Source organism: Streptomyces sp. NPDC002499 (assembly GCF_053595415.1).
In genome coordinates this window covers 1-57671 of the sequence record NZ_JBSFXO010000017.1, presented here as the reverse complement: position 1 = coordinate 57671, position 57671 = coordinate 1, and the positions used below count along the sequence as shown (strand labels likewise).

Below are 57671 nucleotides of genomic sequence, written 5' to 3'. Positions count from 1 at the left end.
GCCTCGGCCCTCGTCCTGGCCGGCCTGCCCGCCGGTACGGCGTCCGGAGCCGGGCCGATCGACACAGGCGCGGCCCGAACGGCCGCCGCGGTCAAGACCGTCACGCTGGTCACCGGCGACCGGGTCCTGCTGGACGCCGCCGGAAAGGTCGCCGGCGTCGAGCGGGCGAAGGGCCGGGAGCGGGGCACGTTCTCGATCCGCACGGTCGGCGAGCACACCCAAGTGGTGCCCTCCGACGCGGAGTTGCTGATCGCGCAGGGCAAGCTGGATGTCCGGCTGTTCGACGTGACCCAGCTGGTGGCGGACGGGTACGACGACGCGGGCCGCACCGACGTACCGCTGATCGTCACCTTCAAGGGCAAGAAGGCGCCCTCGATGAGCCCGTTCACCGGGGCCGGTGCCCGGCTGGGCCGCGCGCTGCCCGTCGTCAACGGCAAGGCGATACGCCCCGTCAAGAAGCGGGCCGACGACTTCTGGAACGCCGTGACCGACTCCGCGGGCGACAGCGGCACGACGGAGTTCACCGACTCGACGGCGGTGGAGAAGGTCTGGCTGGACGGCAGGCGCAAGGCGAGCCTCGACAAGAGCGTCCCGCAGATCGGCGCGCCGACCGCCTGGGCCGCCGGGTACGACGGCACCGGCACGAAGATCGCCGTCCTGGACACCGGCATCGACACCGGCCACCCCGACCTCGCGGACAAGGTGGTCGCGGCGCAGGACTTCTCCGACTCCGGGAGCACCGGCGACAAGTTCGGCCACGGCACGCACGTCGCGTCGATCACCGCCGGGACGGGCGCCAAGTCCGGCGGCAGGTACAAGGGCGTCGCGCCGGGCGCGCAGATCGTCAACGGCAAGGTCCTCGACGACAACGGCTCAGGCTACGACTCCGGGATCATCGCCGGCATGGAGTGGGCGGTGGCGCAGGGCGCCGATGTCGCCAACCTCAGCCTCGGCGGTACGGACTCGCCCGGCACCGACCCGATGGAGGAGGCGGTCGACCGGCTCTCCGCCGAGTCCGACACGCTGTTCGTCATCGCGGCCGGGAACGAGGGCGAGTTCGGCGAGCAGACGGTCGGCTCGCCCGGCAGCGCCGACGCGGCGCTGACCGTCGGCGCGGTCGACAAGTCCGACCAGCTGGCCTCGTTCTCCAGCCGCGGCCCGCGCGTCGGGGACAGCGGGGTCAAGCCCGATCTGACCGCGCCCGGTGTCGCGATCACGGCCGCCGCGGCGGCCGGCAGCTTCCTGGAGGGCGAGTTCCCCTCCGACACCCCGGGTTATCTCACGCTCGACGGTACGTCGATGGCGACCCCGCATGTCGCGGGCGCCGCCGCTCTCCTCGCCCAGCAGCATCCGGACTGGACCGGCGAGCGCATCAAGCAGGTCCTCACCGCCTCCGCGAAGCCGGGCGCGTACAGCTCCTTCCAGCAGGGCACCGGACGCACCGACCTGGTGCGGGCGCTGGACCAGAGCGTCGTCACCGAGCAGCAGTCGATCGGCTTCGGCGAGCAGCAGTGGCCGCACGCCGACGACAAGCCGGTCACCAAGCAGCTCACGTACCGGAACCTCGGCACCGAGCCGGTCACCCTGGACCTCTCCGTGGACGCCTACACCGCGGACGGCAAGGCCGCCGCGGCGGGCATGTTCACCGTCTCGCCCCGGACGGTCACCGTCCCGGCGGGCGGCGAGGCGAGCGCCGAGGTCACGGCGGACACCAGCGCGGGCACCGCCGACGGCAGCTTCGGCGGCTCGGTCTCGGCCACGTCGTCCGACGACAAGATCCAGGTGCGGACCGCGGTCGGCGTGCAGCGCGAGGTGGAGTCGTACGACCTGACGCTCAAGCACATCGACGAGAACGGCTCACCGACCGGTGACGCCGTCACCTCCGTCTCGGACTTCGACGGCGACTTCTACGCCGACTACGCCGACGAACAGGACGGCGAGCTGACGGTCCGGCTGCCCAAGGGCGACTACATCGTCAGCGGTGTGATCCACCCCAGTGTCTCGACCGACAAGCACGCGGTTCTGGTCCAGCCGAAGCTGCGGCTCGACGGGGACACCAGCGTCACCGTCGACGCCCGGCAGGCGAAGCCGGTGGACATCACCGTGCCGGACCCGGCGGCCGTGGGCACCGACGCGACGGTCGCGGTCGGCTTCCAGCGGGGCGAGGGGCTGAGGGACGGCTTCCTGCAGTATCTGCTGCCGAACTTCGAGGGCCTGCGGTTCGGGCGGCTCGGCACGGGCGAGTCCGTCGACGGGCTGTACTCCCTGTACTCCGGCACGTGGTCCCGCCAGGACGCGGCGGGGCGGCCGGTCAACTACCGCCTGGCCTGGCAGCGGGACGGCGAGATCGACGGCTTCACCGCCGCGGTCGAGCGGAAGCGGCTGGCCAAGGTCGAGTTCGAGGCGGGCGAGCCGGTCGAGGGCCGGCGCGTCCAGGTCGAGGTCACTCCGCACGGGCCCGACGGCCGGCTGGTGCCCAGTTACACCGACATGCGCGGCGATCTGCCGATGCGCAGCACCGAGTACATCCTCGACAACGGCGTGAAGTGGTCGGCCCGTATGTGGTCGGTCTCGGGCGAGGGCCGGGACTCGGTCTTCGAGAACTTCCTGATGCGGATGCCGAGGATCTGGAAGGCGGGCCACACCTACCAGGAGCAGTTCAACGTCGGTGTCTTCGGCCCGGTGCTGAACGGTCCCGCGGAGCTCGGACCGGGCCTCGGATTCCCGGGTCTCGCCCGGCAGGGGAACGTCATCAGGGCCTATGTGCCGCTGTTCGGCGACGGCGCCGGACACTGGGGCGAGGCCGACGCCACCTCGGTGAAGGCCACGCTCACGGCGGACGGCAAGGAGATCGCCGACGACTACGACTACCCGCCGAGCCTGGGCCTCACCGAGTACACCGTCCCCGCCGGGGACGCCGCGTACAAGCTGAGCGTGGACAGCTCCCGTGACCCGGCCGTGTACGCGGTCAGCACGCGCGTCCAGGCGGAGTGGTCCTTCCGCTCGGCCACGACCCCTGACGACGACTTCGCCGCGCTGCCGCTGTCGACGGTCACCTTCTCCCCGCAGCTGACCCTGGCCAGCACGGCCGAGGCGGGTACGACCTTCAAGGTGCCCTTCAGCATCAAGGGCGCGGCGGCCGGGCAGAAGCCCGCGAAGCTCGCCTTCCAGGTCTCCTACGACGACGGCGCGACCTGGCAGTCCGCCAAGGCCGTCGGCGGTACGCATCTGACGCTCAAGCACCCGGCCCAGCCGGGCTCCGTGTCACTGCGCGCCGAACTGACCGACCGGGCCGGCAACAAGCTGGTCCAGACGATCCAGCGCGCCTACCTCATCACTCAGTAGGTCTCCGCGGCTGGGCGGAGGGGGCGTCGGCGAGACCGGCGCCCCCTTCGTCATGCTCCTCGAGTGCCGGGCCCCTGCCCCGGACGCAGGCCCGGGACGTCGAGATCGCCCGGCCTGAGCCGGTACACCTGGAGGCGCAGGTCGTAGTACTTGTCCGTCTCCCCGACCCACTCCATCCCCACGCGCTTGGCCGTCGCGGCACCCCGTTCGTTGCGGGGCCGTACGACCGCGAAGAGTTCGTCCACGCCGGCCTCGAAGGCGTAGTGCGCCACGGCGTGACCGGCCTCGGCGGCCAGACCCTTCCCCCAGGCGCCGGGCGCGAGTTGCCAGCCGATCTCCAGGTCCCGGCGGTCCGGCGGCAGGGGCAGCAGCACGACCCCGCCGACCACCGACCCGTCCTCCCGCGACTCGATCGCCCACCGGCCCTGCGGGGCGTCCAGATTCCCGGCGCCCCACTCCTCCAGGAGGGTCCGCATGGCCGCCGCGTCCGGCACTCGTGCCATCGCCGGGGCGAGCCACTGGGCGACGTCCGCGGTGCCGTAGACCCGCAGGGCGTCCTCCGCGTCCTCGACGGTCCACGGCCGCAGGACCAGCCGGGGCGTGGTGATCCGGGACCCCTCGACGACGACACGGTGCTCGCGTTCGGTCATGCCGGAACGCTACCAACCGCTCACTGATCCGTCGCGTGGATGACGACGACGTCCACGCGTGCGGGGACCCGGCGGAGGAGGATGCCGAGGACTACGTGCAATCGGACGCGCGCCGCGTGCCCCTGGACCAACCCCATGGTCGGGCCACACGATGATCGCGTGTCCAAGATTCCTTTCGTCGCCGGCGACCCGACCCCGTCGCGCCACCTGCCGTGGTTCGTACGACCCGCCGCCAGGATCTGGACCTGTGCGCCACCCCCGGCCGAGGTGCGGGACTTCCATGCCGAGCAGCCCGGCTATGCGCCCACCGCACTGGCCGAACTCCCGTCCCTGGCAAGGGAACTCGGGGTCGGCCGGGTGTTCGTCAAGGACGAGTCCTCGCGTCTGGGGCTGCCCGCGTTCAAGGCGCTGGGCGCGTCCTGGGCGATTCACCGGGTGCTGGCACGGCGGGCGAACGGGGGCAGCGCCGGCGGCCCGGTGCGGCTGGTCACCGCCACCGACGGCAATCACGGCCGGGCCGTGGCGCGGATGGCGCGGCTGTTCGGGCAGCGTTCCCATGTCTTCGTCCCGCGGGGTGTCCACCCGGCGGCCGTGACTGCCATCGAGGAGGAAGGCGCGCACATCACGCTCGTGCCGGGCTCGTACGACGAAGCCGTGCGGCGGGCGGCCGACGCGGCGGCGAGCAGGCCGGACTCCGTACTCGTCCAGGACACCGCCTGGCCCGGGTACGAGCGGATTCCGGGCTGGATCGTGGAGGGCTACTCGACCCTGTTCGCCGAGATCGACGCGCAGCTCGGTACTGCGGATCTCGGGTCGCCCGGCCTGGTGGTGGTCCCGGCGGGCGTGGGCTCACTCGCGCAGGCCGCCGTCACCCACTACCGCGGCAGAGCGGCCGGGCCCGCGCCGACCGCGCTGCTGTCCGTCGAGCCCGACACCGCGGCCTGTGTCCTGGCCAGCCTCGGCCGTCGGACGCCGGTCAGCGTGCCGACCGGTGCCACCACCATGGCCGGCCTGAACTGCGGCACCGTCTCCAGCCTGGCCTGGCCCTTTCTACGAGACGGCCTGGACGCCGCTGTCGCGGTCACGGACGCCGAAAGCGCCGACGCCGCACGTGATCTCGCCGCCGTCGGTGTCGCGGCGGGCCCCTGCGGCGCGGCCTCCCTGGCCGGTGCCCGCGCCGCCCTGACCGGCGAGGGCGCCGCCGAACGCCGTACCGCCCTGGCTGTCGATCCCACCTCGACGGTCGTCCTGCTCAGCACCGAGGGCACGGCCGCCAACCCCCACTCCGAGGACGCGCGAACCTGACCGCCTCCCGCACCCACTCCGCTTCCCGCCCGACCTCGCCCGGCAGGACGCCCGTTGGTGCCGTCGACGGCAGGCCCTTTGTCACCTCAGGACGAACCTCCGTCGCCCAGGACTCAACTCCCGCAAACAGAACGGCCATCACCCAGGGCCGCTCCCGAATCGCTGCCATATTCGAGAACCCCTTCGGAGGTGGCTGTGACGCGAGAGGCGACAACATCCCGGGCGACAGCGGCACATACGGCGGACCGCACCGCCGAGCGCATCACGGACCTGGAACACCGCCGGGCACAGGCGCTGACTCCGGCCACGCCGAGAAGGCGCGGGGCCTTCGGCGCGCGGGAGCGGATCGAACGGCTGCTTGACGTGGACTCCTTCGCGGAGACCGGTCTGTTCGTGCGGGCCAGATCCACCGGGGACGGCGCCCGCCGCCCCTACGGTGACGGGGTCGTCACCGGGTACGGCACGGTCGACGGGCGACCGGTCTGTGTGTTCGCCCAGGACTCCACGGTCTTCGGCGGCAGCATGGGCGAGGCGTTCGGCGAGAAGACCGTGGCCCTGATGGACCTCGCCCTCAAGACCGGCTGCCCCGTCATCGGTCTCAACGACTCCGGCGGCGCCCGCATCCAGGAAGGCGTCGCATCCCTCGCCCTGTACGCCGAGTTGGTGCGCCGCAATGTGAAGGCGTCCGGGGTGATCCCGCAGATCTCGGTCATCCTCGGGCCGTGCGCGGGCGGTGCCGCCTACTCCCCCGCCATCACCGACTTCACGGTCATGGTGGACGGCGCCTCGCACATGTTCGTCACCGGTCCCGACGTCATCGAGGCGGTCACCGGCGAGCACACCACCGCGGAGGACCTGGGCGGCGCCCGCACCAGCAACTCCGTGAACGGCAACGCCCACTTCCTCGCCGCCGACGAGGAGGAGGCCCTCGACACCGTACGCGACCTGCTCTCGTACCTGCCGGCCAACAACCTGGACCGTCCCCCGCAGTACGCTCCTGGGTCGACGCCCACCGGGGACGGGCTGGACGAGGTCGTGCCCGACCGGACCGGCCAGGCCTACGACATGCGCGACATCGTGCAGGCGGTCGTCGACGACGGTGAACTCCTGTACGTGCAGGAGCTGTTCGCGCCGAACATCATCTGCGCCCTGGCCCGCGTCGAGGGCAACAGCGTCGGCGTCGTCGCCAATCAGCCGCTGCACTCGGCCGGTGTCCTCGACATCGACGCCTCGGAGAAGGCCGCGCGGTTCGTACGGTTCTGCGACGCGTTCGGCATTCCGCTGCTGACCTTCGCCGACGTCCCCGGCTACCTCTCCGGTGTCCGCCAGGAGCGGGCCGGCATCATCCGGCGCGGCGCCAAACTGCTGTACGCGTACGCCGAGGCGACCGTCCCGAAAGTCACCGTGGTGGTGCGCAAGGCATACGGCGGCGGGTACGCGGTGATGGGCTCCAAGCACCTCGGCGCCGACGTCAACCTCGCCTGGCCCACGGCCCGCATCGCCGTCATGGGCGCGGAGGGCGCCGTCGGCGTGCTGCACCGGCGTGAACTCGCCGCCTCGGACGACCCGGAGGCACTGCGCGCCCGCCTGATCGCCACGTACGAGTCCACCCACGGGACCCCGTATCTCGCCGCCGAACGCGGGTACGTCGACGCGGTGATCGCCCCGCGCGACACCCGCGCCCACCTGTGCCGTGCCCTGCGCACGCTGCGCGGCAAGCGCGCCCCGATGCCGGAGCGCCGGCACGGCAACATCCCGCTCTGACCGCCCTGTTCACACTTTTTCGCTCTTGTGCGCCCCGCTCAGTCCAACCGCTCTGATCCGCCCGACTCGCCGGCCGACACCGCGATGTGAGGAGCAACGCCCGATGGACAGCCGCCGCCCCCCGCTCGCGCCCGCGTACCGGACCCTGCCCGACCACGTGCGGCACTGGGCCGAAACCACCCCCGACCGCCGGGCGTTCACCTTCGTCGACCACCCCACTCCGAACTCGCGCGGGGTGCACCGCACCCTCACCTGGCAGCGACTGGACCTGCGCATAAGGGCGTTGGCCGCCCGGCTCTCCGAACAGGCCGAACCAGGGGCCAGGGTCGCCCTGTTGTGTCCGCAGGGGACGGACTACATCACCGCCTTTCTGGCCGCGCTGACCGCCGGGATGGTCGCCGTACCGCTCTACCCGCCCGGTCTGCCGGGGCACGGGGACCGGCTCGTCGGGGTGTTGGCCGACGCCCGTCCCGCGGTCGTGGTGACCACCGGCCGCGTCCTGGAGGAGGTCAGGGACTTCTGCGAGCGTGCCCGGGTGGCGGTCCTCGCGGTGGACCAGGTTCCCGATGCCGTCGCCAAGGACTGGCGGGCGCCCGTACTCGACCCCGGCGCGACCGCGTATCTCCAGTACACCTCCGGATCCACCCGTGCTCCGGCGGGAGTCGAGATCACCCACACCAACGTCGTCGCCAACGCCCGCCAGGCGCTCGGCGCCTACCGCGCCGACGCGCACCCGGTGACCTGCGTGGGCTGGCTGCCGCTCTACCACGACATGGGGCTCGTGCTCAGCGTCGCGGCCCCTGTCGTACGGGGACTGCTGTCGGTGCTCATGGACCCGGCCGCGTTCCTGCACGAACCGGCGCGCTGGCTAAGGCTGTTGGCCGCGCATCCGCGTGCGCTGAGCGCCGCGCCCAACTTCGCCTACGACTACTGCTCTTCGACCGTCACCGAGGCGCAGAAGGCGGAGCTACGGCTGGACGGGGTCGCCGCGTTGATCAACGGCAGCGAGCCGGTGCGGCCCGGCACCGTCGACCGCTTCCACGCCGCGTTCGCCGCGCGGGGGCTCGCGGCGGAGGTCCACTGTCCGTCGTACGGGCTCGCGGAGGCGACCGTCTTCGTCAGTGCCGCCCGTCCGGGCGAGCCGCTCGACCGGTTCGCGCTGGACCGTGACGCCCTCGCCGCCGGGAAGGCCCTGCCCGCGCGGCCCGACGACCCGAGAGCCGTGCTGCTGGCCGGTTGCGGAACCCCGGCCGGCCAGCGGGTCCGTGTCGTCGATCCCGTCTCCCACGCCGTCCTGGCCGAGGGGGAGGTCGGCGAGATCTGGGTGCAGGGCCCCAACGTGGGGCGCGGCTACTGGAACAACGAGCCCCAGACGCAACGGGTGTTCGGCGCCGGGCTCGGCAAGGACGCGCCCGGCAGTTGGCTGCGCACCGGTGATCTCGGGACGATCCTGAGCGGGCAGTTGATCGTCACCGGCCGGCTCAAGGACCTCATCGTCGTCGACGGCCGCAACCACTACCCGCAGGACGTGGAAGCCACCGCCCAGAACGCCCATCCGGCTCTGCGGCGCGACCGGCTCGCCGCGTTCGGTGTGCCGGGCGGCGGAGGCGAGCGGGTGGTGGTCGTGGCGGAGCACGCGCGGACCACCAGCCTCACCGACATCGACGTACCGTCCCTGACGCGTGCCGTGCGTGCGGCCGTCTCCGCCCGGCACGGGCTGCGGCTCGCGGACGTCGTCCTGGTCGCGCCGGGTGCCGTGCCCCGGACGTCCAGCGGCAAGGTGTCGCGGGCCCTGGCGCGGGCCCGGTATCTGGAGGGTGCCTACGCGACGGAGACGGCGGTATGACGGCCGCCGACGGGGACCGGGGTGCGCGCGCAGCCGACGCGGAGCGGGGTGCGAGCCCGGCCGACGCAGAGTCGGGTGCGAGCGCAGCCGACGAATCCGGCAGTGTGCGGGCGGCCGACGCGCGAGCCCTGCGCCGCCGGATCGCGGAGCTGGTCGCCGAGTGGCACGGCAACCGCGCCTCCGTCGACGACATCCCGATGGACCGGCCGTTGGCCGACCTGGGGATGTCCTCGCGGGACGCGGTCGTGCTGGCCGGTGAGCTGTCCCGGCTGACCGGCCGCGACCTGCCGGCGACCCTGGTGTGGGAAGCGCCCACCGGGGACGCGCTGGTGGCCCAACTGTGCGGTACGGCCGCGCAGTTCACCAGAACCTCGTCCGGCGCCTCTCCCCCGGGGGCGCCGGGCGAGCCCGTCGCGGTCATCGGCGTCGGCTGCCGACTGCCCGGCGGGGTGCGCGGTCCGGGCGACTACTGGCGGCTGCTGATCGACGGGGTCGACGCGATCGGACGCGTCCCCGAGGACAGATGGGGCGACTTCACGGCGTTCCCGCCCGCCGACGCCCCCGCGTACGGCGGCTTTCTCGACGACATCGCCGGCTTCGACGCCGAGTTCTTCCGCATCACCCCGCGCGAGGCCGCGGTGATGGACCCGCAGCAGCGGATCCTCCTGGAGGTCGTCCGCGAGACGCTCGACCACGCCGCCGTGCCCGCCACCGCCCTGGCGGGCACGGCCACCGGGATCTACGTCGGTGTCTCGGCCCCGGAGTACGGCCAACTCACCGGCGCCGACGCGGAGTCCGTCGATCCGTGGGCGCCGGCGGGCGCGGCGCTCAGTGTCACGGCGGGCCGACTGGCGTACGTCCTCGACACCCGTGGGCCGAGCATGGCCGTCGACACCGCCTGTTCCTCCTCGCTGGTCGCCCTGCATCACGCCTGCGTCAGCCTGCGCACCGGCGAGAGCGACACGGCGATCGCCGCCGGGGTCAACGTCCTGCTGTCGCCCTCCGTCGGCGTCGCCTTCGAGCGGGCGGGCGCGCTCGCGCCGGACGGTCGCTGCAAGCCGTTCTCAACGGCGGCCGACGGCATCGGGCGCGGTGAGGGCTGCGCGGCGGTGCTGCTGAAGCGACTGTCCGACGCGGAGCGGGACAGCGACCGCGTCCTCGCCGTCATCCGCGCCACCGCCGTCAACTCCGACGGCCGCTCCAACGGCCTCCTGGCCCCCAACCCGGCCGCCCAGCAAGCCCTGTTGGCGTCCGTGTACGCGCGGTCCGGGCTGCCCACGGCTCATATCGACTACGTCGAGGCGCACGGCACCGGCACCCCGCTCGGCGACCCGATCGAGGCGGGCGCGCTCGGCGCGGTGCTGGGCGCGGGCCGCGACCTCGACCAGCCGTTGCTGCTGGGCTCCGTGAAGGGGAACCTCGGCCACCTGGAATGCGCGGCGGGCCTCGCCGGTCTCGTAAAAACAGTCCTTGCGCTCCACCACGACCTCGTCCCGCCGTCGCTGCACGCCAACGGCAGCGCCCTGACGGACCCCCGGCTGCGCGTGGTGACCGAGCCGGAACCCTGGCCCCGCTACGGCGGCACAGCCACCGCCGGCATCTCGGGCTTCGGGTTCGGCGGCACCAACGCCCATGCCGTACTGGAGGAATGGCGCCCCGGAATCCTCCCGCCGCCGTCGACAGACCGACCGGCCGTCTGCCTCCACGTTCTCTCCGACGTCGACACCGAGCGGGTCCGGGACACCGCGGCCCGCCTCGCCGCGTGGCTTCGCACACCCGAGGGGAGCGCGGCCCACCCCACCGACGTGGCCCGCACGCTCGCGGGACGCGCGGGGCGGGGACCCGTGCGGGCCGCCGTCGTCGCCGGTGCCGGGGCAGAACTGGCCGAAGCGCTCGATGCGTTGGCGGGGGCTCGCCCGGATACCCGGGTATCCACCGGTGACCGCGATCTCGTGGGGCGCGGCCCGGTATGGGTGTTCTCGGGGTACGGGAGCCAGTGGCCCGGCATGGGGCGCCGGCTGCTCGCCGAGGAACCCGCCTTCGCCGCCGCTGTGGAGAAGCTCGACGCACGACTCGCCGGCGAGTTCGGCTTCTCCTTCCACGAGCACCTGGCCTCCGCCGGAGATCTCGACCGCCTCGACGTCTCCCAACCCGTGCTGCTCGGGCTCCAGTTGGCGCTCGCCGAGCTGTGGCGCTCGTACGGTGTCGAACCGGTCGCCGTGATCGGCCACTCCATGGGCGAGGTGGCGGCCGCCGTCTGCGCGGGCGCGCTGGACGTGGCGGACGCGGCTCGGGTCATCACCGCACGGGCTCGCCTGCTCGGCGGGCTGCACGGCGGGGCGATGGCCGTCGTGGATCTGGCGGACGCCGAACTGCCCACCCTGGAGCGGGACTTCCCCGGTGTACAGGTCGCCGTGCACTCCTCGCCCCGGCAGAAGGTCGTCACGGGCGACGAGGCGGCGGTCACCAGGCTCGTGCACTGGCTGGAGGAGCAAGGGCGTGCCGCCCGGGCCATGCGAGTGGTCGGCGCCGGGCACTCGGCCCAGGTGGACCCCCTGCTGCCGGAGCTGACCGAGGCCCTGTCGGACGTCCGGGGCCGGTCTCCGCGCATTCCCGTCTACTCCACCGTCCTCGACGATCCGCGCGGCGCCTGCGCGTTCGACGCCGCTCACTGGGCCGCCAACCTGCGCCGGCCCGTGCGTCTGGACCGGGCCCTCGCGGCAGCCGCGGCCGACGGTCACACCGCCTTCGTCGAGCTCTCACCGCATCCGGTGCTGGCCAGATCCGTCGCCGAGAACGTACCCGGAGCACTGGCGGTGGGCTCGCTGCGGCGCGACGCGGACGGATCCGCAGCGTTCCTCTCCGAGTTGGGCACTCTGTACACGGCGGGGCTGCCTCTGCCGACGCCGGCCGGCCGGGTCATCGACCTTCCGGCCCCGCGTTGGCGGCACGTCCGGTACTGGTGGACGGACGGCCGGGCCCCCATAGCCGCCTCCACGACGGCCCGTTGGACCGAGTCCGCGGCACCCCCGCGCGAGGCGGCGGCCTCGGTGGCCGCCCGCGTGAGTCACCACATCGCCACCGTCACCGGCCATCCGGCCGCCCGCATCACCCCCGCCACGGCGCTGGTCGACCTCGGCCTGGACTCCCTGATGGCCGTCCGTATCCGCACCTCACTGGAGCGCGATTTCGGGATCGAACTGCGGCTGCGTGACCTCTTCGATGCCACCACGGTCGACGAACTGGCCGACCGAATCGCGCAGTTGACCGAGACGCCTTTACCCCTACGCACGCTCCACAAAGGCGGCACGGGCTCCCCGCTCTTCCTGTTCCACGCCGCCGGTGGATCCACCGGCGTTTACCGCGCACTCGCCGAACGACTGGGCGCCGACCGGCCGGTGCACGGGCTGGACCGGATCGAGGACGCCGGTACCGTGCCGGAGAAGGCGCGCCGCTGTGCCGAGGCGATCGCTGCCGTCCAGCCCAACGGCCCTTGTGCGCTGGGTGGTTGGTCCTTCGGGGGCTTCGTCGCCCAGGAGACGGCGCGGTACCTCGCGGCCGCCGGACGGGACGTGGAACTCGTCGCGCTCATCGATTCCGTACGCCCCCTCCCCCAGCCCGGCCGCACACCCGCCGATCGCGTCCGCGCGCACCTCACGGGCTTCGCCCGACACGTCGCCGACGCCTACGGCGTCCAACTGCCGCTGCCTTACGACGAACTCGTGGCGATGGACGACGACCACGAGCGCATCGATCTCGTGCTGCGGGCCCTGGGCGGGGTCGCCGAGGTGCCGCCCGCCGCGCTGGAGCACCAGCGCGCCTCCTATCTGGACCTCCGGATCGGCGAGGCCCATCGGCCGGACCGTTACGACGGTCCCGTGGTCCTGTTCCGGGCCACCGAACCGGCTCCGCACACCGTGCGCGACCCGGCGTACGAACGGGACGACGACGCGCTCGGCTGGGACGAGCTGTGCCCGCGTCTGACGGTCGTACCGGTGACGGGGCATCACCTGTCGCTGCTCGACCCGCCGCACGTCGACGAGATCGCCGCCCATCTTCGGCAGTTGCTTGCCCCGCCGGGCGCCCCCGCCGAACCGGACTGAGGAGCCGCCATGCCGCACCATCCCGCCGGAACCGACGGAGCCGCCCGCGCCTCCGAACCCTCCGGAGTGTCCCGCCGCGCCGTCGCCAAGGCCGCCGCGGCCACCGGCCTGGCCGCCCTGTTCGGCGTCACGGTCGGTGCCGGACGTGCCAGGGCGGCCACCCAGGTCGGAGCGCGCACCTTCGACGTGGCCGTGTCCTCCCCCGCGCTGGGCCGCAGCGCGCCCGTACGGCTGATCCTGCCGTCGGACTTCGACGCGCGGACCGGCCGGACGTACCCCGTGCTGTATCTGCTGCACGGCGCCCACGACGACTACACGTCCTGGACCCGGGAGACGGACATCGAGGCCTTCACCGCGGGCCGCGACCTGATCGTGGCCATGCCGGACGCGGGCCCGACCGGCATCCCCAGTGCCTGGCGCGGTGGTCCCGACTACGAGACCTTCCAGGTCCAGGAGGTGCCGGCGCTGCTCGCCCGCGACTACCGGGCGTCCGGGGTGCGGGCCGTCGCGGGTGTGTCGACCGGGGGTTACGGCGCGATGGCGCACGCGGCCCGTCACCCGGGCGCGTTCGCCGCGGCGGCCTCCTTCAGCGGCATCCTCGACACCACGGCCCTGGGCGTGCCGCCCCTCGTGGACGCCATCGTGGCCCGCGAGAACCTGGCGCCCGGCTCCCTGTGGGGCAACCCCCTTCTCGGCGCGCTCACTTGGCGCGACTTCAATCCGCGCGCCCGTGCCACGGGGCTGCGCGGCACACCCTTGTACGTGTCGCAGGGCAGCGGGGTGGTCGGCGGTGTCGGCGACTGGCTGCCGGAGGCGTTGGAGAGTCTGCTGTGGCCCTCCGCGCACCGCTTCACCGACACCCTCGCGCTTCTCTCCATCCCCGTGACCGCCCACTACTACGCGGGCGGAGGACACAGCTGGGCCTACTGGAAAGGGGAGTTCACGGCCTCGTGGCCGATGCTCGCCGGTGCGCTGGGGCTGCCGGAGTGATGTCGGTGCCGCCGGGGCACGGAACGGAGCGCAGGGGACGTCCGTCCAACACGGGACGTCCCCCTCATCCCACGGGCAACGGCCCGTGGGTGAGTCGCCTCCGGGGGAAAGGAGCGTCCGTCGTGGCTGTCCCCACCCCGCGCGGTGTACCTGCCGACCCCCCGGCCGCGTCGGTACCGTCCGACCTGGCCGAGCTGTTGCGCGCCCAACTCCCGGTCGTCGCCGACGAGGTGGCGCAGGTGGTCCGCAATGAGGTCCCCGAGTACGCGCGGCCGGCCGACGGGACCCAGCGCGAGAACCTCAGGTCCGGGGTGGTGCAGGCGCTCACGCTGTTCGTCGACCACATCGCGGACCCGCGTGCCCAGGGGGTCGCGATGGCGGCCGCCTACTACGAGGAACTCGGGCGCGGCGAGGCCTTGGAGGGCCGCAGTCTGGACGCGCTGCAGTCCGCGTTACGCGTGGGCGGCATGCACGCCTGGCGGCTGATGGGGCGTACGGCGGAGGAACTCGGCCTGGACTCGGCGGTGGTGGCCACGCTCGGGGAGCTGGCGTTCCGGACCGTGCACGAGGTGGCCGAGGCGGCGGCGGCCGGTTACGCGGAGGCGCAGTCGCACAGCGCGGGCGAGTTGGAACGGCGGCGCGGACGGCTGCTCGATCTGCTGCTGGGCGAGGGGCCGGTGTCGCTGGAGGCTGTGCAGGACTTGGCGCACGGCGCGCGGTGGCGGGTGCCGTCGAGGGTCGCCGTCGTCGCGCTGGCGGGCCCCGCGGACCCGCGTTCGCAGGACCAAGTGCCTGCGATGCCCGGCGCGTTGGTGGACATGGAGTCACGGCCGCCGCGTGTGCTGGTGCCGGATCCGGAGGGGTACGGCAGGTTCGGCGGGCGGTCGTTCCTCCTGGGCCTGGCCGGCCGCCCGGCGGCGATCGGGCCCACGGTCCCGGTCGACCAGGCGGCGCGGTCGCTGCGGTGGGCCATGCGGGCGCTGGGGTTGATGGGTCGCGGGGTGCTGCCCCGGCAGGGCGTGGTGCTGTGCGTTGATCACCTGTCGACCCTGTTGCTGCACAGTGACGAGCCGTTGCTCGCCGAGTTGGAGGCACGCGCCCTCGCGCCGCTCGACGCCGCCTCCGAGGGCCAACGGGCCCGGCTGGCCGAGACGTTGCTCGCGTGGTTGCTCAGCGGCAGCAACGTCCCCGACGTCGCCGCGCGCCTGCATATCCATCCGCAGACGGTCCGCTATCGCCTGCGGCAGCTGGAGAAGCTTTTCGGCGGCTCCCTGCACTCTCCCGACACCCGCCTGGACCTGATCCTCGCGCTGCGTTCCGCCGCGTCACGGGACGAGGGCGACGACTCACGCGCCGACAAAAACAAGGGGAATTTCTGAATTCCCGTCCATAACACCAGGTAAGACAACGCGAATACCTTCGGGATGTCCTTTCCACAGGCGCGTTCCACGCGCCCCACCCTCAAAGGATTCCCATGCGTATTCGCTTGTGCCTCGCGGCGCTCTCATTGGTCGGCGGGGCCGGCCTCGCCACCCTCACCGCACCCACGGCATCGGCCGCCGCCTGCTCGGACATCGACGTCGTGGCGGCGCGCGGCACCTTCGAACCGGGCACGCTCGGTCTGATCGTCGGCGACCCGGTGTTCTCCGCGCTCCAGAAGAAAATTACGGGAAAGAGTCTCTCCAGCTACGCGGTGAACTATCCCGCCGACCTTTCCCTGACGTCGGCCGCGCAGGGAAACGCGGATCTGGTGAACCACGTCAACGCGCAAGCCGCTGCCTGTCCGAATCAGCGTTTCATTCTCGTCGGCTATTCGCAGGGTGCGAACGTCGTCGACAACTCGATCGGAATCAGCAGCGACGGCGCGGTGGTCGGCAGCCCGATCGTGGCGACCATTCCCGCCGCCGTCGGACCGCGAGTCGCCGCGGTGCTGCTGTTCGGCAATCCGATCCGCGCCATCGGCAGGAGCGTCACCGGCACCTACCAGAGCCGCACCATCGACTTCTGCGCCAACGGTGACCCCATCTGCCAGAACGGCGGAACCGACGTCCTGGCCCACCTCGGCTACACCGCGAACGCCGACGCGGCGGCCACGTTCGCCGCGGGCAAGGTCTGATCCGCGGCTCTGATCCGCAGCGACGCCGTAGGGCCCGGGAGCTGATCCTCCCGGGCCCTATTTGGTGTGCGTCGACTGCTACTTGAGCGTCGCGGCGAACGCGGCGAGGCTGCCGGACACGACCTCGGGCCGGCCGTCGTTCTGGACGGGTGCCGCGGTCAGTACGTCGAGGTGCTGGTAGCCGGGCGCGATCACGGGGTGCAGGTCGGCCGGGATGCGGCCCGCCAGCAACCCGTCTCCCGCGAGCACGGTGAGCGTCGGGTTGGCCGTCAACCCCTCCGGATGTACGACGAGTTGCTTCACCTGCGGCGAAGTGGCCAGCTCGATGTCGGTGACCAGTTTGGTCGGGAAGTACTGCTCGGTGAAGTCCAACGGCTGCTCCCCCATGCTGCGGGCCAGCTCGTGGATGTCGGTGACCTCCTTGCCGGCGTCGGTGAACGGGGTGCCGTCGGCCGACCGGTACCCGGGGTCGTCGGCGGCACCCACACGGTCGTAATTGCGCCAGGTGTAGAGCGGCCCGTGCGGCTGCGCGGGGATGGCCTTGTACTCGACGCCGAACAGCTGCGCCTGCCCCGAACTGCCGTTGGCGGCGGGGAAGTTCTTGTCGACGATCGGTCCTCCGTCGAAGAAGCCCACGCTGCTCTGCAGGAACGCCAGCGGTACGGAGTTGTCGTCCATCAGCGCCCCGAGGACCGCGTCGTTGGTGAGCCGGAAGTCCTTCACCGCGGGTGAGCCGGTGAGGAAGGTGGCGGTGTCCTTGGAGAACAGGAAGCGGTTGGTGGCCTCGATGTTGACGTTGGAGGGCAGATAGGACGGCAGGTCCGCCTCACCGTCCGGATCCCGCACGGCCCCCAGCCCGGTGATGGCGAGCAGGGTCATGGTCTCGGGGTTGAGCAGCACGGGCGCGGACAGCGAACGGGACAGGACGCCGCGGTCGAGCCCGGCCTGGACGACTGCGTAACCGAGCCCGATGTCCGGCAGGTTGGTGTCGTCCGGGATGGATCCGCTCAGGTCCGCCAGTGAGGTGGAGACCGTCGTGTCGAGGGCGAAGTACCCGGCGCACTGGTTCTGCCCGGCGTCGGCCGTGGTGGCGGGGTTCCCGTCGAAGTCGGCCGTCGCGAAGTACCCGGTGATCACACCACCGAGCGAGTGCCCACCGCACAGCACCTTGCTCCTGCGCACTCCCTGATCGGGCAACTCGGCAACGAGGAGGTCGTGTTCGTCCCGCACGGTCTGCTCGATGCCGAGCCTGGCCATCCAACCGAGCCGGTCGTTGCCGACGAACCCGGCGAAGGTCCGGCCGCCGACCGCCTTGCCCCGGTAGTAGTAGTCGACGGCGGTGTGCTGGTCGCCCGAGGCGATACCGGTCGGGTCCTCAAGGCAGTTGGAGCGCCGGTCCAGGGCCCAGAACTCGATGTGCCGTCCGTTCGCGGCGGCTCGGGAGACGGTGTTGCGGGCGACGCTGTCGAACGCTCCGGCCCCCTCCAGGATGCCCGGTTGGGCGACGAGGATCCGGTCGGCGTCGGCGGACGCGCGCGGCCCGTCGGTGGCGCGGTAGCGCAGGTACGACAGCCAGTCGCACGCCCCCGGACGAGCGCCGAACGACTGCAGCAACGGCACTCTCACCCGCACCACCGACTCGGCCACCCCGTCCGCCGGACGGGTCGACACCACGGGGGTCTCGGTCCGCGCGCTCTCTCCCTGGGCCTGCGGCGCGGCCGCGGTCAGCGCACCGGCGGTCAGCAGCACCGCCAGCGCGGCACCGCGCCACGTCCTTGCTCTGCTGCGGCTCGTCTTCATGGCCGGACCGTAGGGCCGCCGGGACTCCGAGCTCAGGCGGTGCTCACAAGAACGCAGCGCTTGCGGACGCCCTTGTCACCGGGCCGCAGAGAACCGGGGAGTACGAGCGTCGGCCATCTGCCTCGTGGCTCCAGCGCGCCTATCCCCCGCGCGCCGATCACGCGGTTGAGGTGGGCGGCCGGAGTGCGCAGTTCGTCGTCGGAAAGTACGGTGCTGTCCTGGTGTTCGGCCTTGGGCATCAGGGGCTCCGGAAGTCATCGGTGTGCACAACGGGCGGTGGAGGCGGCATGGCCGGCAAGGACGCGGCACGGCTGCCGCGCAAGGCGTACGAGAAGGAACTCCTCCGTCTTCAGACGGAGTTGGTGAAGCTGCAGGAGTGGGTGCGCGCGGAGGGCGCCCGAGTGGTCGTGATCTTCGAGGGACGGGACGCGGCGGGCAAGGGCGGCACCATCAAGCGGGTGTCCGAGCACCTCAACCCCCGGGTGGCGCGCATCGCGGCCCTGCCGAAGCCGACCGAGCGCGAACGCAGCCAGTGGTACTTCCAGCGGTACGTCGAGCATCTGCCGGCCGCCGGGGAGATCGTGCTGTTCGACCGGTCCTGGTACAACCGGGCCGGCGTCGAGCACGTGATGGGCTTCTGCACGAAGGAGGAGTACCAGCTCTTCCTGCGCCAGTGCCCGACCTTCGAACGGATGCTGGTCGAGTCGGGGATCGTGCTGCGCAAGTACTGGTTCTCGGTGAGCGACACCGAACAGCAGGAGCGGTTCCGCCAGCGGCTGGACGACCCGCTGCGGCGCTGGAAGCTCTCGCCGATGGATCTGGAGTCGATCACCCATTGGGAGGCCTACTCCCGGGCCAAGGACCAGATGCTGGTGTACACCGACGTCCCGGAGGCTCCGTGGTACGTCGTCGAGAGCGACGACAAGCGCCGGGCGCGCCTGAACATGATCGCCCACCTGCTGTCGTCCGTGCCGTACCGCGAGGTGCCCCCGCCGGTGCTGGAGCTGCCGCGACGGCCCGCGTCGACCGGCTACGAGCGTCCGCCGCGCGACCTGCAGACCTACGTCCCCGATCACGCCGCGACCCTCTGAGGGCCGGGGCCGGCGGCGACGCGCAGCGCGACGCCGGCCGGGCGTGATCCCGGCGCGACGGTGACCTTGCCGGTGGATCCTGGGAGCGAACGGGGAGAGGTGGCACATGTCCCAGGACGCGGACGGGCAGCACGCGGGGAGACGGCAGGCGGGCATCCGCACACCGAGGTGGCGCACCCTGGCGCCCGGGGCCGTCGCCCTCGCCGGCTACCGGCGTGCCTGGGTGAGGGGCGACCTGCTGGCCGGTGTCACGGTGGCCGCGTACCTGGTGCCGCAGGTCATGGCGTACGCCGGCGTGGCCGGGCTGCCGCCGGTCGCCGGACTGTGGGCGATCCTGCCCGCCCTCGCGCTGTACGCGCTCTTCGGGTCCTCGCGCCTGCTCTCGGTGGGCCCCGAGTCCACGACCGCGCTGATGACCGCCACCGTGGTCGGCCCGCTCGCCGCGGGTGACCCCGGGCGCTACGCCACCCTGGCGGCCGCCCTCGCGGTCACGGTCGGACTGCTGTGCCTGGTCGCATGGGCGGTGCGGCTCGGCTTCCTCGCGGACCTGCTCTCCCGCCCGGTCCTGATCGGCTACCTGGCGGGTGTGGCGCTGATCATGATGGTGGACCAGCTCCCCAAGCTCACGGGCGTGAGGACGACCGGCTCGGAGTTCTTCCCTCAACTGTGGTCCGCCATCAGGCACTTGTCCGACTCCCACGCGGCAACGGTCGTCCTGTCCGCCGCCGTGCTCGCGTTCCTCTTCACGGTCTCCCGGTACGTCCGTGCCGTGCCCGGTCCCCTGCTCGCCGTCGTCCTCGGCACGGTCGCCGTGGTGGCGTTCGACCTCGACGACCGGTACGGCATCAAGGTGATCGGCGAGGTCCCGTCGGGTCTGCCGGGTCTTTCCTGGCCGGACCTGGGCGAGTTGCCGCACCTGGTGCTGCCGGCCCTCGGCGTGCTCATTGTCGGGTACACCGACTTCATCCTGACCGCGCGGGCCTTCAGCGGACAGGACGACGAGGAACCCGGGCTGAACCCCAACCAGGAGTTCCTGGCGCTGGGCACCGCCAACCTCGGCGCGGGCGTCCTGCACGGCTTCCCCGTCAGCAGCAGCGCCAGCCGCACCGCGCTCGCCTCCTCGGCGGGCGCCCGCAGCCAGGCGTACTCCCTGGTGGCGGGCGCGGTGGTGCTGGCGGTGCTCCTGTTCCTCAGCCCGCTGCTGCATCGCACTCCATCGGCCGTGCTGGGCGCACTCGTCGTGTACGCCGCCGTCCGGATGATCGACCTCGCGGGCTTCCGCCGCCTCGCGACCTTCCGCCGCCGCGAACTCCTGCTCGCCCTCGGCTGCCTGGCAGGTGTGCTCGCCCTTGACATCCTCTACGGCGTGATCGTGGCCGTCGGTCTGTCCGTGGCCGAGTTGCTGACACGGGTGGCCCGTCCGCACGACGCCGTCGAAGGCCTGGTACCCGGTGTCGCCGGCATGCACGACGTGGACGACTACCCACAGGCCCGTACCGTCCCCGGCCTGCTGGTCTACCGCTACGACTCACCGCTGTTCTTCGCCAACGCGGAGAACTTCAAGCGCCGTGCCCTGGCGGCCGTCGCCCAACAGACCGACCCGGTCCGGTGGTTCGTCCTCAACGCCGAGGCCAACGTGGAGGTCGACATCACCGCCCTCGACGCGGTCGACGAACTGCGCCGCGAACTCACCGGCCGCGGCATCGTCTTCGCTCTCGCCCGCGTCAAGCAGGACCTCATGGACGACCTCAAGGTGTACGGCCTGGCGGCCTCCGTCGGTTCGGACCTGATCTTCCCCACCCTGCCGACGGCCGTGGCCGCGTACCGCGCGTGGTCCCGCGATCAATAGACCGGCAGACGCCGTCCGACCGATAGGTTCCTGCCGCAGCGCTAACCGGTCCCGTCCACCGCGCTGTGCTCGACGATCGCGCCGGCGATCGCCTCCCAGTCCGCGCGCTCGACCCCGTGACCGGCCCCCTCCAGGACCAGCAACCTCGCGTCCGGGATCTCCTGGGCCAACGCCTCGCCGTGCGCGAGCGGGAACATCGGATCCGCCGTGCCGTGAACGACCAGCGTGGGTACGGCGATCGACGACAGAGGCTGTTCCGGCAGCTTGCCCGGGTCGATCACGTCGTGGTTCGTCGCCGCGGCGACATCGCGTGCGCGCTCGACATCGCGGCGGACAAGGTCGCGCGCGGCGGCCTCGTCGAACGGGCGCCGGCCTCCCGCGAGCACCCGTGCGTAGTCGACCAGGTAGTCGATCACCGACTCGGAGTCGGACCAATCGGCCTGCGCGGTCGAGACGAAGGTCATGAACTCCTCGGTCGGCGGCGGCAGTTCGCGGTCTACGGACACGGCAGGTGACGTACTGATCAGGACGAGCGAGAGAACACGGTCGGGGCGTTCGAGCGCGATCAGCTGCGCCATCCCTCCGCCGGCCGAGACGCCGACGACATGCGCGGCCGGGATCTCGTACGCGTCGAGCACGTGCAGGGCGTCACCGGCCAGGTCCGTGCCGGTGTAGCCGGGCCGGCCCTGTGCGTAGGTGGTCGATCGGCCGGTGTCCCGGTGGTCGTAGCGGATCGCGTGGCGCCCGCCCGCAGCGAGCAGCCGGCAGAAGCCCTCCTCCCACCAGAGCATCGAGGCTCCGGTGCCCATGATGAGAAGGACCGGCGGATCCGACGGGTCACCGAAGGGCTCGGTGCACAGCTCGACGCCGTCCACCTCGATCATGCGCTCAGCCATCGCAGTCCTCCTTCCGAGGCCCGCCCATTGTCCATCCGATGACGTCCGGCCGCTTCGCGCTCATGTGAGGATGGGGCCATGGGGTGGCTGAGGAGACGCAGGTGGCGGACGGTCGGGCTCGCGACAGTGGCGAGTGCCGCGTTGACGCTGAGCGCCTGCGGCACGGACGACGGGGGCTCCGGCGACGGGAGTTCCGGCGGCCGTGAGGCGAAGTACATGCGTGTTCTCAAGGATCCGCACCCCAGCCCCGCAGACGTCATCGAGGCGGCCGGTGCGCCCTACGGCGTGGTCCGCGCGGACGACGGCTCGCTGCTGCTGACGTACAACGCCGGCAATGTCGAGGACGACGAGGGTCCGGCCGCCACCGCCTGGCGCATCGTCGGCCCGGACGGCCGTACCGTCGCCGAGCACGCGGAACACGCCGACGCCGAGAATGTGCCGCCCAGGTACAAGGGGGTGCCCGGGGGTTTCGTGCTGATGCCGTCGGACGAGTCGGGCGACGGGATGTACGCCCTCGACGTGCGCGGGAAGCGCATGAAGGTCGTGGTGAGCAAGACCCCGGAGGGCACCCGCCCCGGGGACGTCCTGCTCGGCGACCCTTACCCGACCCTCGTCTACCGCCCCGCCACGCACACCGTCGCTCCCGTCTCCGGAGCGCTGGACGACGTCAACCAAGTCGTCGTCGACGAGCGGGGCACGGTCTGGAGTCTGCGCCAGCCCCTGACCGACGCCCCCGAAAGCGTCGTACGGCAGCGCGACGGTCGCACCCTCGGCTCCACGGTCGTCCCCGAGCCGTACTTCGGAGGCGTCCTCACCGCGCGGGGCGGCACCGCGGCGTTGGCACTCCTCCAAGGCGAGGACGTAAGCCAGAGCGTGCGTGGCCTGTTGGTGACCACGGACGACGGCGAGCACTGGCGGACGGTCCTCGGCGGCGGCATTCCCTGGAAGCAGCTCAAGGACTTCCCGGACCTCGGGGTCCTGGAACTGCTCACGGACGGGCGGCTGTTGGTCGGCGAGGAAGGCGGCCGGTACTGGCTCGCCGACGACCGCACCGCCGGCGCCTTCCATGAGCTGAAGACGCCGGCGACCTTCACGTCGTTCGCCGTCCACGGTACGACGCTCTACGGCATCGCCGACGCGACGACCCCCTCGTACGCCCTGGTCAAGGGCGAAGGGCTGTGGACCTCCCGCGACGGCGGACGTGAGTGGCAGCGGTACGAGGAGCGCGGGTAGCGGCGGTATCCGGGTGGCGGCGGGAAGGTGCCCGCGAGGCCGGACCGGCCGCACCGGAGTACGAGGTCGGACCGGCCCCACCGGAGTGTGAGGCCGGACCGGAGTGCGAGGTCAGACCGGCCGCACCGCCTCCGCCGGCTGGAGGCGGGCCGCGCGGCTCGCCGGGTAGAGGCCGGCGAGGCCGCCGACCGTGAGCGCGGCCAGTACGCCGCCGGCCAGCCCCTGGGCGGGCAGCACGACCGGCCAGTCCGCGCCGACGTCGTACCCGACGGTGATCGCGGCGCCCAGTGCCACCCCGACGAGTCCGCCCGCTCCCGCCTGGGCCAGCGCCTCCACCAGGAACTGCGCCCTGATGTGCCGTCGGGAGGCGCCGAGCGCGCGCCGTACCCCGATCTCGCCGCGCCGCTCCAGCACCGAGATGACCATGACGTTGCCGACGCCGACCCCGCCCACCAGCAACGCGACCCCGCCGAGCCCGAGCAGCAGTGCCGTGAACGACGTGTCCGCGGCGGCCCGTGCCTCCAGCGCGTCCGACGGCCGGGTGACCTCGACCTCCTCCGGGCCGCGCGGGTCGGCCGTGCCGGCGGCCACCTCGTACACGGAGTCGACGTGCCGCGGGTCCGTCCTGAGATACACCGTCGTGGGTGAGCCCTCGTAGCCGAACTTCTGCTCGGCGATCTCGGTGCCGATCATCGCCGTGTTGTCGAGTTCGGGCGCCAGCGGCATCGCCTTGAGCACGCCGACGACCGCGAACCACTGGTCCCCGAGCCAGACCAACTGATCGCCTCTGCTCGGGTCGACTCCCTGGAGTCGCGCCGCTGTTGTGCCGAGCACGACCGTGGGATAGCCGCTCGCCCCCTGGTCCAGCCAGTGTCCGGCTGCGAGTTCACCGCCCAGGGTGCTCAACAGGCCGTCGTCGGCGGCCAGTACGGCCGTCCCCCTGGTGTCGGTCGCGGGCAGCCGGTCGCTGCGCCTTACGGTCACGTCCAGTTGGGCGGTCGTGGCGACGGCCTGGACCTGGTCGAGGAGTGACAGCCTGCCCGGCGCCTGGGCCGGCAGGTGGGCGCTGCCGCCGGTCAGGGACTGGCCCGGGGTGACCGTCAGATAGTTGGTGCCGAGCCGGTCGAGGACGGCGAGGACGTTCGCCTTCGAGGACGCCGAGATGCCGACGACGGCCACGATGGCGGCGATGCCGATCGCGATGCCGACGGCCGTCAACAACGCCCGCCCCCGTCGGCCGCTCCCGCCGACCAGCCCGAGCAGACCGAGGGCCAGCGCGTCACGGGGCCGGAGCACGGACCTCAAGCCTGCGTCCGCGGACCTCGGGCCGCCGACCACGGACCTCAAGCCGCCGTCCGCGGACCTTGAGCCGCCATCCACCGGCCTCACGCCGTCACCCCCTGCGCGATGATCCGGCCGTCCCGGACGTGGAGTCGGCGCGGGGCCGCGCGGGCGATGTCCTCGTCGTGGGTGATGAGCGCGAGGGTCGCGCCGGCGGTGTGCAGTTCGCCGAACAGGTTCATGATCTCCTCACCGGTGCGCGAGTCGAGGTTGCCGGTCGGTTCGTCGGCGAGGATCAGGGCCGGTTCCCCCACCAACGCCCGGGCGACGGCGACCCGTTGGCACTCGCCGCCGGACAGTTGGGAGGGTCGGTGCCCGAGTCGCCGGCCGAGCCCCACCCGCTCCAGCGCCCGCGCCGCCCGCTCCCGCCGTTGCCCGGCCGGGATCCCCCGGTACAGGAGGGCGGTCGCCACGTTGTCGAGCGCCGTGAGCCCTTGGAGCAGGTGGAAGGACTGGAAGACGAAGCCCAGCGCCCGCCCGCGCAGCGCGGAGAGTTGGCCGTCGCTCAGCCGGGTCACGTCGTGGCCGTCGACGCGTACGACACCGGAGGTGGGCGTGGAGAGCGCGCCCATCAGGTTGAGCAGCGTGGACTTGCCGGAGCCGGACGGGCCGACGATCGCGACCCAATCCCCGGCCGTGACGGTCAGGTTGACGCCGTCGAGGGCCCGTACGGGCGGGGATCCCTGGTACTGGTGGACGACATCGACGAGTTCGAGCACCGGCCCGGGGTCCGATCCCGGGTCGGTCGGTGCGGTCGGCCCGGTCACTTCGGTACCTCCACCTGGGTGCCGGCCGGGACGCCCCCGGTGATCGCGACGAAGCCGTCGCCCCATGCCCCGAGCTGCACCGAAGTCCTCTTGTGGGCGCCGCCGTTCTCCGGGACCACGCCCACCGCGTAACCGCCCCCGGGTGTCCCGATGATCGCCGTGGCCGGGACGGAGAGCACGTCCTTGGCGACGACCGTCGTGTAGTGCACCGTCACCGGTGCCAGTACGAGATCCGTGTCCGCCGACGGCTTCTTCAGGCTCGCCGTGACCTTGTACACCCCCTTGTTGTCGGCGTTCATCTCCAGCGTCGTACTGATGGACCGCACCGTCGCGGCGACCTTGTCCCCGGAGGGGAACTCGACCTCCATCGGGGCTCCTTGCTTCATCAGGTTCCGGTCGAGGGGATCGAGGTCGAGCATCACCACCCGTACGGTGTCGGAGACCTTCATCACCGACGTGCCGGGTACGGCCGGACCACCCGGGTGGGCGTCGAGCTTCGCGACCCGGATCGGGCCGGGCGCGAAGACCACATCGCCCAGGGAGACCACACCGTCGACCACCGCGCCGGTCTTCCCCTGGAACTCCTCGACCGCCTTCGTGGTACGCGCGTCCCAGTGGTCGTCCGGAAACCCGTCGCCCTTCGTGCCGTACCCGAGCGCGAGCAGGGCCGTCTCCAGCTCCTGTACATCGGCGCCGTCCGACATCCCCGGCCGCAGGTCGCGCCACGCGGGCACCTTGCCCGTCAGCAGGACCACGGGACGGTCGTCGATCCGCATGAGCACCTCGCCCGAGCCGAACTGTGCGTCCACCTCGGGCAGTTGGGTGACCACACCGCTCCGGCCCGGCGACAGGGCCCGCAGATTCCGGTAGGCGACGACGCCGTTCAGCGTCTGGGTCAGGGTCAGATCGCGGACTGCGGCCTCGGCGGTGGTGTGCGCACCCTGCCCGCCGTCGCTGCCGTCCGACGAGCCCGTCGCGGACAGCGTCCCGACCAGCAGCACCGACAGGCCAGTCATCGCGACGGAGGCGCCGAGTACGGCCGTGACGACACGTCGCTTCCCCGTCTTCCCGGGCTTCCCGCCCTGCTGCCTCGTCCTCACTTCTGGCACGCCTTCAGCGCCTTGGACACGGCCGGGTCGGTGCGGTCCAGGCTCTCGCCGAACGGTCCCGCGGTCTGTCCCGGAACGGGGTCGGAGACGTCGATCCCGTGCGCACGAAGGCACTTGGCGAGCGCGAGCAGTTCCTCCTGGGTCTGCTGCGCCTGCTCGGGATCCTGCTTCTCCCGGTCCTGGACGATCCCGGCGATGAGGTGGGCGCAGTTCTTGTCGCCCGCCTTGAACGCCGCCGACCCGGTGTCGACCCCGTCGTACAGCGAGCCGGGATCGTCGGCCCTCGGGTCGGGCACCTGCACGCCGTTCTTCCGCATGCACTGGGCGTACGCCAGCATCATGTCCTGTGTCTTGTCCTGCTGGGACTGCTCCGACTGACCCGACTTCCCGGACTGCTGGGCCTGCGTGCCTCCGCCCGAGCCGCACCCTGCGAGAAGCAGGGCGCCGGCGAGCAGGAGCACCGCCGAACCACCGCGTACCGAACGCGACATGGCCGTTCACCTCCGTGGTCGTGTGAGGACGACCACGGTGTCGAGGGATCCTTCAGACGACCTGAGCCGGGCTGAGCGGCAGCTGAACCTCGAAGCGGGCGCCGCCCAGCGGTGACGCGGTGACCGTGACGTCTCCGCCGTGCCGGCGCGCGATGCCGCGCACCATGGCGAGGCCGAGGCCGACTCCCCCGTCGCCCCGGGCCCGGCTGCCGTCGCCCAGCCGCACGAACCGCTCGAACACCCGCGCCCGTTGCTCCTCGGGGATCCCCGGTCCGTCGTCGTCCACGCTGAGCACGGCACGGCCACCGGCCGTCGTGACGCGTACCTCCACCCGGCCGTCCGCGTGCCGGTCGGCGTTGTCGAGCAGATTGCGGGCCAGCCGGGCGAGTTCGGCGACCACTCCGGTGACCTCGACGGGGTCGCCGAGCGAGGGGACGACCTCGGCCCCGCGCACGGCACGCAGCTCGCCCGCCACGATCTCGTCCAGCCGCACGGACTCGGCCCGCCGGGACACCGTCGGGTCGTCGGTGCGGGCGAGCATCAGCAGGTCGCCCGTGAGCCGGTCGAGCCGCCGGTGATCCGCCAGCAGGCGTCCGGCGACGGCCTGCCAGTCGTCGGCGCCCCGGTGGGCCAGCGACACCTCCAGCTCCGCCCGGATCGCGGCGAGCGGGGTACGCAGTTCGTGCGAGGCGTCCGACACGAACTCCCGTTGCCTGCGGGCGCCTTCGTCGAGGCGGTCCAGCATGGCGTTCAGCGTCGTGGTCAGCCGTTCCACCTCGTCGCCGGTCCGCTGCCTGGGCAGCCGTTCGCCGAGCGTCGAGTGGCTGATCACCTCGGCGCGCTTGCGGATGGCCTCGACCGGCCGCAGCGCACGGTCCACCGCGAACCAGGTCAACAGCCCGACGAACGCCGTGAGCAAGGGCGTTGCGATCCACAGCGCCCGGACCACCAGGTCGATGCTCCGGCTGATCGGCCCGAGCCGGGACACCGCGGACACGGTCCGTACGCCGTCGGGTGTGTCGACGGTACGGGACGCGACCACCAGATCCCGGTCGGGGACGCGCACAACCTCCCCGGAGGGAGGGGTGGTCGGGCGGTCGGGGGACGGCTCGGTCGGCAGCTCGGGCAGCGTCTGGACGACCCGTCCGTGCTCGTCCTCGACCCGGATCACGGTGACCACGTCCGCCGGGCTGTACCGCTGTTCGGTCGCGGGCTTCCCGGTCGCCAACTCCTCGGCCACCCGGTCGACTTCGCGAACAGCCGCCGCTTTCACATCGCCGACCAGGGTGTGCGACATGCCGGCGACCAGCGCGACCGAGGCGAGCGCGAGCGCGAGCCCTACGGCCAGGGTGACGAGCGCGGTGAGGGTGACGCGGAGGGTGGGGCGCCGCCGGACCCGCGGCGTGGGCCGCAGCCCGAACCGCGGAGGGGGTCGCAGCCCAACCCGTAATGCAGGCCGCAGAGTTGGCCGCTGGCGCTCAAGCATCGGGATCGACCAGCCGGTACCCGAGCCCCCGCACCGTGTCGATCCGCGCCGCGCCGATCTTCCGCCGCAGTCCCGACACGTACACCTCGATGAGGTTCGCGTCCCCAGGCGCGTCCAGCCCCCAGACCGCCTTGAGCAGCCGTTCCTTCGACAGCACGCGGTCCCGGTTGCGCAACAGGACCTCCAGGACGGCCCGTTCGCGCGGCTGGAGCACGACCGGCTGCCCGCCCGCCGTGCAGTCCCCCGACTCGGGGTCGAGCGTGAGGCCCCCGTGGCTGAGCAGCCGCGGCCTGGGCGTGGCTCCCCTGCGCGCCAGCGCCCGCAACCGGGCGACCAGCACCACGAACGAGAAGGGCTTGCGCAGGTAGTCGTCCGCCCCGACGTCCAAACCGTCCGCCTCGTCGTACTCGCCGTCCTTCGCGGTGAGCATCAGCACCGGCGTCCAGACCTGCTCCGCCCGCAACCGGCGTGCGACGTCGTACCCGTTGAGGGAAGGCAGCATGATGTCCAGCACGATGACGTCGTGCGCTCCCTCGCACGCCTGCCAGTACCCCTCCAGGCCGTCGTGCACGACATCGACTCCGAACCCCTCGGCCACCAGCCCGGCGAACAGTACGTCCGCCAACCGCGCATCGTCCTCGACCACCAGTACCCGCATCGCGCCCACGGTGGCACACGACCCTGAACGCGGCCTGAGTGGCGTCGCCTGCACGTCGCTACGTCACGCCGACATCAGGCCATTCTGAGATTGCCGTCACAGAAATGACACACTTGGTGCGGCGAAGGCGGGGCCCGCTCGCCCCGGGCCTACGCTGTGCCCGTGACCAGTGTCGATGTCGCCGCCGGACCGGCCGCCGAGAGCGGCCCCGAACCGCGTACCCAGTCCCTGATGCTGACCTTCTTCGGCGCACATGTGCTGGGACGGTCCGTCGCCGTGTCGACGGGCAGTGTGATCGCCGCGCTCGGCAGGGTGGGCAGCACCGAGGAGGCGGTACGGACCACGCTGAACCGGATGGTCAAACGGGGTCTGCTGGAGCGCACCCGGCAGGGCCGGAAGACCTACTTCGGGCTGACGCCGCACGCGGTCCAGGTGCTGACGGACGGCAAGGACCGGATCTGGCGCACCGGCGCCGTCAACCGGGACTGGGACGGCCGGTGGACGATGGTCGGCTTCTCGCTGCCCGAGGCGTGGAGCCGGGAACGGCACGATCTGCGCTCCCGTCTGATCTGGGCGGGCTTCGGCCCGTTGCAGAACGGCCTGTGGGTGGCCCCGTCCCGCGTCGACGTCCGCGCGATGGTGGCGGGGCTCGGCCTGGAGTCGTATCTGAGGGTGTTCCGGGCCGAGGTGGAGTCGCCCACCGATGTCCGCGAGGTGCTCGAGCAGGCTTTCGACGTGCCGGCGATCGGCGCGCGGTACCGGGCGTTCCTGGAGCGCTGGGACCGTACCGACCCACTGCCCGCCGCCGCCTCAGGCGATGAGCTCGCGGGCCAGCTCCTGGTGCACACCGACTGGCTGGACCTGGTGCGACGGGACCCGCATCTGCCCGCCGAGCACCTGCCGGGCGACTGGCCCGCCGGGCAGGCGGAGACCGTCTTCCGCGGCCTGGCGAGCCGCTGGGAGCGGCCGGCCGCGCGAGCGGCGGCACGGCTGCTGGACACGCTGACGCCGGGCTGACCCGAGCGGCACCGACACCGGGCCTACCCGAGCGGCACCAGGCCGATCCGCACCTCGGTGCCGCGCGTCCGTACGCGGACCCGTCTGCTTCGTTATTGGTCAGTCTATTGACGGCGATGAAAAAAGAGACCTACATTCGCAGCGCTCATCCAGCACGCTCCCCCACTCGGTCCTCACCTGGTCCCCACCCGACCCGCGGAGCCGCCGCCATGTCCCGTCCCCCTCTCCGTCCCCGGCTTTCGATCCTCGCCGCCGCCTGCGCGACCGCCCTCGCGACCGCCCTTCTCGGACCGGCGACCGCCGCGCAGGCCACGACCGCCGAGCACTTCACCGGCACGCTGTCCGACGGCGCCACCTGGATCGCGGACAAGCCCGCGCAGTGGAACGGCACCCTGCTGCTGTTCAGCCACGGCTTCGGCCCGACCACCGCCGCCGACGCCCCGTCCGCCGCCGTGCAACAGGCCCTGCTCGACGGCGGGTACGCCCTCGCCGGCTCCTCCTACGATCCGAACGGCTCGATGTGGGCGCTCGATTCGGCCGAGCGGGACCAGTTCGCCGCGCTCGAGGCGTTCCGTCGCCAGGTCGGCACCCCGAGCCGGGTCATCTCTGTGGGCCAGTCCATGGGCGGACTGGTCAACGCGCGGCTCGCCCGGGACGGCGCGGGACGCATCGACGGCGCACTCGGCCTCTGCGGTCTTGTCGCGGGCGGCGTCGACCTGGACAACTACCAACTGGACGCCGAGTACACCCTCGCCACGTTCTTCGATCCGGCCGACGCCGATCAACTGGTGAACCTGGACAGCCAGGCCGACGGCGCCGCGCTCGCCGCCCGGCTCACACAGGCGGTCACGGCGGCGCAGCAGACCGCTGCCGGGCGCGCCCGGATCGCCCTCGCCGCCGCCTTCCTCAACCTTGCCGACTGGGCGCCCGGCCAACTCCCGCCCACACGCGAGGACTTCGCGGGGCAGGAGCAGCAGCAGTACGCGTGGCTCGCGCAGGGGCTGCTCAGTTTCATCATTCCGGCGCGCTGGTCGGTGGAGCAGTCCGCGGGCGGCAACACCTCGTGGAACAAGGGTGTCGACTACGCCGGGCTGCTGCGCGGGTCCGCGCACGCCAAGCAGGTCGAGGCGCTCTACCGCGACGCCGGACTCGACCTGCGGTCCGACCTGAACCACCTCACCCACGGCGCCGACATCACGGCCGACCCGGCCGCGGTGGCCCATCTGAAGAAGACCTCGACCGCCGGACAGGGCCTGGCCGTGCCGTTGCTGGACATCCACAACACCGCCGACCAACTGGTCCCCGTCGAGCAGGAGTCGGCCTTCGCCGGGCGGGTGCACAGGGCCGGCGACTCCGCGCTGCTGCGTCAGGCCTACGTCGCACGCCCGAGCCATTGCAACTTCACCACCGCCGAGGTGGTCGCCGGCCTGCACGCCGTGGAGCACCGGTTGAACACGGGGCACTGGGGCGACTCCACCACGCCCGCCGAACTCCAGCGCAGTGCCGACGAGTTGGGCCTCGACGGTGCGGCCTTCACCGACTACCGACCGAGCCGGCTGACCGGCACGCGCTGACCGCGAAACACCCTTCTCCTTCCTGGACCTCCCCACGTCTCCCGCGCCCTCAGGAGCCCTTCGTGTCAACGACGACCAAGCCCACAGCGACAACGGCCACCGGCCCCGGCCTGACCACCGGCACGCTCGTCGCCGGACTCCTCGCCGTCTGTCTCGCCCAGATCGGTCTGGCCATACCCGCCACCCTCAACGGCCTGTTCCAGTCCGACCTGCACCCCGTCGGTTCACAACTCACCTGGATCTCCGACGCGTTCCTGCTCCCGGTCGCCGTACTGGAGTTGACCTTCGGTCTGCTCGGTGACCTCTTCGGCCGCAAGCGGCTCCTGGTCGGCGGCGCGGCTCTGCTCGCCGTCGGCGAAGTGGTCAGCGCCACCGCGTCCGGCGTCCACCAGCTCTGGGCGGGCCAGGCCCTGGCCGGCCTGGGCGCGGCCGCCCTCTTCCCCACCTCGCTGGCGATCCTGGCCGCCGGCACCACCTCCCCCGCACAACGCGCCCGGGTCATCGCGATGTGGGCGGCCCTGCTGTCCACCGGCGGTTTCCTCGCGCCGCTGCTCGGCGGTGTCACCGCCACCTACGGCTCGTGGCGCTGGTCCTTCGTCGTCGTCACGGTCGTCGCCGCGGCCAGCGCCGTCGTCAGCGCCCGGTTCGCCGTCAACTCCAGTGCGCCCGAAGGACGTTCACTGGACCTGGCGGGCCAGGTCACCATCGGTCTGGGTCTGTTCGCCCTGCTCTACGCCATCATCCAGGGGCCGACGGACGGCTGGGCCTCGCCGTCGATCGTCATCGCCTTCGTCCTGGCGGCCGTGTTCCTCGCCGCCTTCGTCCTGGCCGAGAAGCACGCCAAGTCCCCACTGCTGCGCCTCGATCTGTTCCGCAACCGCGCCTTCGCGGTCGCCTCGATCGTGGCCGTGGTCGGCATGTTCGCCTTCCTGGGCACCGCCTACTCCGTGAGCATCCGCCTCGGCCCGGTCCAGGACCAGGCGCCCATGCGGACGGGCCTGGCCTTCGTCCTGCTCAACGGCATCGCGCTGGTGATGCTGCCCGTGACGGAACGCCTGCTGCGCACGGTGGCACCGGGGCTGTTGCTGGGCGCGGGACTGCTGCTGATCGCGGCGGGCGACTACCTGGCGGCCACCCTGCCGATCACCGACACCGCCTTCACCTCGCTGATCCTGCCCCTCGGTCTCGTCGGCCTCGGCTTCGCCGTCACCGTCTCCTCGATCACGGCAACTGCCGTCAACACCGTGCCGGTTCAGCTGGCCGGCATGGCCAGCGCCACCACCAACCTGCTGCGCGACTTCGGCTTCACCCTCGGCCCGGCGGTCATCGGCGCGGTCGCCCTCAGCCGCGCGGCGAGCAGCTTCTCCGAGTCGTTGCACGACTCCGCCCTGCCGGGGGCGCTCAAGGGCGCGGGCACGGCCGTACTGGAAGAGGGCGGTCCGCTCGCGGTGAACGGCGCCGCGGAGTCGTCACCGAAACTGGCCGACCTGCACCCGCTGGCCCTGGACGCGCTCGGGCACGGTTACTCGATCGGCTTCGTGGTCTGCGGCTCGGCCGCACTGTTCTCGGCCCTGCTGGCCCTCGTCGCACTCCGCGGCCGAGCCGCCTCACGCGAGGACTCCCCGTAGGGAGTGTCGGTGAGTAAGACCTGGTGGCGCATGACCCCAAGTCGGCCCGAAGTCGGCCCGAACTCAGACAGTCCCAGGTATCACGAGCCCCGACTCGTACGCCACGATCACCAGCTGTGTCCGGTCCCGCGCCCCCAACTTGCCCATGATCCGGCTGACATGGGTCTTCGCGGTCAGCGGGCTGAGTCCCAACGCGTCGCCGATCTCGGTGTTGTTGAGACCGCGCGCGACCAGCGCGAGCACCTGCCGTTCCCGTTCGGACAGCCCGCTCGGCCCACCCACCGTGGATGTCGTCCCGGTGTTGGGCGCGCGCAGAAAACGGGCGATCAGCCGCGAGGTGGGACCGGGCGAGAGGAGGGACTCCCCCGCGGCCACCGTCCGGATGGCGTCGAGGAGTTCGGCCGGTCTGATGTCCTTCACGAGGAAGCCGGACGCCCCGGCCCGCAGTGCCTCGACGATGTGCTCGTCGGTCTCGTACGTCGTCAGGACGAGCACCTTCACCCCTGCGAGATCCTCGTCGGCGGCGATGAGCCGGGTCGCCTCGATCCCGTCGAGGTCGGGCATGCGGATGTCCATCACGACGAGATCGGCCCGCGCCGACCGGGCCAGCGCCACGGCCTCCCGCCCGGTGCCCGCCTCGGCGACGACCTCCATGTCCTTGGCCGACGAAACGAGCATCGCGAAGGAGGCCCGTACGAGGTTCTGGTCGTCGGCCAGCAGTACGCGGATGGTCATCGGACCTCGTCCTCCCGGGACAGCGGCAGTGTGGCGGTCACCTCGAAGCCCCCGGCGGGCCCCGGACCGGCGTCCAGTGTGCCGCCCACGCTACGGGCCCGCTCCCGCATTCCGACGAGCCCGAACCCCGGTCCGCCGTCGGACGGGCCCGCCCCGCCGCCCGAGCCGGCGTCCCCGCCCGTCCCGTCGTCCCTGACACTCACCCGCAGTGCGCCGTCCGCGGTCCACAGTCCCACCCGGACGGTGAGGTCCTCGCGGCCCCCGTGCCGTACGGCGTTGGTGAGCGCCTCCTGCACGATCCGGTACGCGGCGGCGCCCACGGAGGGCGGGATGCCGTCCGCGCGGACGGACAGTTCGACCTTGGCCCCGGCCACCCGGCCGGTCTCCACGAGACCGGCCAGTCCGTCGATCCCGGGCAGCGGCCCCCGCATGTCCTCGGCCCCGGAGACGGAACCGAACACGGAACCGGCCCCCGCTCCCGGCTCCGCTCCCGCGACCGTGTCATGCGCCCGCAGCACCTCCAGCGTCGTGCGCAGTTCCCCCCGGGCGGTCCGGCAGGTCCCCGCGATGTCGTCCAGTGCCTGGGCGACGGCTTTGCGGTCGAGGCGCTCGGGGTCGGCGGTGAGGACGTGCGCCGCCACGGACGTCTGCACGCCGATGAGCGTGATGCTGTGGGCGAGCAGGTCGTGCAGGTCACGGGCGATCCGCAGCCGTTCCTCGGCGACGCGGCGCCTGGCCTCCTCCTCCCGGGTGCGTTCGGCCCGTTCGGCCCGCTCGACGACGGAGGCGACGTACCAGCGGTAGTAGCGGACCGCGATACCGATGAACAGGACCGCGATGATCCAGCCGGAGATCTCCAGGGACTCCAGCGTCCCCTTCGGGTTGGTGAGGCCGTCGCTGATCACTGTCGGGCCGAGGACGGCGACACCGGTGAGCAGCGAGCGGCGTACGGTGCCGGTCGCCGCGACGGTGTAGAGCGCCAGGACGGTCGCGGGGATGGGCAGGGCGGGGTTGTAGTCGAGGGCGTAGTACGGAGCCACGAAGGCCACCACCCCGAGCAGGGCCACCACCGGACGGCGGCGCCGCCAGACGAGGGGCACGTGCCCGGCGAGCAGCAGCGTCCAGCCGAGACGGTCGGGCCGGATCCCTTCGCCGCCCATCAGGGTGATGGCCACGGCCAGCACGGCGACACCCAGTGCGAGGACGGCGTCGTTGCGGGTGCGGTGCGGTGCGGTCAGCGGTTCGCGGTTGACGGCGGACATGACGCGCTCGACGCGACGGGACCGCCCGCCGCCACCGGCCGCCGTCTCCGCCGTCGCCCGGTCGCGTACCTCGGTGGTCGTTCCCCGTTCGTCCACGGCTCCATCTTCCGGTACTCGTACGGGAACCCGGGTGCCTTCCGAAAGGAGAGGCACCCGGGCGGGCCCGCTGGATCAATGTGCTCGATCAGCGTGCTCGATCACTGTGCTCGATCGACGCGTTCGATCAGTGTGCTCAGGGTGCGCCGACGGTTTCCGTCTGCCGCGGCGGCTCGGTCGGTCCGGCCGGTCCGGTCCGTTCGACCGGGTCGGGCTCCCGTGAGAGCACGCCCGGCCACCACACCTTCCGGCCCAGAGCGACGCTGGCGCTGGTCACCAGGTACGTCCGTACGAGGAAGGTGTCGAGCAGGACGCCGACGGCGATCACGAAGCCGAGCTGGACCAGCTGCACCAGGCCCATGTTCGTCAGCACGGCGAAGGTCGCGGCGAGGACGAGTCCGGCGGAGGCGATGACGCCGCCGGTGGTGCGCAGTGCGGTGAGTGCCGCGGTGGCCGGTTCCGCTCCCGCCAGGGACTCCTCCCTCATCCGGTGCATGAGGAAGATGCCGTAGTCGACGCCGAGGGCGACGAGGAACACGAAGGACAGCAGTCCGAGCCCCGGATCGGTGCCCTTGAGGCCGAGGAGCGGTTCGAAGACCAGTCCGCCGATCCCGAGGGAGGCGCCCCACACCGCGACGACCGCGACCACCAGGAGCAGCGGTGCGACCAGACTCCGCAGCAGCCCGATCAGGATGAGCATCACGAAGACGAGGACGAGCGGTACGACGATCTTCGTGTCCCGGGCGTTGGTGACCTCCAGGTCGATCTGCTGGGCGCTGTCGCCGCCGACGTAGGAGCCCTTCAGTTCGTCCCGCAGGGACTTGATGGTGGCGGTCTCCCCCGCCGACTGGGGCGCGCTCTTGGCGAAGACGGAGATCTCGGTCCAGCCGTCTCCGGTACGCCCCTTCTCCGCGCTGTCGACGCCCGGGGTGCTGCGGACGGCCGCGAGGGTCTCGTCGGCGCGCCCCTGCGGGGTGATCACGTCGATGGGCTGGCTGCCCTGCCCCGGATAGGCCTTGGCAAGGGTCTCCATCGCGACGACGGCTTCCGGCTTGTTGACGAAGGAGTCCTCCTGCTTGAGCGCTCCCGGCAGGTTGAGCGAGCCCAGGGCCAGGGCGCCGAGCAGTACGGCACCGCTCGCGAGTACGGTCAGCGGCCTGCGTCCGGCCGAGCTGCCCATCGCCGAGAACAGGCTCCGCCGCTGCTTGGGCGTGCTCCCGAAGGCGGGCACGAGCGGCCAGAACACCCGCCGTCCGACCACTACGAGGAGGGCGGGGAGCAGGGTCATCATCGCGATCAGCGCGCACAGTACGCCGACGGCGCCGAGCGGGCCCATGCCCCGGCTGCTGTTGAGGTCGGCGGCGAGCAGGCACAGCAGTCCGGCGGCGACGGTGCCGGAGGAGGCGAGCACGGCGGGCCCGCAGCCGCGCAGGGCGGCGACCATGGCCTCGTACGGTCGCTCGAAGCGCCGCAGCTCCTCCCGGTAGCGCGAGACGAGCAGCAGCGCGTAGTCCGTGCCCGCCCCGAACACGAGGATCGTCATCACACCCGAACTCTGTCCCGAGACGGTCGTGCCGAAGGCCTGGTTGAGGCCGTAGGCGACACCCATCGACATGTAGTCGGCGATCCCGGCGACGACGAGGGGCACGAGCCACAGCACGGGGCTGCGGTAGATCAGGATCAGCAGTACGGCGACGACGGCGACGGTGGTGTAGAGCAGCGGTCCGCCGAGCGAGTCGTAGACCGCGCCGGAGTCGGTGGCCAGCGCGCCGGTGCCGCCCACGTCGACGCTCAACCCGCCTTCGCCCCGGGCGATTTCGCGGATGTCGGTGACGAGCTTGTCCTGCTCCTCCTCGTTCGCCCCGGGCTCATTGCTCGCGACCGGGTACATCAGGGTCGTGCCGTCCTTGGACGGAATCCCCTTGGGAGCACCGCCGATCAGCTCGTGCTGCCGGGTGATCTCAGCGACCTGCCCGGCCGCGGTCTTCCGGTCGGCGGCGCTGAGCCCGCCGTCCCGGTGGTAGACGAGCACCATCTCGGTGGTCTCGCCACCGGGCAACTTCTCCTCGATCTTCGCCACTTGCGTCGAGTCCGCGCTCGCCGGCAGGTAGTCGGTGACCTTGTCGTGCTGCACGTCGGCGAGCTTCGCCGCGAACGGCCCGACGAACGCGATCACGGCAATCCACAGCCCGAGCACCGCCCATGGAACGGCTCGCCCGCGCCCCGGCCCCAGCCTCGTCGTAGCGGTTGTTTCTCCGGCCCTCATCGACCGATCTCCCTCCGGGTGACGTCTGCTTCGGTCCCCAGACTTCCGCTGAGAATCACGGCTTTCGTCGGGCGGGAGGGCGAGGTGACGCGTACTGCCGGGGGCGACCGCGGGTGCGGATTACTCCCTGGGGAGTAATCCGCGGACGGCGTGCCGCGCGAGGGACACGCGGCCCGGTCCGTCAGTCGGACGTCCGGCGCAGGATCAGCGAGACGAAGCCAAAGCTGTCCCGGTAGCCGTGCAGCCATTCGGAGCGGCGGGTACCGGCTGTCGCGAGTACGTCCGCGCTGTCGGGGTCGGTGGGATGGTCCAGGGCCCATTCGGCCAGCGACCCCCAGCACGCCCACTCGTAGTCGTCCAGCTCGCGGCGCGTGCTGACGTGCCCGTCGACCGGGGTCCAGCCGTCGGCGACGACACGGTCCACGGTGGCCGCGAGGTCGGTGAAGTCCCCGAGCATCTCGATGGCTTCCGGGGCGGGTTCGCACTCCCAGAATCCGTCACCGACCAGGACACGGCCGCCGGGAGCGAGGTGCTTGCGTGCCGCCGCGAGGGTCGGGAGCAGACCGCCGAAGGCATGTGCGGCACCGACGCTGAGCACCAGGTCGAACGGTTGCGGGGCGGCGAAGCCCGCGGCCTCCTGATGGTGGAGGACGAGCCGCTCCTCGACACCGAGATGGCTCGCTGCCTGGCGTGCCTGCGCCAGGGCGTCCTCGGAGATGTCGACGCCCTCGGCGCGCAAATGCGGACCCATGGCCAGGGCGCGCAGGAGCCACTCCCCGCCGCCGCAGCCGAGGTCGAGCACGCGTTCGTCGCCACGCGGGGCGCCGCGTTCCAGCAGCCGGCGTACGGACTCGTCGTCGAGCGGGGACTTGATCGGGTGGCCGGCGTGGGCGATGCGGGACATCTGTTCACGGTTCACCGACGCAGCCTGCCAGCGGCGCAGGCCCCGCACATCTCATTTTCCGTCGCGAACGGCACGGGCCCGAACCTGCGACGTCACATCGCGCTACCGCCGATGCCAATGCCACCGACGCCAACTCCGCCTCCGGCTGGACGACTTACTCGAACGTGCCGTACGCGCCGGCGCAGAGCGAGATCCTCGACCTGTACGTCCCCGAGGGCGCCCGCAAGTCGGTCCCCGTGGTCGTCCACATGCACGGCGGAGGCTGGGGCAGCGCCGACAAGTCCGAGCTGACGACCCTTCCCGAATGGGAATGCGCGGCCCACCGTCGCGGCCTACCCCGAGGAGAACTCCCGACGGATCTGGGAACACCACGAGTTCCCGCCCCTGCCCCTGCTGCCGTAGGCACTCCACAACCCAGATCCCGCGGCCGCCGGCCCTACCCATAGGGTTCCCCCGTGACTGCCACCCTGAGTTCCACGAAGGCCCGTGCCGCGATCCGCACCTCCGCGCGCTTTTCCGCGGAGCTGCTGCTGATCTTCGCGATGCTCGCAGTCACCCTGTGGCTTCTGGGCCGGATGTGGTCGGTGGTGTGGCCGCTCGTCGTCGGCCTGCTGCTGACGACCCTGACCTGGCCCGTGGCCCGTTTCCTACGACGTCACGGGTGGAAGCCCGCGCTCGCCGCGTCGGCCGTGACCGTGCTGTTCCTGCTGGTCGCGCTCGGCGTCGTGGCGCTGATCGCCGTACCGGTGGCGTCCCAGTCCGGTGAGCTGACCGACGGCGTGGTCGACGGCATCCAGAAGCTGCGCGAGTGGGCGTCCGGGCCGCCGTTGAACATCGGCGACGACCAGATCACCAAGGCCCTGGACAACGCGGTCGCCAGCGCCCAGGACAGCGTCGGCAGCATGGTCACCACGGTGATCACGGGGGTGAGCACCATCGTCAACGGCCTGGTCACCGCCGTACTGGCGCTCTTCCTGATGTTCTTCTTCCTCAAGGACGGCCCGCGCTTCCTGCCGTGGCTCGCCCGTCAGCTGCCCGGCCGGCTCGCCACCGACATCCCCACCGTGGCCACGCGCGGCTGGACCACCCTGGGCTCCTTCGTACGGTCCCAGGCGGCCGTCGGTCTGCTCGACGCCGTTCTGATCGGCCTGGGCCTGTGGATCGTGGGCGTGCCGCTGGTGCTCCCGCTGGCGGTGCTCACCTTCGTCTCCGCGTTCGTGCCGATCATCGGCGCCCTGTTCGCCGGTTTCGTCGCGGTTCTCATCGCGTTGGTCTCCAACGGTCTGACGGACGCGCTGATCGTGCTGGCCATCATCGTGGTGGTGCAGCAACTGGAGGGGAACGTGTTCCAGCCCATGATCCAGAGTCGTGGGCTCGGCCTCCACGCGGCGGTGATCCTGCTGGCGGTGACGCTGGGAGGCAGTCTGGCCGGCATCGTGGGCAGCCTGCTCGCCGTACCGGTCGCGGCACTCATCGCGGTGGTGTGGAACTACGTGCGCGAGGAGCTCAGCGAGCCGGCACAGGAGCCGACGCCCGAAGGCTGATCCGTGCCGTCTGCGAGGATGTGCCGCATGAATGTGCGGGGCAGGAACCATGTGACCGTGACCGGCGTGGTCGGCGGGCCGGTGGTGGTGCTGGCGCACGGCTTCGGATGCGACCAGAACATGTGGCGGCTGGTCGTACCGACGCTGGAGAAGGACTTCACCGTGGTCCTCTTCGACCACGTGGGGTCGGGGAGGTCGGACGCGTCGGCATGGACCCGGGAGCGCTATTCGTCACTCGACGGGTACGCCGACGACGTGCTGGAGCTGTGCCGCGAACTCGCCCTCGGCCCGGTCACGTTCGTGGGGCATTCGGTGAGCGCGATGATGGGCGTGCTGGCCGCCGCGCGGGAGCCCGAGGCGTTCGCCGGGCTGGTACTGCTGGCCCCCTCACCGTGTTTCGTGGACGATCCGGACACCGGTTACCGGGGCGGGTTCAGCGCCGAGGACATCGACGAGCTGCTGGAGTCGCTGGACGCTAACTATCTCGGCTGGTCGGGCGCCATGGCGCCGGTGATCATGGGAAACCCGGAGCGGCCCGAGCTGGGCGAGGAGCTGACCAACAGCTTCTGCCGTACCGATCCGGAGATCGCCCGGGTCTTCGCCCGGGTGACGTTCCTGTCCGACAACCGCCGTGACCTGGCCCGGGTGAGCGTGCCCACGCTGGTCGCCCAGTGCTCCAGGGACGCGATCGCCCCGCCCGAGGTGGGCGCGTTCGTGCACGCGGAGATCCCGGGCAGCCGGCTGGTCACCCTGGACGCGACGGGACACTGCCCGCAGCTCGCCGCCCCGGAGGAGACCGCCGCGGCGATCGCCGGGTTCGTCAGAGCGGGCGGATGATGTGCGGGACCAGCGACGCGGAGGAGGACAGTCCCAGCGAACAGCGCGAACCGCGGGATGAGCAGGCGCAGTTCTCCGCGCTGCTGGAGGACAGCGCCGAGGACCTGTACGAGCACGCGCCCTGCGGCTACCTCTCCACGTTGCTGGACGGCCGGATCGCCAAGGTCAACACCACGCTGCTGGACTGGCTCGGCTACGAGCACGACGACCTCGTGGGCCGCAGGCACTTCTCCGATCTGCTGACCGTCGGCGGCCGGCTCTACCACGAGACCCACTTCGCCCCGCTGCTCATGATGCAGGGCGAGGTCAGCGGCATCGCCCTGGAGCTCAAGGCCGCCGACGGCTCGCGCCTGCCGGTCCTGGTCACCTCGACGGTCAAGACGGGCAGCGACGGGCAACCGCTCCTGATCCGCACCACCCTCTTCGACGCCCGCGAGCGCCGCGCCTACGAGACGGAACTGCTGCGCGCCCGCAAGGAAGCCGACCTGGAACGCGACCGCCTCAAGCGCCTCAACGCCACCCTGCAGAAGACGCTGCTGCCGCCCACTCTGGCGAACGTTCCGGGCCTGGACGTGGCCGCGTACTACCACATCGCGTCCGTCGACGAGGTGGGCGGCGACTTCTACGACCTGTTCCCGCTCGCCGACGGCACCTGGGGCCTCTTCCTCGGCGATGTCTGCGGCAAGGGCGCCGCCGCCGCGGCCCTCACCTCGCTGGCCCGCTACACCCTGCGTGCCGCCGCGGTCTACGACCCCGACCCGGCCACCGTCCTGGCCAACCTCAACACGGTCCTGAACCACGAGTACAACGGGAACGACCCACGCTTCTGCACCGTGATCTTCGGCCTGCTCACCCCCGACACCGACCGGGACGGCTTCCGCATCACGCTGGCCAGTGGCGGACATCCGCCGGCTCTGCTGATGCGCGCGGACGGCACGGCCGATGAACTGCCCACCCCCGGTGGACAGTTGATCGGTGTGCTGTCCGACGCCCACATCGCCACCACCACCGTGCACCTCGCCCCCGGCGACACCCTGCTCCTGCACACCGACGGACTGACCGAGGCCCACACCGCCACCGGCGGCGAGGACCGGTACGGCGACGACGCGCTCCTCGACTTCTGCCGCGCCCTCGCCCCCACCACCGCGTCGGACACCACGGACGCGGTCCGCGGCCTGCTCGACACCTTCGGCACCGGCGTGGACGACGACACCGCCGTCCTGGCCGTCCATGTGCCCCACCCCACCAGTCAGGAGCCGCAGTGACCGAGGACCTGACACTCCGCACCCGCGCCACCGCCGCCGGAGCGGTCATCGAGCTGACCGGAGACCTGGACCATCACACCGCGCCCGAGGTCCGCGCCGCGCTGGCCGGGCTCGACCTGCGTCCGGGCCAGCAGCTCGTCCTCGACCTCGACGGCATCAGGTTCTGCGACTCCACCGGCATCACCGTGCTGATCGCCGCCCGCAACCACGCCCTGGCGGCCGACGCGACCATCGCACTGGCCGCGGTCCCCGAACGCGTCACCCGGATTTTCCGCATCGTCGGCCTGGACCAGGTCTTCGTCACCCACCCCACCGCGCAGGCCGCCGAGGCCGCCTGGCGGCCTCCGACGGCCTGACCGCCGGCCGCGGCGACGACCGTCGCGTCGCCGCCGACACGGACAGAAGACAGTCGGCCGGTCAGCCGGTCACAGCGGTGTGCGCAGTGAGGTGCGGCCGTTCCGCCAGGCGGTGAGCAGGTGGTCGCCGAGCCTGTTCTCCGTCCATTCGGTGGCGTCGACGCCGAACGCGATGTCCGCGTCAAGGCCGGGCTCCGCCTCGAGGAGACCGCCGACGACATCCCGGCGGACGATCTGCTCGTGGACCGCGTCGGCCTCGACGTGCTCGGCGTAGAAGTGGACGGCGGCGGGGCCCGCGCCGACCCGGCGCAGTCCGTGGGCGAGGCGTCGTGAGCCGGGCGACGAGGTCGTCTCCACGGCCGCGAAGTGGCCCACCAACGCACCGCGCAACGCACGGTGCAGTCCGAACAGGGACATGAGATTGACGCTCGCCAGCATCTCCGCGCCGGCCGTGTCGGCATAGCGTCCGTATGCGGTGTCCAGATCGAGGTCGGCCATCAGGTCGGCGAACAGCCGGGCGTGGATGCGCGCGGCCCGTCCGGCGCCGAACTCGTCGTACTCCACGGCAACCATCGCGGCCTTCGCGCGTCCCGTCAGCCGTGGGATGACCCAGACGTGCGGGTCGGCTTCCTTCAAGTGGTAGAGGGAGCGCTGGGCCGCGTACTCGCGAAACTGCCACAACTCCCCTCGTTCGGCGAGGAAGTGGGAGGGACCGGCGCCGTCGACGGGTTCCACGAGAAGGTCCGCGAGCGCCTCTTCCGCTGTTCTCGGCGGGCCGACGTCGGCCCGGAGCGCGGACAGGAAGCGGTGCTCCATCTCCGCCCGCAGACGCAGCAGACCGGGGTCCCACTCCCACTCGGCGTCGACGCCGGCGAAACCTCGGTAGTGCAGCTCGTAGCAGAGGTGGAGCGCCAGTTGGAGGTCGTCCCCGTAGGGGTCGGCGTGCGCCGCCGTCACCCGCTGCGGCAGCGGCGTGCCGACGGGACGGGTCAGGGACTGGCGGACCGTACGGGAGAGTTCGCCTCTGCTGCGCGGCAGCGCGGGGCCGGTGGTGTGGTAGCGGGCGGCCGGGGCGGTGAGGGTCATGCGGTGCGCCTCTTGTGTCGGGAACGGTGGCTGGTGTCGCACCAGGGGTAGGAGCGGCTGCGCCGGCAGACGCAGAGCGCGACGACGAACCGGTCCGAGCGTGCGATGCTCCCGTCGTCGAGCACGACCTCGACCGGTCCTTCGACGAGGATCGGCCCGTCGTCCGTGAAGCTGACGCGGTGCGCCTGCTCAGTGGATTCGTTCGGCACGGATGATCACCAGCTCTTCCTTCTCCTCGTCGGCGTCGACGAGCCCCTGCTCGCGCAGCCACGCCTCACGTGAGCGGAGTACGGGACCGAACGGCACCAGCCGGCGGTCGCTCACCCGCGCCCGGAGCCCGGAGCGCTCCAGGGCGGCCAGGGTCGGTGCGATGCCGGACAGGGCGGAGTGCACGAGCAGCAGTACGCCGCCGGGTCGCAGCGAGGTGTGCGCGCGGCGACAGATCCGGTCCAGCAGGAGGCGTCCGTCGACACCCGCGTCCCACGCCACCGCGGCGCGACGGCGGCTCGGGAGGGCCCCGGGCGCCGGGACGTAGGGCGGATTGCTCACGACGAGGTCGAAGCGGCGGCCGACGACGGGCCCGAACAGGTCCCCGCGGAGCACCTCGACGGGCAGCCGGGCGAGCCGGGCGTTGAGCCGGGTGGCCAGGACCGCCCGGTAGGTTCTGTCGACGGCGGTGACGCGGGCGCCCCGCCGGGCCGCGGCCAGGGCGAGGGCGCCGGCACCGGTTCCCACGTCGAGGACGGCGGCGCCCGCCGGCACGTACTCCCGGTCCAGGGCCCGGACCATCAGGTCGGTGTCGTGCTGGGGGGCGTACACCCGCCACGGGGCCAGTACCGAGCCGCCCTCGCTGTCGTTCCGCGTCGTCATGTCGAGCACACGTGCACCTCGTAGCCCGCGCCCCGAGCGTGTCACCGGACGCACCCGACGGGTGGCTCAATGCGAGGGGCGCCTCACGGGCGAACCTCGTAGGGCCCACCCGACCAATGCGTCACCGCTCCGAGTGCCCGGCAAAACGGACCTCACACGGCACAGCGGACACTTCTACGATCATGCGGGCGCCCGCACTCGTACATCGACCGGGCGCGTCGCGAGCGATCCGGGGCACGGGTCTGGTGAACGCTGACCCGACATCCGATGCCCTGAGGCGGGAGCCAAGTACCGTGACCGACCTCGATCCCTTCACCGATCTGCTCGACTGTCCGATGTACGTCGTGACCGCCGAGGCCGACGGGGAGAGAGCCGGCTGTCTGGTCAGATTCGCCTCGCAGTGCTCGATCGAGCCCGCCCGCTTCATGGTCTGGCTGTCCAAGGCCAACCGGACCTACCGGGTGGCCGAGCGCGCCGAACGACTCGCGGTCCACGTTCTCCGCCGGAGGCGACGGAAGGCTTCACGGGCGACCGCACCCCTCTGCTCACGCTCGGCGACACCCATGGCATCACGCCGGGCCACCCGGCGAACTGAGCACCACGTATGACTCGCGCCGTTCTGAGCACTCGGGGGTGGGGACAACCGTCCCACTTTGATCCACGAAGGGAGGCACACCATGGCTGACAGGCCCCTCAACGGCCACCGCGTCCTGGTGCTCGTCACCAACTACGGGGTCGAGCAGGACGAACTCCTGGTCCCGCTCAAGCGGCTGCGGGAGGACGGTGCGGACGTCACCGTCGCCGCCCCGACGGCGGACCCAGTCCAGACGCTGGTGGGAGACAAGGACCCCGGCGAGACCGTGCGGCCCGACGCCACCTTCGACGTGGTGGATCCCGGCGACCACCAGCTCCTGCTGCTCCCGGGCGGCACCCTCAACGCCGACCAGCTCCGCCTGGACGACAAGGCCCTCACCATCGTGAAGGCGTTCGCCGGCTCGGGCCGTCCGATCGCCGCCATCTGCCACGGCCCCTGGGCCCTGGTGGAGGCGGACGTCGTCCGGGGCAGGACGCTGACGTCCTACGCCTCGCTGCGCACCGACATCCGCAACGCCGGAGCCGCGTCCTGGGTCGACGAGCCCGTGGTCAGCGACACCTCGGGCGACTTCACCCTCGTCACCTCCCGCACGCCCAAGGACCTCGACGCCTTCCTCGACGCGATCGACAAGGCCCTCGTCGGTTCCTGACGCCCGTCCCGAACATTCCAGAACTCGAAGATCGGAACTCTCCATGTTCAAGGCCATAGCCGACGTGCTCCGCTCGATCGGCAGCGCGATCGCCACCGTCGTCACCCTGCCCTTCCGCGCCCTCGCCCGACTCTTCGGCGGCGCCTCCGACAGCGCGCACGGCCGTCACTGAGAACACCGACGCGTGCAGGGCGCGGCCTCGGGGTGACGTTCAGACCGTGCCGCCTTCCGCCAGGAAGGCGGCGACGGTCGCGGCGGCCCTGCGATGCCAGTCGCCGCTGTGGCGGAGCATGGCGTGGTCGCCGCCCGGCATCAGGACGGCGTCGGCGCGGGCGGCCTGCGCGCGGGCCCGGTGCACGAAGGACACCGAGGCCTGCGGGTCGGTGACCCGGTCGCGGTCGCCGTGGAGGACGAGGACGTCCTTGTCCAGCAGGTGTGCCACCGGCTCGCCGTCGGGGCACCACGGTGCCAGCGCCAGGACGGCACGGACCTGGTGCGCGGCCGCGGCACGCAGGGCCGCGCGGCCGCCCATCGAGTGGCCCACGAGAACGGTCGGGAGGTCGCCGTGGCGTCGGGAGAGCTCAGCGAGCGCGCGCCGGGCGTCGTGCAGGGGATCGGCGTCGGCGCCGTTCCATCCGCGCACGCGGTAGCGGACCGCGCCGAGCAGCACGTCGTCGGGTGTCGCCGCGGCGACCGCCCGCACGAAGGGCCGCATCCGTACGGCCGCCGGGTGCCACGGCCGCGACGGCGCCCGGCTGTTCTCCATGCCGCCGTGCAGGAACAGCACCGCGGCCCGGGGCGCGCGCGGGACGCGGCGCGTCACCAGCGCGGGCGGGGCCGTGTCCGCCGTCTCGCCGACGGATGCGTGCTCGTGCCCTGCCATCTGTGCTCCTCGTCCGCCGTACGCTCGCGTCGCCGAGATCGCCGACCACATCGCCGACCTCGTCCGTTACCCCATCGGTGATTCGTCGCCGCCCGCTCGCCGGTTTGGTCGATCGTGGGACGTATGGTCCGTTCTCCGCCCCTCTGCCCGCGCCGTCCGGCGCCACCTGCGATTTCATCACCGCGAGGCCAATCCGCGGGCGCCGCGGCTTCGGATTACGCCCGGAAATGTCTCTACCCCGGAGGACCCCCGTGAAAGAAGCCGTGCATATCGGCAGAAATCCATCGACGGAGCCGGATCTGCAGGAGCTGGTGGGCCGCGTGGCACTCGGAGACGAACAGGCTTTCGCTTCCGTGTACGACACCGTCGCGAGCCCGGTCCTCGGTGTCGTCCGGGCCGTGCTGCGCGATCAGGCACAGTCCGAGGAGGTGACCCAGGAGGTCCTGGTGGAGGTGTGGCGCACCGCGCCGCGCTACCGCGAGGACCGCGGGACGGCCATCAACTGGATCCTGACCCTCGCCCACCGGCGGGCCGTCGACCGGGTCCGCTCGGTGGAGGCCGCGGCCGCCAGGGATCACAAGGCCGCGCTGCTGGACCGGACACCCGAGTACGACGAGGTGACCGAGCAGGTGGAGGCCCGGCTGGAGCGGGAGCAGGTGCGCCGCTGTCTGCGCACGCTGACCGAGATCCAGCGGCAGTCCGTCACGCTCGCCTACTACCGCGGGCTCACCTACCGCCAGGTGGCGGAGGCCCTCGCGGTGCCGCTGGGCACCGTCAAGACCCGCCTGCGCGACGGTCTCATCCGGCTGCGCGACTGCCTGGGGGTGACCGCATGATCACCGCCGATCTGCACCGGATGACCGGTGCCTACGCCCTGCACGCCCTGCCCGACGACGAGCGCGAGGCGTTCGAGCGGCACCTCACTGACTGCGAACCGTGCACCCAGGAGGCCGCCGAACTGACCGCCACCGCGGCCCGCCTGGGCCTCGCCGTCTCCGCTGCGCCCCGCCGGGAGATGCGGCAGGAGGTACTGCACCGGATCACGGGCGTCCGGCAGGAATCCCCCGGCGGTCCGGCACCCACCCGCTCCGGCCGTACCGCCCTGCGCGCACGGCTGCTGTCCAGGTGGGCGCTGGCCGCGTGCCTCGCCGGAGCCGCCGCGCTCGGCGGGACTGCGGTGTGGCAGCACCAGCGGGCCGAGGACGCCTCGAATCAGGCGCGCCGGGCCGAGCAGCGGACGGACGAGATCGCCGCCGTGCTGGCCGCGCCGGACGCCAGGGCCCGCGTCGCGTCGCTGGGTGGCGGTGCCACCGGGAGTGTCGTGGTCTCGCGCAGTCAGGACAGGGCCGTGTTCGTCGTGTCCAAGATGGCGCATCCGGCCGACGGCAAGGTGTACCAGCTGTGGTTCGACGACGACGGCGCCATGCGGTCCGCCGGTCTGATGGACCCGGGCCGCAGCGACCAGACCGTGCTCCTGCGAGGTGCCGTCGACGGAGCCTCGGGCGTGGGCGTCACGGTCGAACCGGCGGGCGGCTCGAAGCAGCCCACGACCACGCCGGTCGCCCTGCTGGCATTCCCCGCTTGAGGAACAGCACGACGACCGGCGTGAGAAGACCTGGTCCCGTCCCCTCGGCGGGACCAGGCGTCATTTGGGCGGCCTCGGAAAGAAGCCGCTGGTACGGGCCATGTACGCGGCGTATCCCGGGCGTTCGGCCATGTGCCGCTCCAACAGACGCTTCCCGCTGCCCCAGATGAGCAGGTAGCTCATGACCAACGGCGACACGACCGTCGCCACGGCGGCCCCGGCCGCATCACAGGCGATCAGGTACAGCCCCCACCAGACACAGAAGTCACCGAAGTAGTTGGGGTGCCGGGTCCAGCTCCACAGCCCCGTGTCCATGATCCGGCCGCGCCGGCCCGGATCCTTTCTGAACCGGGCGAGTTGGGCGTCCCCGACCGCTTCGAAGCCCACCCCGAACACCACCAGGACCGCGCCGACCACCGCGAACGCCGTCATCGGACCGGACACGTACTGCGCGGCCTGCACCGGCAGCGACACCAGCCACACCAGCGCGCCCTGGACGAGATAGACCATGCGCAGCGCGTACAGATTCCGGCTGCCCGGAGCCTTGGCCAACAACTGCTCGTAGCGCGGGTCCTCCCCGTGTCCGCGCCCGCGCCGGGCGATGTGCAACGCCAGCCGCAGTCCCCACAGCGCCGTCAGTACGGTGACCAGGTACCGGCGCCCAGGATCCCCACTGCCGGCCGAGGCCAGGCAACTCACCACGGCGACCGCGGTGAAGGCGACTCCCCAGGCCACGTCGACGATCCGGTGCAGCCCACGGCGTACGGCGATCACGAACGTGACCAGCATGACGGCGAGCGAGGCCGCCGCGGCCCAGCCCAGATTGGCCGCGAAGGCACTCCAGTCGAGTCCGCTCACAGTCGGTCCAGCCTTTCGTACCAGTCCCGGGGTGTCGCGGGCATTCCGGCGGCCCCGCCGACGGCCGGCCGCACACTCAGGATCTGGTCGACACCCATCCGCCGCTCCTCGAACGCCAGGGCCCCGCCCACCAGATACAGCCGCCACACCCGGGCCGTCTCCTCGCCGACGAGCCGGACGACGTCGTCCCACCGCTCCTCCAGCGTGCGGTGCCAGGCGGCGACCGTACGCACGTAGTGCTCGCGCAGCGACTCCACCGAGCGCACCTCCAATCCGGCCCCCTCCAGCAGGGCGACCGTGCTGCCGAGTGGGCGCATGTGCATGTCGGGGGCGATGTACGCCTCGATGAACGCCCCGCCGCCGGGCGCCTTCGTCCCGCGTGACATCTGCTGCACGAACACCCGTCCCAGCGGGCGTACCAACCGGTGGAGGGCGGCGGCGAAGGCCGGGTACTCGGCGTCGCCGACGTGTTCGCCCATCTCGACGGTGGATACGGCGTCGTAGTCGCCGCCGGTGATGTCCCGGTAGTCCTGGCACACCACCTCCACGCGGTGGGTCAGACCCCGCTCGCGCACCTGCTCCCGTACGTGGGCGGCCTGTTCCTCGGCCAGGGTGACGGCGGTGACCTGTGCCTGGTGCCGTTCCGCCGCGTACAGGGTGAGGGAGCCCCAGCCGCAGCCGATGTCGAGCAGCCTGGCGCCGGGGACGAGGTCCAACTTGCGGCAGATCAGCTCCAGTTTGGCGTGCTGGGCGTCGGCCGGGGTGAAGTCCGGCTCGTCGCTCACCCAGTAGCCGCACGAGTAGGCCATGGTCTCGTCGAGGAGCAGTCCGTAGAAGTCGTTGGAGAGGTCGTAGTGGTGGCTGATGGCGGCCCGGTCCCGGGCCTTGCTGTGCAGACCGCCACGGAGTCGCGCCTGCGAGGCGGGGGCGGGCGGCCGGGGTCCTGCCGCGCCGAGGCGTACGGCGGTCCCGGTGGCGCGGGCCAGGTCCGCGAGCCCGAGCTTTTGCCTGTGTGGGCGTTCCCGCGCGGCGGCCCACATCGTGCGCAGTCCCTCTGCCAGGTCTCCCTCGACGTCGATCTCGCCGGTGATGTACGCCTGGGCCAGGCCCAGTTCGCCGGGCTGCCACAGCAGGCGGCGCAGGGCGCGGCGGGAACGGATCACGATGACGGGTCCCTCGGACGGGCCCGCCTCGCTGCCGTCCCAGGCGCGCAGGCGCAGCGGGAGCGGGCCGCCGAGCGCGGATTCCACCAGCGCGGCGAGGCGTTGGGCGGCACCGGGCCCGGTGGTGCGAGTGGTGGGCGTGGTCGGGGTGGGGGTGGTCGGAGTGGCGCTCATCGGACCGGGTTCTCCTTGGTGAGCAGGTACTGCTGCACGTCGAGGTATCCGGCGCGGAAGCCGGCTTCGGAGTAGGCGAGGTAGAGGGTCCACATACGGCGGAAGACCTCGTCGAAGCCGAGGGCGGCGACCTCGTCGGCGCGTTCGGTGAAGCGTTCGCGCCACAGCCGCAGGGTCTCGGCGTAGTGCGCGCCGTAGCCGTCCCTGCGCGCGATCCGCAGGTCCGTGTGGTCGCGGACGGTCTCGGCCACCGCCTCGACGGAGGGCAGCAGACCGCCGGGGAAGATGTACTTCTGGATCCAGGTGAAGGTGTTCCTGCTGGCCAGCATCCGCTCGTGCGGCATGGTGATGGCCTGGAGGACCGCGCGGCCGCCGGGGGCCAGGCGGGCTTCGAGGGTGCGGAAGTACTCGGGCCAGTACTCGGCGCCGACGGCCTCGATCATCTCCACGCTGACGACGGCGTCGTAGGTGCCGCGGGCCTCGCGGTAGTCGCACAGGTCGATGCGGACACGGTCGGACAGACCGGCCTCGGCGACTCGTCTCAGGGCGAGATCGCGCTGTTCGTGGGAGAGGGTGAGCGAGGTGACGCGGGCGCCGCGCGCGGCGGCGCGGAGGGCGAGTTCGCCCCACCCGGTGCCGATCTCCAACAGTCGGGTGCCCTCGCCGACATCGGCGAGGTCCAACAGGCGGTCGATCTTGCGGTGTTGGGCGGCGACGAGCAGGGACCAGTCGGCGGGGAGGGCGCGGAAGAGGGCGGCGGAGTAGGTGAGGGTGTCGTCGAGGAAGAGGGCGAAGAGGTCGTTGGACAGGTCGTAGTGGCTGCTGATGTTGGCGCGGGCGCCGGCAGGTGTGTTGCGCTGGGCGCGCGGTCGCCGCAACGCCCACAGCGCGCGCAGCCGTTGGAGCGGGGCCGGGATCAGTTCGGCCGCGTTGGCGGCGAGCACGGTCAGGACGGCCACCACGTCGGGGGCGTCCCACTCCCCCGCCATGTAGGACTCGCCGAAGCCGATGAGCCCCTGCGCGCCGATGCGGCGGTGGAACGCCTTCGGGTCGTGGATGTCCAGCACCGGGCCGCCCAGGCCGGCCGTGGTGCCGTCGGGGAACCGCACGCGCAGCGGCAGGCGTTCGAAGGTGCGGCGCAGCACGGCCGCGGTGACGGCGGTGGTGACGGCGGAGGCCTTCGCGGGTGCGGCCACGTCGGGCCAGCGCACGGCGTCGACACCGTCGGTCGGGGACGGCGGGGCCAACTGCCGTGCGGTGGAACGGGGTTCGGCGGTCCTCATGCTGCGTTCTCCGGGTCGTGGTGGGCGGGACGGGGTTGGACGGGCAGTCGGCGCAGGTAGAGACGGATGCCGTGGACGCGGATGGCGATGGACACCGCGAGGGTCGACCACGGGTGGCGCAGGGCGAGTCGCAGCAGCGCGCCGGGGGTTACGTCATGACGCGTGCCCCGGACGGTCGCGGTGAAGGGCCTGCTGCCGGCGCGCTCCAACTGCACGGTGACATCGAGCCGTTCACCGGGGCTCGGCAGCCGCATGCGGTAGCGGCCGTCGACGGGGAAGAACGGCGAGACGTAGAACTCCTTGTCGACGCGCGCCCTTCCGGTCTCGTCCGGGAACAGCAGATAGCTGTGCCGACCGCCGTAGGTGTTGTGGACCTCGGCGACCACGCAGCGTGGGGAGCCGTCAGGATCGTGGCACCAGTAGAGGGTCAGCGGATTGAACACGTGGCCGAACACGCGCGCGTGGGTCAGCATCACGACCGGCCCACCCGCAAGGTCCACACCGTGCGCGGCGAGGAAGGCGTCGAGCCCGGCGCGGACCGACACGTGATCCCCGCGGAAGTGGTCGCGTGCGTCGAAGCGCGCCAACGGACGCAGCCCGCGCGGGAGTTCGGGCGGACGGTCGGGGTCGATCAGCCACATGTACGTGCGGTGGCGCAGCCCGTGCCGGACGGGCGAGGTCCGTACGTGACTGATCGCGCAGCGGTAGAGGGCCGGCGCCGTCGTCACCAGCGCACCCCCAGGGCCGCGGCGGCCAGGGCCCCGGAACGGCAGCCGTCCTCGTGGAAACCCCAGCCGTGGTAGGCGCCGGCGTAGGCGGTCACGGCGGTGTTCAGCTCGGGCAGCCGCCGCTGCGCGGCGACCGATTCCGGCGTGTAGACGGGGTGTTCGTACTCCATCCGCGCCAGCACCCGCCGCGGGTCCACGCGGTCCTGGCCGTTCAGCGTGACGACGTACGTCTCGGGCGCGTCCAGACGCTGGAGCCGGTTCATGTCGTAACTGACCTGCACTTGGCCGGAGTCGGCGACACAGTCCGGCATGAGGTAGTTCCACGAGGCACGGGCGCCCCGGGCGCGGGGCAGCGGGCCCGGATCGGTGTGCAGGAGCGTGGGGTTGCGGGAGTAGCGGAAGGAGCCGAGGACGTCCTTCTCCAACGGGGTGGCGTCCGCGAGCAGTTGGAGCGCCTGGTCCGGGTGGGTGGCGACGACCACGGAGTCGTACGACCGTGCGGAGCCGTCGTGGGTGACGACGTCGACGCCGTCGGACGTGCGGCGAAGGGCACGGACCGGGGCCGTGACGCGCACCGAGTCCAGGCGTTCGGCGACGCGGTCGACGTAGGTGCCCGAACCGCCGGTGACGGTGCGCCAGGTCGGTGAGCCGGTCACCGCGAGCAGTCCGTGGTGCTCCAGGAAGCGGAACAGGTAGACGGCCGGGTAGCGCTGGGCGGTGACGGCGTCGCAGGACCACACCGCCGAGACGAGCGGGGTCATGAAGTGGGCGCGGAAATAGGTGGAACAGCCCTCCCGGTCGAGGAACTCGCCCAGGGTGAGCGTGCTTTCGGGCTCCTGTGCCAGGGTGCGGCGCGCGGCTCGGTGGAAGCGGGGCACCTCGGTGAGCATGCGCAGGTAGGAGCCGCGCAGTGCGGCGCGCGGCTGGGCGAACAGGCCCTTGAGGCCGCGGGCACCGGCGTACTCGAGGCCGCATCCCTCGCACCGCACCGACATGCTCATCTCCGACTCCTGCGTGGCGACGCCGAGTTCGTCGAAGAGGCGCAGCAGGTGCGGGTAGGTGCGGCGGTTGTGCACGATGAAGCCCGAGTCGACGCGCCGGGTCACTCCGTCGGCGCCCGTCAGTTCGTGGGTGTGGGCGTGCCCGCCGAGCCGGTCGTCGGCCTCGTACAGGGTGACGTGGTGGGCGCGGCTCAGCACGTACGCGGCGGTCAGCCCGGCCACGCCGGCGCCCACGACGGCCGTGTGCCGCCGCCCGCGCTCGGCACCTCCCCCGGCTGCTGTCTGCCGCCCACGCTCGGCACCACCCTCGGTCGCCTCCTGCCGCCCGTGCGGGCCGCTCCCCGGCTCGCGTGACATCGGTACTCCTCCCGGTCGCGAACTCTGATCTCGCGCGTAATCCGAGGCCGGGGAGGGCGCGGATTGGCCGGGGACAGATCTTCTTGCGATCCGGGCGACCTGGGCGGGAGATCGGTCGCGATCCGGGCAGGGCGTCGGTCCGGTAGTTCGGCGAGGTCCGGTCCCGCCCTCACGGCGGGGTCCGGTCCCGCCCGGACAGCGGGGTCAGACCAGGCCGGTGACGGTCACCGTGACCTGCGCCGACGTCGGGTCCGCGGGGAAGAGCTGCGCCACGCGCTCCTCGACCGTGCCCCGGACGGCGCGGGCGACGTCCACGCTGCGCGCCTGCCGGAGTGCGACCAGGTGGATCTCGACACGCCAGAACTCGGCGCCGTCGGGCCTGCTCACCCGCACCCCGGACGGCGGAGCGGAACGCGTGCTCCCGTTCGTCCGGGACAAGGTGGAGCGCAGCCTGCTCGTGAGCCCCGGCCGGAGAAAGGCCACACCCGGGACGGCCTCGACAGCCCGGGCGATCTCCTCGGCGAGCGTGGCGTGTGCGGTGTGCTGGGTCATCGGGCACGGCCTTCCTGGCTGTCGGCCGGGGTGTCGACGAGGTCGGTGACGCGGATGTCCACGGCAGCCGTGGGCATACCCAGCTCACGGTCCGCCGCTTCCCGTACCCGTCCGCGCACCAGCTCGGCGAGGTCGGGGAGGAAGGCGTCGACCGGGGCGTGGATGTCGAGGCGGACCTCGACCACAAGCGCCTCGACGGCACCAGCTTCAACCGCACCGGCTTCAACCCCACGGCCCTCGACCGTGCCGCCTTCGACCGCGGGCAGCAGGCGGCAGGAGCCCGCCCGGACGCCGGGCACGCTCTCGGCCGCGGCACGCAGGCTCCGTGCGGCGACCGCTTCCATGATCCAGAGATCCTCGTCGGGCTCCCCCAACGGCAGCGGCCGGCCGGGGCGCAGTTCGAGGCGTACGACGTCCATGACCCGCTGCGTCAGCGAGGTCACCTCGGTGGCGGACGGGTCCGCGGAGTCGTCGCGCAGGTCGCGTACGGCGGTTTCCAGCTGGTCGAGATCCCGCACGGCCTCCTGGCAGTACGGGCAGGTCAGCGGATGCGGGTCGGCCGCCTGCCGCTCCCAGATGTCCCAGACCTGGGAGAGCAGCCGTCCGCACGCCAGCCGCTCGTCCTCGCTGCCGGGTCCGTGGTCGGTCGGGTCGGTGTGGGCGGTCATCGCCAGGCCCCCATTGCTTGTGTCAGGCAGCGGCGTGCGCGGAAGACGCGGGCGCGGACGGCGTCTTGGCTGATGCCGACCACCTCCGCGATGTGTTCGTAGGACTGGCCGTCCAATTCTCTCAACACCCAACAGGCACGCTGTTCGGCGGACAACAGGTCGAGGGCTTCGCGCAGCTCACGGACCGCGTCGCGGCCCTCGGTGATCCGGGCCGGAGAGGTGGCGTGCTCGGCCGCGGGCAGGTCGGCCGCCGCGTCCAGCGGCGCCACGGGTCTGCGGGCCCGCAGCACGTTCAGACAGCGGTTGGTGACGATGCGGTACATCCAGGTGCCGAAGGAGGCGTGCCCGTGGAACTCCGGCAGTCTCCGCCAGGCGCTCAGAAAGGCGTCCTGTACGGCGTCCTCGGCCTCGGGACGGGTGCCCAGCAGGCGGGTGGCCAGCCGGATCAGCGTCGTCGCGTGGCGCTGGACGAGCACGGCGAAGGCGTCCTCGTCCCCTTCCGCGGCCCGGACCGCCAGCAGGGCGTCGTCCGTCTCGCCCCCGGTGTCCGGTGGTGCGGTCTGTGTGTGCGCGCCCGCCACTGGGCGGCTCCTCTCGTCCGGTCTCTGAAGGGTTGGACACCGCTGCGCCGAGTCTGTGACGCACCACTTTCCGAAGCGGGCACCGTACTGATGCCCCCGACCGACAGGAACCCTGCCTCGATTTCCTGAGCACCATCCCGGTTTCCGCTCGCGCGGCGAAAAAAAACCGAATCCGATGCCGCTGGTATCCGTGGGTATCGGCAGCGTTGTATCCGCAGCCTTCTATCCGTAGCCGGCGCGGGTGCGGATTGGTCCGGAAAAAAGGTTCACTCGATCGGGAGATCGACCAATCCGCCGGGCTTTCCGAACCGGATTCCCACCGTGACCGACCACGAGCAGCACATTCGACAGCGCCTCGGCTCGACGCGTCTGAACCTGACGCGTCTGGCCCTGGGTGCGGTCAGCGGCCTGCTGGCCGGATTCGCGTCGCTCGCTGTCGCTGAGCTGGTGTCGGCGGCCGTGCGGCCGCAGGCCGGTCCGATCGTGGCGGTCGGCGGCGCGGCGATCGACCGGACGCCGGCGGCCGTGAAGGACTGGGCGATCAGGCATTTCGGCACCAATGACAAGCTGTTTCTCCAGCTCGGAATTCTCGCGGTACTGGCTCTTTTCGCGCTCTTCCTGGGATGTGTCGCCCTGCGATTTCGGCGCGTGGGAGCGGCCGGTGTCCTGCTTTTCGGAGCCGTCGGAGCGGCCGCCGCAACCAGCCGACCGGATTCGATCGGCCTCTCCGACGCACTGCCCTCCGTGGCGGGCGCGTTGGTGGGAGCGGCCGTGCTCTACATCCTGGTGGGCCGCCTCACGCCTCGGGCCCCCGCTGTCGAACCGTCCGCGAGCCCGCCCGAGACTCCACCGTCCGGCACCGGCTGGGACCGCCGTGGCTTCGTGCTCGCGGCGACCGCCGCCGCGGCTGCCTCGGCCGGGGCGGGCGTGCTGGGCCGGACGCTGAACGGTTCGAGCGGCCGGGACGCCGTCGCCTCACGCAACGACCTCACCCTGCCCCGTCCCGCCTCTGCCGCCCCCGCCGTGCCCAAGGGCGCACAGCTGCGGATCCCCGGGGTCAGTCCCTTCACCACGCCGAACGGCGACTTCTACCGCGTCGACACCGCCCTGGTGGTCCCCAAGGTCGATGCGACGACCTGGAAGCTGCGCATCCACGGCACGGGCGTACGCCGTCCGCTCACGCTCACCTTCGACGATCTGCTGCGGCGCGAGCTGATCGAGCGGGACATCACGCTCACCTGCGTGTCGAACGAGGTCGGCGGCCCCTACGTCGGCAACGCCCGCTGGATCGGCGTACGCCTGGCGGATCTGCTGGCCGAGTGCGGCGTACGGCCACCCTCCAAGGGCGGTCCCGCCGACCAGTTGGTGGCCCGCTCGGTGGACGGCATGACGATCGGCAGCCCGGTCGACGACGTCATGGACGGCCGTGACGCACTGCTGGCCATCGGCATGAACGGCGAACCGCTGCCCTTCACGCACGGCTTCCCGGTCCGCATGGTGGTGCCCGGCCTCTACGGCTTCGTCTCCGCCTGCAAGTGGATCAAGGACATCGAGCTCACCACGTTCGACTCCTACGACCCGTACTGGGTCAAGCGCGGCTGGGCACGCAGGGCGCCGATCAAGACCGAGTCGCGCATCGACACCCCCAAGCCGTTCGCCCGGCCCAAGACGGGCACGGTCATGGTCGCCGGGGTCGCCTGGGCCCAGCACCGCGGCATCGACAAGGTCGAGGTCCGCGTGGACGACGGCCCCTGGCAGCGGGCCCGGCTCGCCGCCGAGGACACCCACGACACCTGGCGCCAGTGGTCCCTGCCCTGGCAGGCCACCAAGGGCGGCCACACCCTCACCGTGCGCGCCACCGACCGGACCGGCGAGCTCCAGACGGAGAAGCGCACGCACACCATCCCCGACGGCGCGAGCGGCTGGCACTCCGTGGTCGTCACCGTCGACTGACCCCCAAGCCACCTTCCCCAACCCCCATGTGAGGGCAGCTCGGGCTGCCTCGACCAACCCTCGACCACTCCTCGACCAACCCTCGGTCAACACCCGATCAACAGGAGAAACGCCATGAACACCCGCATCCGCCGTACCGCCGTCGTTCTCGCCGCAGCCGCCGTCCTCCCGTTCGCCCTCAGTGCCTGCGGCGACAGCGGCAGCGACTCCGACTCCGCGAAGTCCGACACCTCCAGCAAGGCGTCGGCCCCCGCGTCCTCCGCCGACGACGACATGGCCGGTGCCGGCGCGACGACGTCCGACCAGCCCTTCGGTACGGCCTGTTCGGGCGTCCCGAAGAGCGGTGCGGGCTCCTTCGACG

Annotated in this window: 50 protein-coding genes and 2 pseudogenes (1 of these 52 running past the window's edge); 26 read left to right on the top strand and 26 right to left on the bottom strand. The window is 71.9% G+C overall.

What is annotated here, in order from left to right:
* A protein-coding gene (locus ACWD5F_RS40570; RefSeq protein WP_451261222.1) for a S8 family peptidase crosses the window boundary here: on the top strand, positions 1-3345 show its 3' portion. Its footprint begins 39 nt before the window's first position; the window shows 3345 of its 3384 coding nt (coding positions 40-3384); its start codon lies off the left edge, out of view; it ends in the stop codon at positions 3343-3345.
* Positions 3346-3395: 50 nt separating this feature from the next.
* Here ACWD5F_RS40570 and ACWD5F_RS40565 read toward each other — a convergent pair whose 3' ends face one another.
* Positions 3396-3995: a GNAT family N-acetyltransferase gene (locus tag ACWD5F_RS40565; protein WP_451261221.1), complete on the bottom strand. Its 600-nt coding sequence runs from the start codon at positions 3993-3995 to the stop codon at positions 3396-3398.
* A 159-nt stretch (positions 3996-4154) separates the two neighbouring features.
* Here ACWD5F_RS40565 and ACWD5F_RS40560 point away from each other — a divergent pair, with 159 nt between their 5' ends.
* From ACWD5F_RS40560 to ACWD5F_RS40530, 7 genes are all read left to right on the top strand, one after another.
* A complete protein-coding gene (locus tag ACWD5F_RS40560) occupies positions 4155-5300 on the top strand; it encodes a diaminopropionate ammonia-lyase (RefSeq protein WP_451261220.1) in 1146 nt (381 codons plus the stop codon).
* 195 nt (positions 5301-5495) lie between these two features.
* Entirely contained in the window at positions 5496-7064 is a 1569-nt protein-coding gene (locus tag ACWD5F_RS40555) for an acyl-CoA carboxylase subunit beta (protein WP_451261402.1), read from the top strand.
* 103 nt (positions 7065-7167) lie between these two features.
* Positions 7168-8910 (top strand): fatty acyl-AMP ligase, encoded by a 1743-nt coding sequence (locus tag ACWD5F_RS40550; RefSeq protein ID WP_451261219.1) that lies wholly within the window; start codon positions 7168-7170, stop codon positions 8908-8910.
* Entirely contained in the window at positions 8907-13013 is a 4107-nt protein-coding gene (locus tag ACWD5F_RS40545; RefSeq protein WP_451261218.1) for a beta-ketoacyl synthase N-terminal-like domain-containing protein, read from the top strand. The genes ACWD5F_RS40550 and ACWD5F_RS40545 overlap by 4 nt, the downstream gene beginning before the upstream one ends.
* Before the next feature lie 9 nt (positions 13014-13022).
* Entirely contained in the window at positions 13023-14003 is a 981-nt protein-coding gene (locus ACWD5F_RS40540; RefSeq protein ID WP_451261217.1) for an alpha/beta hydrolase, read from the top strand.
* 122 nt (positions 14004-14125) lie between these two features.
* The gene (locus tag ACWD5F_RS40535) at positions 14126-15382 is read left to right on the top strand and encodes a PucR family transcriptional regulator (RefSeq protein ID WP_451261216.1); all 1257 of its coding nucleotides are present in this window, start codon (positions 14126-14128) and stop codon (positions 15380-15382) included.
* Between the two features lie 95 nt (positions 15383-15477).
* On the top strand, positions 15478-16119 hold the full coding sequence (locus ACWD5F_RS40530) for a cutinase family protein (protein ID WP_451261215.1): 642 nt from the start codon (positions 15478-15480) through the stop codon (positions 16117-16119).
* A 78-nt stretch (positions 16120-16197) separates the two neighbouring features.
* Here the strand turns inward: ACWD5F_RS40530 and ACWD5F_RS40525 are convergent, their stop codons facing one another.
* Together ACWD5F_RS40525 and ACWD5F_RS40520 are read right to left on the bottom strand one after the other, a co-directional pair.
* The gene (locus tag ACWD5F_RS40525; protein ID WP_451261214.1) at positions 16198-17919 is read right to left on the bottom strand and encodes a hypothetical protein; all 1722 of its coding nucleotides are present in this window, start codon (positions 17917-17919) and stop codon (positions 16198-16200) included.
* Positions 17920-17951: 32 nt separating this feature from the next.
* Positions 17952-18158, bottom strand: a complete 207-nt coding sequence (locus ACWD5F_RS40520) for a hypothetical protein (RefSeq protein ID WP_451261213.1) — start codon at positions 18156-18158, stop codon at positions 17952-17954.
* A 48-nt stretch (positions 18159-18206) separates the two neighbouring features.
* Here ACWD5F_RS40520 and ppk2 point away from each other — a divergent pair, with 48 nt between their 5' ends.
* Both ppk2 and ACWD5F_RS40510 read left to right on the top strand, forming a co-directional pair.
* On the top strand, positions 18207-19010 hold the full coding sequence (gene ppk2 / locus ACWD5F_RS40515; RefSeq protein ID WP_451261212.1) for a polyphosphate kinase 2: 804 nt from the start codon (positions 18207-18209) through the stop codon (positions 19008-19010).
* Positions 19011-19116: 106 nt separating this feature from the next.
* A complete protein-coding gene (locus tag ACWD5F_RS40510) occupies positions 19117-20859 on the top strand; it encodes a SulP family inorganic anion transporter (protein ID WP_451261211.1) in 1743 nt (580 codons plus the stop codon).
* A gap of 41 nt (positions 20860-20900) precedes the next feature.
* Here the strand turns inward: ACWD5F_RS40510 and ACWD5F_RS40505 are convergent, their stop codons facing one another.
* Positions 20901-21755: an alpha/beta fold hydrolase gene (locus ACWD5F_RS40505; protein WP_451261210.1), complete on the bottom strand. Its 855-nt coding sequence runs from the start codon at positions 21753-21755 to the stop codon at positions 20901-20903.
* A gap of 78 nt (positions 21756-21833) precedes the next feature.
* Here ACWD5F_RS40505 and ACWD5F_RS40500 point away from each other — a divergent pair, with 78 nt between their 5' ends.
* Positions 21834-22988 (top strand): hypothetical protein, encoded by a 1155-nt coding sequence (locus tag ACWD5F_RS40500; RefSeq protein WP_451261209.1) that lies wholly within the window; start codon positions 21834-21836, stop codon positions 22986-22988.
* A gap of 111 nt (positions 22989-23099) precedes the next feature.
* Here ACWD5F_RS40500 and ACWD5F_RS40495 read toward each other — a convergent pair whose 3' ends face one another.
* From ACWD5F_RS40495 to ACWD5F_RS40470, 6 genes are all read right to left on the bottom strand, one after another.
* Positions 23100-24284 (bottom strand): ABC transporter permease, encoded by a 1185-nt coding sequence (locus ACWD5F_RS40495; RefSeq protein ID WP_451261208.1) that lies wholly within the window; start codon positions 24282-24284, stop codon positions 23100-23102.
* A gap of 89 nt (positions 24285-24373) precedes the next feature.
* Positions 24374-25096 (bottom strand): ABC transporter ATP-binding protein, encoded by a 723-nt coding sequence (locus ACWD5F_RS40490; protein WP_451261207.1) that lies wholly within the window; start codon positions 25094-25096, stop codon positions 24374-24376.
* Positions 25093-26196, bottom strand: coding sequence for a peptidoglycan-binding protein (locus ACWD5F_RS40485; protein WP_451261206.1), 1104 nt, complete (start codon positions 26194-26196; stop codon positions 25093-25095). Before ACWD5F_RS40485 ends, ACWD5F_RS40490 begins: the two co-directional genes overlap by 4 nt.
* Positions 26193-26696, bottom strand: coding sequence for a hypothetical protein (locus tag ACWD5F_RS40480; protein WP_451261205.1), 504 nt, complete (start codon positions 26694-26696; stop codon positions 26193-26195). The genes ACWD5F_RS40485 and ACWD5F_RS40480 overlap by 4 nt, the downstream gene beginning before the upstream one ends.
* 52 nt (positions 26697-26748) lie before the next feature.
* Positions 26749-28182 (bottom strand): sensor histidine kinase, encoded by a 1434-nt coding sequence (locus ACWD5F_RS40475; RefSeq protein ID WP_451261204.1) that lies wholly within the window; start codon positions 28180-28182, stop codon positions 26749-26751.
* A complete protein-coding gene (locus tag ACWD5F_RS40470; protein ID WP_451261203.1) occupies positions 28175-28840 on the bottom strand; it encodes a response regulator transcription factor in 666 nt (221 codons plus the stop codon). The genes ACWD5F_RS40475 and ACWD5F_RS40470 overlap by 8 nt, the downstream gene beginning before the upstream one ends.
* A 156-nt stretch (positions 28841-28996) precedes the next feature.
* On the opposite strand from ACWD5F_RS40470, the gene ACWD5F_RS40465 reads away from it, so the two are divergent.
* The 3 genes from ACWD5F_RS40465 (at position 28997) to ACWD5F_RS40455 (ending at position 33059) form a co-directional block, all read left to right on the top strand.
* Entirely contained in the window at positions 28997-29857 is an 861-nt protein-coding gene (locus ACWD5F_RS40465; protein WP_451261202.1) for a PaaX family transcriptional regulator, read from the top strand.
* A 209-nt stretch (positions 29858-30066) separates the two neighbouring features.
* Positions 30067-31431, top strand: coding sequence for an alpha/beta hydrolase (locus tag ACWD5F_RS40460; RefSeq protein ID WP_451261201.1), 1365 nt, complete (start codon positions 30067-30069; stop codon positions 31429-31431).
* Between the two features lie 62 nt (positions 31432-31493).
* Complete coding sequence (locus ACWD5F_RS40455) at positions 31494-33059, top strand: MFS transporter (RefSeq protein ID WP_451261200.1); 1566 nt, start codon at positions 31494-31496, stop codon at positions 33057-33059.
* A gap of 63 nt (positions 33060-33122) precedes the next feature.
* Here the strand turns inward: ACWD5F_RS40455 and ACWD5F_RS40450 are convergent, their stop codons facing one another.
* From ACWD5F_RS40450 to ACWD5F_RS40435, 4 genes are all read right to left on the bottom strand, one after another.
* Complete coding sequence (locus ACWD5F_RS40450; RefSeq protein WP_451261199.1) at positions 33123-33794, bottom strand: response regulator transcription factor; 672 nt, start codon at positions 33792-33794, stop codon at positions 33123-33125.
* Entirely contained in the window at positions 33791-35152 is a 1362-nt protein-coding gene (locus ACWD5F_RS40445; protein WP_451261198.1) for a sensor histidine kinase, read from the bottom strand. Before ACWD5F_RS40445 ends, ACWD5F_RS40450 begins: the two co-directional genes overlap by 4 nt.
* 136 nt (positions 35153-35288) lie before the next feature.
* Positions 35289-37418: an MMPL family transporter gene (locus ACWD5F_RS40440; protein WP_451261197.1), complete on the bottom strand. Its 2130-nt coding sequence runs from the start codon at positions 37416-37418 to the stop codon at positions 35289-35291.
* A gap of 181 nt (positions 37419-37599) precedes the next feature.
* Positions 37600-38337 (bottom strand): SAM-dependent methyltransferase, encoded by a 738-nt coding sequence (locus tag ACWD5F_RS40435; RefSeq protein ID WP_451261196.1) that lies wholly within the window; start codon positions 38335-38337, stop codon positions 37600-37602.
* 149 nt (positions 38338-38486) lie between these two features.
* Here ACWD5F_RS40435 and ACWD5F_RS40430 point away from each other — a divergent pair, with 149 nt between their 5' ends.
* Genes ACWD5F_RS40430 through ACWD5F_RS40410 form a run of 5 tightly spaced genes read left to right on the top strand, consistent with a single transcriptional unit; the run spans position 38487 to position 42324 of the window.
* Positions 38487-38768, top strand: a complete 282-nt coding sequence (locus ACWD5F_RS40430; RefSeq protein ID WP_451261195.1) for a hypothetical protein — start codon at positions 38487-38489, stop codon at positions 38766-38768.
* 21 nt (positions 38769-38789) lie between these two features.
* Entirely contained in the window at positions 38790-39866 is a 1077-nt protein-coding gene (locus tag ACWD5F_RS40425; RefSeq protein ID WP_401726752.1) for an AI-2E family transporter, read from the top strand.
* Positions 39867-39893: 27 nt separating this feature from the next.
* Positions 39894-40703, top strand: coding sequence for an alpha/beta fold hydrolase (locus ACWD5F_RS40420; RefSeq protein WP_451261194.1), 810 nt, complete (start codon positions 39894-39896; stop codon positions 40701-40703).
* The gene (locus tag ACWD5F_RS40415) at positions 40703-41968 is read left to right on the top strand and encodes a PP2C family protein-serine/threonine phosphatase (RefSeq protein WP_451261401.1); all 1266 of its coding nucleotides are present in this window, start codon (positions 40703-40705) and stop codon (positions 41966-41968) included. Before ACWD5F_RS40420 ends, ACWD5F_RS40415 begins: the two co-directional genes overlap by 1 nt.
* A complete protein-coding gene (locus ACWD5F_RS40410) occupies positions 41965-42324 on the top strand; it encodes an STAS domain-containing protein (RefSeq protein ID WP_451261193.1) in 360 nt (119 codons plus the stop codon). The genes ACWD5F_RS40415 and ACWD5F_RS40410 overlap by 4 nt, the downstream gene beginning before the upstream one ends.
* A 69-nt stretch (positions 42325-42393) precedes the next feature.
* On the opposite strand, the gene ACWD5F_RS40405 is transcribed toward ACWD5F_RS40410, so the two are convergent.
* Genes ACWD5F_RS40405 through ACWD5F_RS40395 form a run of 3 tightly spaced genes read right to left on the bottom strand, consistent with a single transcriptional unit; the run spans position 42394 to position 44280 of the window.
* Positions 42394-43410, bottom strand: coding sequence for an iron-containing redox enzyme family protein (locus tag ACWD5F_RS40405; RefSeq protein ID WP_451261192.1), 1017 nt, complete (start codon positions 43408-43410; stop codon positions 42394-42396).
* Positions 43407-43619 (bottom strand): CDGSH iron-sulfur domain-containing protein, encoded by a 213-nt coding sequence (locus tag ACWD5F_RS40400; RefSeq protein ID WP_451261191.1) that lies wholly within the window; start codon positions 43617-43619, stop codon positions 43407-43409. The genes ACWD5F_RS40405 and ACWD5F_RS40400 overlap by 4 nt, the downstream gene beginning before the upstream one ends.
* Complete coding sequence (locus ACWD5F_RS40395; protein WP_451261190.1) at positions 43600-44280, bottom strand: HemK2/MTQ2 family protein methyltransferase; 681 nt, start codon at positions 44278-44280, stop codon at positions 43600-43602. Before ACWD5F_RS40395 ends, ACWD5F_RS40400 begins: the two co-directional genes overlap by 20 nt.
* A gap of 293 nt (positions 44281-44573) precedes the next feature.
* Between ACWD5F_RS40395 and ACWD5F_RS40390 the strand changes: the two are divergent.
* The 3 genes and pseudogenes from ACWD5F_RS40390 to ACWD5F_RS40380 form a co-directional block, all read left to right on the top strand.
* Positions 44574-44807, top strand: a pseudogene (locus ACWD5F_RS40390) (flavin reductase); the annotation flags it as partial.
* A gap of 150 nt (positions 44808-44957) precedes the next feature.
* Positions 44958-45524, top strand: coding sequence for a type 1 glutamine amidotransferase domain-containing protein (locus ACWD5F_RS40385; RefSeq protein WP_451261189.1), 567 nt, complete (start codon positions 44958-44960; stop codon positions 45522-45524).
* 43 nt (positions 45525-45567) lie between these two features.
* Positions 45568-45696, top strand: coding sequence for an LPFR motif small protein (locus ACWD5F_RS40380; RefSeq protein ID WP_451261188.1), 129 nt, complete (start codon positions 45568-45570; stop codon positions 45694-45696).
* Positions 45697-45735: 39 nt separating this feature from the next.
* Here the strand turns inward: ACWD5F_RS40380 and ACWD5F_RS40375 are convergent, their stop codons facing one another.
* Positions 45736-46407 carry an alpha/beta hydrolase gene (locus ACWD5F_RS40375; protein ID WP_451261187.1) on the bottom strand — a complete coding sequence of 224 codons (672 nt, stop codon included), beginning with the start codon at positions 46405-46407 and terminating at the stop codon, positions 45736-45738.
* A 251-nt stretch (positions 46408-46658) separates the two neighbouring features.
* Between ACWD5F_RS40375 and ACWD5F_RS40370 the strand changes: the two genes are divergently transcribed.
* A complete protein-coding gene (locus tag ACWD5F_RS40370) occupies positions 46659-47243 on the top strand; it encodes a sigma-70 family RNA polymerase sigma factor (RefSeq protein WP_401726559.1) in 585 nt (194 codons plus the stop codon).
* On the top strand, positions 47240-47992 hold the full coding sequence (locus tag ACWD5F_RS40365; protein WP_451261186.1) for an anti-sigma factor: 753 nt from the start codon (positions 47240-47242) through the stop codon (positions 47990-47992). The genes ACWD5F_RS40370 and ACWD5F_RS40365 overlap by 4 nt, the downstream gene beginning before the upstream one ends.
* 60 nt (positions 47993-48052) lie before the next feature.
* Here ACWD5F_RS40365 and ACWD5F_RS40360 read toward each other — a convergent pair whose 3' ends face one another.
* The 8 genes from ACWD5F_RS40360 to ACWD5F_RS40325 form a co-directional block, all read right to left on the bottom strand.
* A complete protein-coding gene (locus tag ACWD5F_RS40360) occupies positions 48053-48850 on the bottom strand; it encodes a DUF1295 domain-containing protein (RefSeq protein WP_451261185.1) in 798 nt (265 codons plus the stop codon).
* On the bottom strand, positions 48847-50187 hold the full coding sequence (locus ACWD5F_RS40355; RefSeq protein ID WP_451261184.1) for a class I SAM-dependent methyltransferase: 1341 nt from the start codon (positions 50185-50187) through the stop codon (positions 48847-48849). The genes ACWD5F_RS40360 and ACWD5F_RS40355 overlap by 4 nt, the downstream gene beginning before the upstream one ends.
* Positions 50184-51470: a class I SAM-dependent methyltransferase gene (locus ACWD5F_RS40350; protein WP_451261183.1), complete on the bottom strand. Its 1287-nt coding sequence runs from the start codon at positions 51468-51470 to the stop codon at positions 50184-50186. The genes ACWD5F_RS40355 and ACWD5F_RS40350 overlap by 4 nt, the downstream gene beginning before the upstream one ends.
* Positions 51467-52198: a DUF1365 domain-containing protein gene (locus tag ACWD5F_RS40345; RefSeq protein ID WP_451261182.1), complete on the bottom strand. Its 732-nt coding sequence runs from the start codon at positions 52196-52198 to the stop codon at positions 51467-51469. The genes ACWD5F_RS40350 and ACWD5F_RS40345 overlap by 4 nt, the downstream gene beginning before the upstream one ends.
* Positions 52195-53556, bottom strand: coding sequence for an NAD(P)/FAD-dependent oxidoreductase (locus ACWD5F_RS40340; protein WP_451261181.1), 1362 nt, complete (start codon positions 53554-53556; stop codon positions 52195-52197). Before ACWD5F_RS40340 ends, ACWD5F_RS40345 begins: the two co-directional genes overlap by 4 nt.
* A gap of 204 nt (positions 53557-53760) precedes the next feature.
* Positions 53761-54108 carry a hypothetical protein gene (locus ACWD5F_RS40335; protein WP_451261180.1) on the bottom strand — a complete coding sequence of 116 codons (348 nt, stop codon included), beginning with the start codon at positions 54106-54108 and terminating at the stop codon, positions 53761-53763.
* On the bottom strand, positions 54105-54776 hold the full coding sequence (locus tag ACWD5F_RS40330) for an Asp23/Gls24 family envelope stress response protein (protein ID WP_451261179.1): 672 nt from the start codon (positions 54774-54776) through the stop codon (positions 54105-54107). Before ACWD5F_RS40330 ends, ACWD5F_RS40335 begins: the two co-directional genes overlap by 4 nt.
* On the bottom strand, positions 54773-55357 hold the full coding sequence (locus ACWD5F_RS40325) for an RNA polymerase sigma factor (RefSeq protein ID WP_401726577.1): 585 nt from the start codon (positions 55355-55357) through the stop codon (positions 54773-54775). The genes ACWD5F_RS40330 and ACWD5F_RS40325 overlap by 4 nt, the downstream gene beginning before the upstream one ends.
* Positions 55358-55678: 321 nt before the next feature.
* On the opposite strand from ACWD5F_RS40325, the gene ACWD5F_RS40320 reads away from it, so the two are divergent.
* Together ACWD5F_RS40320 and ACWD5F_RS40315 are read left to right on the top strand one after the other, a co-directional pair.
* Positions 55679-57310, top strand: coding sequence for a sulfite oxidase (locus ACWD5F_RS40320; RefSeq protein ID WP_451261178.1), 1632 nt, complete (start codon positions 55679-55681; stop codon positions 57308-57310).
* Positions 57311-57424: 114 nt separating this feature from the next.
* Positions 57425-57671: pseudogene (locus tag ACWD5F_RS40315) on the top strand (fasciclin domain-containing protein); the annotation flags it as partial.

Bases quoted from the DNA above. Each gene is read 5' to 3' on its own strand.
- ACWD5F_RS40565 (WP_451261221.1), bottom strand. From the start codon at position 3,995: ATGACCGAACGCGAGCACCGTGTCGTCGTCGAGGGGTCCCGGATCACC.
- ACWD5F_RS40550 (WP_451261219.1), top strand. From the start codon at position 7,168: ATGGACAGCCGCCGCCCCCCGCTCGCGCCCGCGTACCGGACCCTGCCC.
- ACWD5F_RS40545 (WP_451261218.1), top strand. From the start codon at position 8,907: ATGACGGCCGCCGACGGGGACCGGGGTGCGCGCGCAGCCGACGCGGAG.
- ACWD5F_RS40540 (WP_451261217.1), top strand. From the start codon at position 13,023: ATGCCGCACCATCCCGCCGGAACCGACGGAGCCGCCCGCGCCTCCGAA.
- ACWD5F_RS40530 (WP_451261215.1), top strand. From the start codon at position 15,478: ATGCGTATTCGCTTGTGCCTCGCGGCGCTCTCATTGGTCGGCGGGGCC.
- ACWD5F_RS40525 (WP_451261214.1), bottom strand. From the start codon at position 17,919: ATGAAGACGAGCCGCAGCAGAGCAAGGACGTGGCGCGGTGCCGCGCTG.
- ACWD5F_RS40520 (WP_451261213.1), bottom strand. From the start codon at position 18,158: ATGCCCAAGGCCGAACACCAGGACAGCACCGTACTTTCCGACGACGAA.
- ppk2 (WP_451261212.1), top strand. From the start codon at position 18,207: ATGGCCGGCAAGGACGCGGCACGGCTGCCGCGCAAGGCGTACGAGAAG.
- ACWD5F_RS40510 (WP_451261211.1), top strand. From the start codon at position 19,117: ATGTCCCAGGACGCGGACGGGCAGCACGCGGGGAGACGGCAGGCGGGC.
- ACWD5F_RS40505 (WP_451261210.1), bottom strand. From the start codon at position 21,755: ATGGCTGAGCGCATGATCGAGGTGGACGGCGTCGAGCTGTGCACCGAG.
- ACWD5F_RS40500 (WP_451261209.1), top strand. From the start codon at position 21,834: ATGGGGTGGCTGAGGAGACGCAGGTGGCGGACGGTCGGGCTCGCGACA.
- ACWD5F_RS40480 (WP_451261205.1), bottom strand. From the start codon at position 26,696: ATGTCGCGTTCGGTACGCGGTGGTTCGGCGGTGCTCCTGCTCGCCGGC.
- ACWD5F_RS40475 (WP_451261204.1), bottom strand. From the start codon at position 28,182: ATGCTTGAGCGCCAGCGGCCAACTCTGCGGCCTGCATTACGGGTTGGG.
- ACWD5F_RS40470 (WP_451261203.1), bottom strand. From the start codon at position 28,840: ATGCGGGTACTGGTGGTCGAGGACGATGCGCGGTTGGCGGACGTACTG.
- ACWD5F_RS40460 (WP_451261201.1), top strand. From the start codon at position 30,067: ATGTCCCGTCCCCCTCTCCGTCCCCGGCTTTCGATCCTCGCCGCCGCC.
- ACWD5F_RS40450 (WP_451261199.1), bottom strand. From the start codon at position 33,794: ATGACCATCCGCGTACTGCTGGCCGACGACCAGAACCTCGTACGGGCC.
- ACWD5F_RS40440 (WP_451261197.1), bottom strand. From the start codon at position 37,418: ATGAGGGCCGGAGAAACAACCGCTACGACGAGGCTGGGGCCGGGGCGC.
- ACWD5F_RS40420 (WP_451261194.1), top strand. From the start codon at position 39,894: ATGAATGTGCGGGGCAGGAACCATGTGACCGTGACCGGCGTGGTCGGC.
- ACWD5F_RS40415 (WP_451261401.1), top strand. From the start codon at position 40,703: ATGTGCGGGACCAGCGACGCGGAGGAGGACAGTCCCAGCGAACAGCGC.
- ACWD5F_RS40405 (WP_451261192.1), bottom strand. From the start codon at position 43,410: ATGACCCTCACCGCCCCGGCCGCCCGCTACCACACCACCGGCCCCGCG.
- ACWD5F_RS40395 (WP_451261190.1), bottom strand. From the start codon at position 44,280: ATGACGACGCGGAACGACAGCGAGGGCGGCTCGGTACTGGCCCCGTGG.
- ACWD5F_RS40385 (WP_451261189.1), top strand. From the start codon at position 44,958: ATGGCTGACAGGCCCCTCAACGGCCACCGCGTCCTGGTGCTCGTCACC.
- ACWD5F_RS40380 (WP_451261188.1), top strand. From the start codon at position 45,568: ATGTTCAAGGCCATAGCCGACGTGCTCCGCTCGATCGGCAGCGCGATC.
- ACWD5F_RS40375 (WP_451261187.1), bottom strand. From the start codon at position 46,407: ATGGCAGGGCACGAGCACGCATCCGTCGGCGAGACGGCGGACACGGCC.
- ACWD5F_RS40365 (WP_451261186.1), top strand. From the start codon at position 47,240: ATGATCACCGCCGATCTGCACCGGATGACCGGTGCCTACGCCCTGCAC.
- ACWD5F_RS40355 (WP_451261184.1), bottom strand. From the start codon at position 50,187: ATGAGCGCCACTCCGACCACCCCCACCCCGACCACGCCCACCACTCGC.
- ACWD5F_RS40350 (WP_451261183.1), bottom strand. From the start codon at position 51,470: ATGAGGACCGCCGAACCCCGTTCCACCGCACGGCAGTTGGCCCCGCCG.
- ACWD5F_RS40340 (WP_451261181.1), bottom strand. From the start codon at position 53,556: ATGTCACGCGAGCCGGGGAGCGGCCCGCACGGGCGGCAGGAGGCGACC.
- ACWD5F_RS40335 (WP_451261180.1), bottom strand. From the start codon at position 54,108: ATGACCCAGCACACCGCACACGCCACGCTCGCCGAGGAGATCGCCCGG.
- ACWD5F_RS40330 (WP_451261179.1), bottom strand. From the start codon at position 54,776: ATGACCGCCCACACCGACCCGACCGACCACGGACCCGGCAGCGAGGAC.